This is a genomic window from Massilia sp. HP4 (assembly GCF_005222695.1).
Taxonomy (GTDB): domain Bacteria; phylum Pseudomonadota; class Gammaproteobacteria; order Burkholderiales; family Burkholderiaceae_D; genus Telluria.
In genome coordinates, this window is record NZ_STGG01000021.1 from 57,672 (window position 1) to 109,297 (window position 51,626).

The following is a 51,626-nucleotide window of genomic DNA, read 5'->3' on the forward strand; positions in this document are numbered from 1 at the left end:
GAGGCGCAGGACAAGGAACCGATCCAGCCCGGAACCGTGTATTTCGCCGGTTCCGGCTACCACCTGTCGGTCGAACAGGATCGCAGCTTCTCGCTCAGCTGCGAGCCGCCGGTGCAGTTTGCCCGGCCGGCAATCGATATACTGATGGAATCGGCCGCCGACGTGTATGGTCCGGCGCTTGCCGGTATACTGCTCACCGGCGCCAATTTCGATGGCGCCGAAGGCATGTGCCGCATCCGCGAACGCGGCGGCCTGACCATCGTCCAAGACCCTGAAGAAGCGCAGGCCAGCGCGATGCCCGGAGAGGCAATCCGGCGCTGCGCACCGCATCTCGTGTTGCCGCTACCTGCGATCCGTAGCGTGCTGCCCCTGTTGGAGACCCCATGAACCAGGACCCAAGCAAAATACTGATCGTCGACGACCTGCCCGAGAACCTGCAGGCGCTCGAGGCGCTGCTGCGCCATGAACAGCGCGCCATCTACCAGGCGGCGTCGGGCGAACAGGCGCTGGCGCTGCTGCTCGAGCACGAGTTCGCGCTGGCCATCCTCGACGTGCAGATGCCGGGCATGGACGGCTTCGAGCTGGCCGAGGTGATGCGCTCGACCACCCGCACCCGCCACATCCCGATCGTGTTCGTGTCGGCGGCGGGGCGCGAGCTCGATTACGCCTTCAAGGGCTACGAGAGCGGGGCGGTCGACTTCATGTACAAGCCGCTCGACGCCGACGCGGTGCGCAGCAAGGTCAATGTGTTCGTCGCGCTCGACCAGCAGCGGCGCGAAACCCGGCGCCAGATGCTGGCGCTGGAACAGAGCCGGCACGAGCAAGAGGTGCTGCTGCGCGAGCTGAACCAGACCCAGCAGGAACTGCAACGCTCGCTGCGCATGCGCGACGAGTTCATGTCGCTGGTGGCGCACGAGCTGCGCACGCCGCTCAACACGCTGTTCCTGGAAACCCAGATGCGCAGCCTGCAGCTCAAGCGCGGCAACACGGCCGCCTTCGGCGGCCAGCAGATGGAAGCGATGATCCAGCGCGACGAGCGCCAGATCAAGTCGATGATCCGCCTGATCGACGACATGCTCGACGTCTCGCGCATGCGCAGCGGCAAGCTGTCGATCCGTCCGGCCAAGGTCGAGTTGATGAACCTGCTGGAACGGGTGGTGAGCGACCTGTCGCTGCAGGCGGCCACCACCGGCAGTTCGCTGACCCTGCGCCCGCACGAGGGCGTCGACGGCTGCTGGGACGAATTCCGCGTGGAGCAGGTGATCGTCAACCTGTTGACCAATGCGCTGCGCTATGGCTGCGGCCAGCCGGTCGAGGTCAGCGTCGAACGCAGCGGCGAGACGGTGCGGATCGATGTGCGCGACCAGGGCAAGGGCATCGCCCCATCCGACCTGGAGCGCATCTTCGAACCCTACGAACGCGGCGCCCGCAACGGCGAGCCGAAGGGGCTCGGCCTGGGCCTGTACATCTCGCGCCAGCTGGCGATCTCGCACGGCGGTGAACTGCGCGTAGCCAGCAAGCCCGGTGAAGGCTCGGTCTTCAGCCTGGTGCTGCCCTGCACCGAGGTCCCCGTCTGCGCCGAAGCCGACTTCTGACCCACCCCATCATGCCACTCCTGCCCGGGCTACCCCAGCCAGGGCAGGAGGCCCCCAAGCGAGACGGCGGTTGCAGCCGCTTGCCATTTGCGACACACTGTCCGGGTTTGTTTCGAGCCCTCCTTTTATCGGGATGGGCGAGCCGCACTTGACTGATAGCTAAAATCAATCAAGAATATCGAATCAATCAATTTCACAAACGGCGAGCAGGGCGGTACACTGCTTGTCATACGTTTCATCCACCCCCAAACAGGAGATTACATGTCCCTCATCAACACCCAGATCAAGCCATTCAAGGCAACCGCTTACCACGCTGGCAAGTTCATCGACCTGACCGAAGAGAACTTCAAGGGTACCTGGTCGGTGGTGATGTTCTACCCGGCCGACTTCACCTTCGTCTGCCCGACCGAACTGGAAGATCTGGCAGCATTCCAGCCAGAATTCGACAAGCTGGGCGTCAATGTCTACGGCGTGTCGACCGACAGCCACTTCGCCCACAAGGCATGGCACGACACCTCGGACGCGATCAAGAAAGTGAACTACCCACTGATCGGCGACCCAACCGGCGTCCTGTCGCGTAACTTCGAAGTCATGATCGAAGAAGAAGGCATGGCACTGCGCGGCACCTTCGTGATCAATCCAGAAGGCCAGATCAAGATCATGGAAGTGCACGACAACGGCATCGGCCGCGACGCTTCGGAACTGATGCGCAAAGTCAAGGCAGCCCAGTACGTCGCTTCGCACCCAGGCGAAGTCTGCCCAGCCAAGTGGACCGAAGGCGCAGAAACCCTGACCCCATCGCTGGACCTGGTCGGCAAGATCTAAGCAGTACGTAGGCATCAAGTAGCACCCGTGAACGGGCCGCTGCGGCGGCCCTTTCTACGCCCGGTCTGTGCAAGTAAGTCATCAAACAAAAGGAAAATATCATGCTGGACGCAACCCTCAAGAAACAGTTGCAAGCCTATCTGGAAAAAGTGGTGCAGCCGATTGAGCTGGTTGCAGCGCTGGATGATTCGCCGAAATCGCGCGAAATGGATGAGCTGCTGAACGAAATCGCAGCCCTGTCCAACAAGATCACCGTGCGCCAGGAAGCAAACGAGCGCACCCCGTCGTTCGCCATCAACCGCGTCGGCACCGATATCGGCGTACGCTTCGCCGGCATCCCGCTGGGCCACGAATTCACCTCGCTGGTGCTGGCCCTGCTGCACGTTGGCGGCCATACCATCAAGCTCGAACAATCCGTCATCGACCAGATCGCAGCCCTGGACGGCGACTACGTATTCGAGACCTACATCTCGCTGTCGTGCCATAACTGCCCCGAAGTGGTGCAGGCACTGAACACGATGTCGGTCATCAACCCGCGCATCAAGGTCGTGACGATCGATGGCGGCGTCTTCAAGAAAGAAGTCGAAGACAAGCAGATCCTGGCCGTGCCGATGATGTTCCTGAACGGCCAGCATTTCGGCCAGGGCCGTACCAACGTCGAAGAGATCCTGTCGAAGATCGACGTCAACGGCGGCGCGAAGAAGGCCGCTGAACTGAGCCAGAAAGACCCATTCGACGTGCTGATCGTCGGCGGCGGCCCCGCCGGCGCGGCAGCCGCGATCTACGCCGCCCGCAAGGGCATCCGTACCGGCGTGCTGGCCGACCGCTTCGGCGGCCAGGTGCTCGATACGCTGGCGATCGAGAACTTCGTCTCGCTCAAGGCCACCGACGGCCCGAAATTCGCCGTCGCCCTGGAAGAACACGTCAAGGAATACGACGTCGACATCATGAACACCCAGCGCGCCAACAAGCTGGTGGGCGGCAAGCTGATCGAGGTGCATACCGAGAGCGGCGCGGTGCTCAAGTCGAAGTCGGTGATCATCGCCACCGGCGCGCGCTGGCGCGAGATCAACGTGCCGGGCGAGAAGGAATACAAGAACCACGGCGTGGCCTATTGCCCGCACTGCGACGGCCCGCTGTTCAAGGGCAAGCGCGTGTCGGTGATCGGCGGCGGCAACTCGGGCGTCGAAGCGGCGATCGACCTGGCCGGCATCGTCAAGGAAGTGACCCTGATCGAATACGGCAATGAGCTGCGCGCCGATGCGGTCCTGCAGCGCAAGCTGTACTCGCTGCCGAACGTGAAGGTGATCAAGTCGGCCCAGACCACCGAGATCCACGGCGACGGCAAGATCGTCAACGGCTTGAGCTACAAGGATCGCAGCACCGGCGCACTGCACCGCCTGGACCTGGAAGGCGTGTTCGTGCAGATCGGCCTGGTGCCGAACGCCGAATGGCTCAAGGGGACGATCGACCTGTCGGCGCATGGCGAGATCGAAGTCGATGCCCGCGGCCACACTTCGCTGCCGGGCGTGTTTGCCGCCGGCGACGTGACCACGGTGCCGTTCAAGCAGATCGTGATCGCCGTGGGCGAGGGCGCCAAGGCGTCGCTGGCCGCCTTCGACCACCTGATCCGCCTGCCGGTCGAAGAGGAAGAGCAGAAAGCTGCCTGATGAACGACGGCGGGCTTCACGGCCCGCCTGTGCAGAAAGACAAACGCCGCCTCCCTGTGGGACGCGGCGTTTTTTTATAGCTTGTCCGTCGCGGCGGGGCCCGCCGCGGCCAGGTCAGTGGAACGAGAACAGCAAGGCCGACGACAGCGCGCCGGACTCCAGGAGAAACCAGGTGGCCGCGCTGGCAAGGGCCAGGTGGACTGCGGTCCAGGTCATAGGGCGGCGCGACATGATGGTTCTCCTGAGATGGGGATTCTGTGTATGATGATCACAATAGTAAATGTCTATCTGGACACTCGGCATCGGCCAATCCTCCGTCGAGTTGTAGGACTAAACCTTGTCGCGAAATTGTGTCGCACAATTGAGACGCTCAGCTTGGACCTTGTCGTTTAATACCTGTTTAACGTACCAGCCCTGCCAACAGTTGACGTCCTACGCATGAAGTAGGCTGTGTCCTATGGTCGAGTTGTCGCCGTGCTAATACAGTCGGTGTCATCATGACCCGACACGACCCCACCCTCATGCACCGCGGCTTGCTCGCCGTACGCCGCAACACCATCCGCCGCCTCCTGGACGCCGTGTTCGGCATCGCGCAGCTGCGCGAAGGCCAGCAGCGCGTCATCGACAGCGTACTCGACGGTAAAGACACCCTGGCCATCATGCCCACCGGCGGCGGCAAGTCGCTGTGCTACCAGATCCCGGCCAAGATGCTGGAGGGGATCACCGTCGTTGTTTCTCCATTGATCTCGCTGATGAAGGACCAGCTCGAGAAGCTGGAAGAAATCGGCATCCGCTCGGTCCAGGTCAACAGCAGCCTGTGCGCCGAAGAAGAACACGCGGCGCTCGAGGCGATCGCCAGCGAATCGTGCGAGATCGTGTTCTGTACCCCCGAGCGGCTGGTGTCGCCCGACTTCATCGCCGTGCTGCAGAAAGTCACGCTCGACATCGTCGTGATCGACGAGGCGCACTGCATCTCGCAATGGGGCCACGATTTCCGCCCTGCCTATATCGGCCTGGCCGCGGCGATCGAGGCGATCGGCCGCCCGCCGGTGCTGGCGCTGACCGCCACCGCGACCGACGAGGTGATCGCCGACATCGGCAAGCAGCTGGGCCGCAAGCTCCATGTGATCAATACCGGCGTGTACCGCCCGAACCTGCACTACCGGGTGCAGCAGGCGACCAGCGCCGCCGACAAGTACCGGCAGGCGCTGCGCCTGGTGCAGGAGACGCCGGGTGTCGGCATCGTCTACGCCGCCACCATCAAGGTGGCCGAAGAGATGCTGGCCGTGCTCGAGGAAGCCGGCGAATCGGTCACCCTCTACCACGGCAAGCTGTCGGCCGCCGAGCGCAAATTGAACCAGGACCTGTTCATGGAAGGCGAACGGCGCGTGATGGTCGCGACCAATGCCTTCGGCATGGGCATCGACAAGAGCGACACCCGCTTCGTGATCCATCTGCAGATCCCGGCCAACCTGGAGTCGTATTACCAGGAGTCGGGCCGCGCCGGACGCGATGGGCTGGACGCCGAATGCACCTTGCTGTTCCTGCAGGACGACAAGCGCCTGCAGCAGTTCTTCCTGATGAAGCACTATCCGGATGCCGAGGAGCTGCAACTGGTGCATGCCAGCGTGCGCAGCCTGGGCGAAGAGGGGCCGGTGACGCTCAAGCGCCTCGACGCGGCGCTGGAAGACATCGCCGATTCGAATATCAAGGTCTGCCTCAAGCTGCTCAAGGACGCCAAACTGCTGCGCCAGAACCGCAAGCTGGAATACATCGCCAGTGCGGCCGAACCGCGCCCGGGCGTGTTCGCGCGCCTGGCCCAGGTCTACGTGCAGAAGCAGGAACACGACAAGGAAGCGCTTGACCAGATGGTCGGCTACGCGGTCAGCGGCTTTTGCCGCTGGAAGCTGCTGCTCGATTACTTCGGCGACCAGGCGCCCGGTTTCGAACAATGCTGCAAGTGCGATAACTGCCTGAACCCGCCGGCGCTGAGCCTGACCGAAGACATCGCAATCCGCGACGACGAATTCGACCGCGAGCCGGCCGAGGAAGCGCCAAAGCCGAAGTTCGAGGTCGGCGCGCGCGCCAGGTCGGCAAAGTATGGCGAAGGCGTGGTGACCGCCGTCGCCGGCGAGCAGGTGACGGTCGACTTCCCGGATGGGGAAAGCCGCAGCTTCATGGCCGGCTTCCTCGACCCGGTGTAAGGAAGTCGCATGGGAGACATGGTCGTCGTCCGCAAGGAGGGGCTGTACTGCGTACCGGGAGACTTCTACATCGACCCGTGGCGGCCGGTGGCGCGCGCCGTCATCACCCACGCCCACGGCGACCACGCGCGCGTCGGCCACGGCCACTACCTGGCGGCCTCGCCCGGCATCGGCGTGCTCAAGTCGCGCCTGGGCGATATCTCGGTCGATGCCCTGGCCTATGGCGAGAAGGTCGTACACAACGGCGTGACCATCTCGCTGCACCCGGCCGGCCACGTGCTGGGCTCGAGCCAGGTGCGCATGGAATGCGGCGGGCAGGTGTGGGTGGCCTCGGGCGACTACAAGGTCGAACCGGATAAGACCTGCGACCCGTTCGAGCCGGTGCGCTGCGACACCTTCATCACCGAATCGACCTTCGGCCTGCCGATCTACCGCTGGCAGCCCGAGGCCGAACTGATGGCCGAGATCAATGCGTGGTGGCGCAAGAACGCCGAGGAGGGCCGCTGCAGCGTGGTGTTCGCCTACTCCTTCGGCAAGGCGCAGCGCATCCTGGCCGGGCTCGATCCGGCGATCGGTCCCATCGTCTGCCACGGCTCGGTCGAGCCATTGAACCGCGCCTATCGCGCCGAGGGTGTCGACATTCCGCCGACGGTGCTGGTGACCGATATCGAAAAAGCCGCGCTGCGGCGCGCGCTGGTGGTGGCGCCGCCGTCCGCCAGCGGCTCGCCCTGGATGAAGCGCTTCGGCGACTACAGCGACTCCTTCGCCAGCGGCTGGATGCTGCTGCGCGGCGCGCGGCGCCGGCGCGGCGTCGATCGCGGCTTCGTGCTGTCCGACCACGCCGACTGGCCGGGCCTGATGAGCGCCATCAAGGCCACCAAGGCCGAGCGCGTGATCGTCACCCACGGCTCGATTCCGATCCTGGTGCGCTGGCTGTGCCAGAACGGTCTCGATGCGTCGGGCTTCGAGACCGAGTATGGCGACGAGGAAGAGGGCGAGCCGGAAACCGGCGCAGTTGCGGGAGACGCCAATGCGTGAATTCGCCCGCTTGTACGCCGACCTCGACGAAACCACGTCGACCACCCGCAAGCTCGACGCGCTGCAGGGGTATTTTGCCAATGCCGCGCCCGAGAACGCCGCCTGGGCGGTGTACTTCCTGGCTGGCGGCAAGCCGCGCCAGGCGGTGCCGACCAAGTTGCTGCGCCAGTTCGCCATCGAATACGCGGGCCTGGACGAATGGCTGTTCGACGAGTCCTATCATGCGGTCGGCGACTTCGCCGAGACCATCGCCCACATCCTGCCGCCACCAAGCGAGCGCTCCGACGTCGGCCTGGCCGAATGGATGGAGGAGCGCATCGGCCCCTTGCGCGGCGCCGATCCGGGCCGCATTCGCGAAGCCCTGTTCAGCTACTGGAACGAGCTCGATTGGCGCGAGCGCTTCCTGCTGGTGAAACTGATCGGCGGCGGCTTCCGGGTTGGCGTCTCGAAGCTCCTGGTGACGCGCGCGCTGGCCGCGATCGCCGCGGTGGACAGCAAGCTCATTGCCCAGCGCCTGATGGGCTGGACCGATGGCCGCGTGAAACCCACCGCCAGCGGTTTTCTCCAATTGATCGCCGAGCAGTCCGATGAAGAACACAAGCTGCGCGGCGGCCAACCGTATCCCTTCTTCCTGTCGCACCAGCTCAATGGCGATCCGGCGGCGCTGGGCGAGCTGGACGACTGGCTGGTGGAATGGAAGTACGACGGCATCCGCGCGCAACTGGTGCGGCGCGACGGCCAGAATTTCCTGTGGTCGCGCGGCGAAGACCTGATCACCGAGCGCTTTCCCGAACTGGCGGCGGCGCGCCTGCCGGATGGATTGGTACTCGACGGCGAAGTACTGATCTGGCAGCCGGGGTCCGAAACGCCGTCGCCCTTTGCCGACCTGCAGAAGCGCATCGGCCGCAAGACTTTATCGAGCAAGCTGCTGGGCGAGCTGCCGGCGGTGCTGTGCTGCTACGACCTGCTGGAACTGGACGGCGTCGACCTGCGCGGCTTGCCGCAGCACGAGCGGCGCGCCTTGCTCGAGGTCGAAGTCGCCAAGCTCGGGCAGCCGCAGCTGCGCCTGTCGCCGCTGGTCCACGCCGACAGCTGGGAACAACTGGCCACCTTGCGCGCCGGCTCGCGTGCGCGCAGCGTGGAGGGCATGATGTTGAAAAGCCGCATGGCGCAGTACGGCGTGGGCCGCACCAAGGACGTCGGCACCTGGTGGAAGTGGAAGATCGATCCGTATGCGATCGACGCCGTGCTGCTGTACGCCCAGCCGGGCAGCGGGCGGCGCGCCTCGCTGTACACCGACTATACCTTTGCCGTGTGGGACGGCGAAGGCGCCGAGCGCAAGCTGGTGCCGTTCGCGAAAGCCTATTCGGGCCTGACCGATGCCGAGATCGCCCAGGTCGACAACGCGATCCGGCGTACGACCATCGAGAAATTCGGACCGGTGCGCTCGGTCAAGCCGACGATGGTGTTCGAGATCGGCTTCGAGGGCATCGCGCTGTCGCCGCGCCACAAGGCGGGGATCGCGGTGCGCTTTCCGCGTATCCTGCGGCGGCGCAGCGACAAGCCGGTCGAAGAAGCCGATACGCTCGACACGCTCAAGGGCTTGCTGGAGGCGGCCACCGCATGAGTCGCAACGAAGTTAGCCGGCGCATCGACGAATGGTTCACCACGCGCGGCTGGAAGGCATTTCCCTTCCAGCGCGCGGTGTGGAAGGCCGCGCTTGCCGGCGAGTCCGGCCTGCTGCATGCGAACACGGGCGCCGGCAAGACCTTTGCCGTCTGGTTCGCGGCCCTGCAGCGCGCCGGCCGCGAAACCGGTCGTGCCAAGGCCGGCCTGCGGGTGCTGTGGATCACGCCGATGCGCGCCCTGGCCGCCGACACCCAGCGCGCACTGGAAGATTCCACCGCCGAGCTGCTGCCCGAATGGCGCATCGGCGCGCGCACCGGCGACACCAAGCCGGCCAAGCGGGCGCGCCAGGCGCGCAGCATGCCGGCGGCCCTGGTGACGACGCCCGAGAGCCTGACGGTCATGATCAGCAATGCGGCCGCCCTCGAGCAGTTCCGCCACCTCGACATGATCATCGTCGACGAGTGGCATGAGCTGATGGGCAGCAAGCGTGGGGTGCAGGTGCAGCTGGCGCTGGCCAGGCTGCGGTGCTGGCGCCCTGGGCTGCTGGTGTGGGGCGTATCGGCGACCATGGGCAACCTCGACCTGGCGCGCCAGGTGCTGCTCGGTAGTGACGACGGCGTGCTGGTCGAAGGCGATACACGCAAGAAGATCGTCGTCGATTGCCTGATCCCCGGGAACGTCTCGCGCTTTCCCTGGGGTGGCCACCTGGGCCTGCAGATGCTGCAGCCGGTGATCGATGAGATCGAGGGCCACCAGGCGACGCTGGTGTTCACCAACACCCGCTCGCAGTCCGAGATCTGGTACCAGAATATCCTCGAGGCGCGGCCCGACTGGGCCGGCGTGATCGCGCTGCACCACGGCTCGCTCGACCGCGAGGTGCGGGAATGGGTCGAACTGGGGCTCAAGAACGGCATCCTGAAGGCGGTGATCTGCACCGCCAGCCTGGATCTGGGCGTCGACTTCCTGCCGGTCGAGCGGGTGCTGCAGATCGGCAGCGCCAAGGGTGTGGCGCGCCTCTTGCAGCGCGCCGGCCGCAGCGGCCATGCGCCTGGGCGCGTCTCGCGCGTGACCCTGGTGCCGACCAATAGCCTGGAACTGCTGGAAGCTGCCGGCGCCAGGAAGGCGGTGGCGGCGCGCCGCATCGAAGGCCGCTACGTGCCGAACAAGCCGTTCGACGTGCTGGTGCAGCACCTGGTGACGGTGGCGCTGGGCGGCGGTTTCCGCTCCGAAGAATTGTACGAGGAAGTGCGCCAGGCCTGGTCGTACCGCCACCTGACGCCGGAGGAATGGCAGTGGGCGCTCGACTTCGTCGCGCGCGGCGGCCAGAGCCTGACCGTGTATCCCGAATACCGGCGCGTGCTGCCCGACGACGAGGGCGTCTACCGCGTGCCCGACAGCGCCATCGGGCGCCGGCACCGGATGGGCATCGGGACCATCATGTCGGACGCCACGATCCAGGTGAAGTATATGAGCGGCGGCAGGATCGGGAGCGTCGAGGAATCCTTTATCTCGCGCCTGAAACCCGGCGACCACTTCCTGTTCGGCGGGCGCATCCTGGAATTTGTGCGGGTGCACGAGCTGACTGCCTTCGTCAAGCGCGCCACCGGCACGCGCGGCGCGATCGCGCGCTGGCAGGGCGCCAAGATGCCGATGTCGAACGAGCTGGCCCATGCGGCCCTGGAAGAACTGCGGCTGGCGGCGCAAGGCGTGTTCGACGGTCCCGAGATGCGCGCCATCGAGCCCTTGATCTCGATCCAGCAGCGCTGGTCGGCGCTGCCCACCAGCGAAGTGCTGGTGCTCGAATCGATGAAAAGCCGCGAAGGCTACCACCTGTTCGTGTATCCGTTCGCGGGGCGCTCGGTGCACATGGGCCTGGCGTCGCTGATCGCCTTCCGCGTGGGCCGGGTGCAGCCGATCACGTTTTCGATCGCCATCAACGACTACGGCTTCGAGCTGATGGCGCCGGAACCGGTCGACTGGGCGCGCATGCTGGACGCGCCGACCGGCGCCGGCGTCGAGTTGTTCGATACCGAGCGCCTGCTGGAAGACGTGATCGACAGCCTGAACGCGACCCAGTTGTCGCAGCAGCGCTTTCGCGAAGTGGCGCGGATTGCCGGCCTGGTGTTCTCGGGCTATCCGGGCCAGCCGAAGTCGAACCGCCAGCTGCAGGCGTCGTCGTCGCTGTTCTTCGAGGTGTTTCGCAAGCACGACGCGGCCAACCTGTTGCTTACCCAGGCCGAGCGCGAAGTGATGGAGCAGGAGCTCGAGCTGACGCGCCTGCGCGACACGCTGGCCGAGCTGCACGCGCGCCGGATCGCCTATTGCGAAGTCAAGCGCGCGACGCCGTTCGGCTTTGCGCTGATGGTCGAGCGCTTCCGCGAAAAGGTCAGCACCGAGAAACTCAACGACCGGGTCGCGCGCATGCTGCGCGAGCTGGAAAAAGCGGCGGCGGCATGAGTGGCGCAACCGTACAGGTGGCCGGCGAATCGCTCCTGCTGCTGCCGGAGAAGGCGATCTATTGGCCGCGCGAGAAGATGCTGATCATCGCCGACATCCACTTCGGCAAGGCGGCTTCCTTCCGCGCGCTCGGGGTGCCGGTGCCGCGCGGGACGACCTCGGAAAACCTGGCCGGGCTCGACGCCCTGGTGGCGACCCACGGCGCGCGCCAGGTGGTGTTCCTGGGCGACTTCTTGCATGCGCGCGCCGCCCATGCCAGCTCGACCCAACTGGCGATGCTGGCCTGGCGCCAGCGCCATCCCGGACTGGACTTGATGCTGGTGCGCGGCAACCACGACCTGCATGCGGGCGACCCGGCGGCGGCGCTGGGGATCGCGCTGGTGGACGAGCCGCATGCGATCGGGCCGTTCGCCTTTTGCCACCATCCCGGCGTCGATGCGCCGGGTTACGGCCTGGCCGGCCACGTGCATCCGGTGTATGTGCTGGCCACCCGTTTCGATGCACTGCGCCTGCCGTGCTTCGTGGTCGGCGAGCAAGGGTTGATCCTGCCGTCGTTCGGCGCGTTTACGGGCGGACATGCCGTCAAGCCGGGGCCGGGCGACCATATCTACGTGACCTCGGGCGACGCCGTGCACGCTGTGTGCTAGTGCAGGCACCGTTGGTTCGTGACCGTACGGACCTGGCACTTTCGCACAAGTACTGTCTGTCAGGACTAAAGGCGGTGCCATGCCGTCTGCTGATTAAGGAGATTGCCATGAAAAAACGCATCCTGATGTGTTCGCTGGTGGCTGCCCTGGCGCCGGCCGGCATGCTGCTGGCGACGAGCAGCACGGCCCTGGCGCAGGCCGCGCCGCAGGGCCGTACCGTGACGCCCGCTATCGAGGGTTTCCATGTCGAGAAAGTACCGGGCCTTGAACAGGGCGCGGCCCTGCATTTCCATGTGTACGGCACCCAGAACGCATTGGTGAACGTGAGCATCGACGGCGCCACGCGCGGCGTCCAGATGCAGGAGACCGATCCCGGCCGGTATAGCGGCAGCTATGTGATCGGCAACCATGACCGTTTCCAGCCCGATAGCCGCGTCACTGCGGAGATGCGGCTGGGCAGCCAGATCGCCACCACCGTCTTGCGCGATGGCCTGGTGAGCGGCACCGGGGCCCCTGCGCAAGAGCCCGTGCGGCAATTGGCGTCGAAGGATGCCCGGGTGGTGGCCGCCGCCCCGGGCGCGGCGCCGCCACCGCCGCCGCGCACGACCGAGCGTCCGCGCGTGGCGCGCTACTGCACCAGTTGCGCCGTGGTCGAGAAAGTCGAGATCGTGCGTGAGGCGACCGGGAGCGCGCGACCCCTGGCCAGCGATGTGCAGGCCGCCCAGCGCTATCGGGTGACGGTACGTTTCGATACCACGGAAGCGACCCAGGCGATCGAGTATGACAATCACCCTGGCTACCGCCAGGGCGACCGGGTGCGTGTCAATGATGGGGTGTTGTCGCTCGATAAGGAATAAGGGCAGCGGCGAGAGAACGCCCGCCTAAGGAGGCGGGCGCCGTCGCTGACAAGAAGCCGGGAAGACTTACACCGTGGCCAGCACCTGGTCGTCGCCAGGCTGGTCGAGCTCGGCCTTTTGGCGGGCAGCGCCCTTGGTGCGCGAACGCGAGGGCGGCAGGCGGCGCAGGGTCTTGAGCGCTTCGGCATCCTTGATGCCGATGGTGCGCTGGTCGACGGTGATCAGGCCGATCTCGTTGAAGGCCGACAGGGTGCGGCTGACGGTCTCGAGCGTGAGGCCCAGGTAGCTGCCGATCTCGTGGCGCGTCATGCGCAGGTTGAACAGCTTGCTGGAATATCCCATCGCGGCGAAGCGGTCGGCCAGCGAGACCAGGAAGCGCGCCACGCGCGCCTCGGCCGACAGGGCGCCGAGCATGCCGATCATGGTTTGTTCGCGCACCAGCTCACGGCTCATGACGCCGTACATCATGTTCTCGAGTTCGCTATGCACGCGACCCAGTGCGGTCAATTTCTTGAACGGCAGCAGGATCAGGTCGCAGTCGGACAGCGCCACCGCCTCGGAGGCATAGTGGCGGGTGTGGATGCCGTCGACGCCGAGCATATCGCCCTTCATGGGGAAGCTCAGCACCTGCTCATTGCCGAACTCGTCGATCAGCACGGTCTTGAGGAAGCCCGAATTGACGATATACAGGGTGTCGAAGGCCTGGCCGATCGTGTGCACGCGCTGGCCGGTCTTGAACTGCACGTGCTGGAACAGCAGCTCTTCGGAGCTCACTGAGACGCTGGCGGGAATACGGAGCAGGTCGCAGACTTCCTTGAGGTTGGACCAAAGTCGTCCCTGGCGCTGGCGTCCGGCTTCCATCGGGGAGTGCAGGGTCGGCTGGGTGACGTTGCGTTGTTCTGACGGTGACTGGGACTGCATGCTCATCTCCGGTAAGGAACTCGGGTTTCACGCGATCCCGGCGGCACGGCGGCGTGCGGTTGCGCGTCTGCCATGCCATGGTTGCTTGTATGGCGGCCACCGTGTGGCTGACGCCGTGACTTGGATCGCAAGCAAGTCGAAACGCTGAATTCAGTATGCCAACACGAGTCCGGCACGAATATCAGCGTTGCCTGAATATGTAGGTAGGACAGATGGTGTGGTCGTAGGAATACTCCTACCACCAGGAACGCCGCCCGAATGACGGCGGGTTGCAGGACAGGAAGAAAGGGGGACACCCCGCCCGGCGCCGGAGACTGGCGGCAACGGGGCGTCGCCGCACGAAAGCCACGCGCGGCGGTCAAAGGACATCAGTGCATCACGCTTTCAGCGGCGATAGCAGGCGGTGCGCGACGGCGTACTGGACCATCTCCGACAAGGAGCTCATGCCCATTTTTTGCATGATGCGGGTCTTGTGAGTGCTCACTGTTTTCACCGACAAGTGCAGTCCGTTGGCGATCTCGGTAATCGATTTGCCACTCACCAAGTGCGAAAAGACCTCGAATTCGCGGTCTGAGAGCTGTTTATGCAGCAATTGCTCGCTCGGCGCCATGATGTTCAGCGCCAATTGCTCGGCTACTTCGGTGCTGATATAAGGACGGCCCGAGGCGACCTTGCGGATCGCCCCCACGAGTTGCGTGCCCGCGCTTTCCTTGGTGAGATAGCCCTGGGCGCCGGCGCGGATCGCCCGCACCGCGTATTGCTCCTCTTCGTGCATGGTCAGGATCAGGATGGCCAGCTTGGGCGCCTCGCTGCGCACCTGCCGGATCAGGTCGACGCCGCTGCGGCCGGGCATCGACAGGTCGAGCAGCAGCAGGTCGAAGCCGCCCTGGCGTACCAGCGACAGGACTTCGAAGCCATTGGTGGCTTCGCCCACGATGTCGACTTCTTCGGCGCCATCCAGGATGCGCTTGAGCCCTTCGCGCATGATTGTGTGGTCATCGGCGATGACGATTCTTACCATTATCGATTCCTCGCGCCAGAAGCGGTTTCCTACCCCGGATCAGCAAAAAATCTATTGTAGCCGTAAATACACGGCAAGTGATCCGGCAGGCTCAGCTGGCCGCCGGCTCGGCGATCAGGCGGTGCACCAGCACCGGCTTGGTCGTGTGCGACAACACCTTATTGGTGACGCTGCCCAGCAGCAACTGATTCCAGCCGCTGCGGCCGTGCGAGCCCATGAAGATCAGGTCGCAGCCCTCTTGTTCGGCAACGTCGACGATCTTGAGCGCGGCCGAATCGGAAAACGCGGTCATGCACTGGTATTGCAGATTGGCGCCGGCGCAGGAGCGGGTGATCTTGCCCATGTATTCCTCGCCCATGCGCCGCATCTGGGCGATATAGTCTTCTTCGCTGGGGTAGGAGGGCGGGATGATCTCGACGTAGACGGGATACTGGTATTCGGGGGCGACGAACAGGGCCAGCACCTCGGCGCCCATCTGTTGCGCGAACTTGACGCCGGCGCAAGCCGTGTGTTGCGACACGGCCGAACCGTCGGTGGTGATCAGGATCTTGCGGTACATGATGTTTCTCCTCCTTGGCCATGCCCATTCTGACGACTCCGCGCAGGATGGCGATTTCTGAGACGCAAACAGTTGAGTTCTATCAAATGAACCCACGCTGAAGCGATGCGACACTGAACTGCGGAAATTGACCGGCGATTACAAAATACAACACCAAGCTTGTGAAAAGCATCAGGAACTCCCGCTTTTGATTGTCGCGGAATTAAGTTTCCCTGTCCATTTTGTTGCATTGCTCTCTCTGAGATTTACCTGAGGCAACCACGCTGCTACACTCGCTTTAATTACTCCACCGTAATTTTCTCGGCCCCACCGGCCAGGTGGATGCAGCAGAACCCCCGGATTGCAGTGCTGATTGCACATTTATACATTATGGAGAAGCAGGGATTATGACCGACGCCGCTGACGATTTCGACGCACTATTCGAGGAAGTGGCGGCGCAGCGCACCAGCGCACCGCCAGGTCCCGCCGCCGAGCCGGTCCAGGCTGCAGCCCCGGCCGCAGCGAGCAATGACGAGGACGACCTGGAATCGCTGTTCGACCAGGTGTCCGCCACCGCCGCGCCGGCCGCCGGCGCCGTGGTCGCCACTGCCGCCGTCGCCGCCGTGGCCCCGGCAGCGGCCACCACCTCGGGCGCGGCCGCGCATGGCGACGACAGCCACGAAGGCGGGATGTTCGAGCGCCTGGGCGGCATCGTCCGCCTGCTGCACGATTCGCTGCGCGAGCTGGGCTACGACAAGGCGCTGACCGAGGCCTCGACCCAGATCGTCGACGCCCAGGACCGCCTGGAATACGTCGCCACCCTGACCGAGCAGGCCGCCAACAAGGTGCTCAACACCCTGGACGAAGGCATGCCGGCGCAAGACCTGCTGCAAAAGCAGGCCAAGGACATGGAAACCCGCTGGGCCGACCTGTTCGAAGGCAAGCTGAGCCTGGACGAATTCAAGGCCCTGGCCGGCGATTCGCGCCAGTTCGCGGGGCTCGTCAACCAGGCCACTGAAGCCGAGCGCGCACGCCTGCTCGAGATCATGATGGCCCAGGACTTCCAGGACATCACCGGCCAGCTGATCAAGAAGGTCGTCAAGATCACCCAGACCGTCGAGGGCGAGCTGGCCCAGCTGCTGCGCGACCACGCGCCGGCCGACATCAAGGAAAAACTGGCCAAGAAAGAACAGCCGGCCGCCGCTCCGGCGCCGCTGATGCAGGGCCCGTCGGTGCCGGAAGCGGCGCTGAACCAGGACAATGTTGACGATCTTCTTGCCGATCTGGGATTCTAATGGACGATATGCTGAAGGATTTCGTCGTCGAGGCGATGGATCTGGCGGTAAACGTAGAAGAGCACCTGCTGCGCCTCGAACGCGACCCCGATAACAAGGAAACGCTCAATGCCGTGTTCCGGTCGTTCCATACGATCAAGGGCGGCGCCGGCTTCATGGGCCTGCCCGCACTGGTCGCGGCCTGTCACCTGACCGAGAACCTGTTCGACGCGCTGCGCACCGGCGCCGCGCCGGTGACCCCGCTCGCCATCGAGGCGGCGCTGCAGGCGTCGGGCTTCGTGGCCGACCAGCTCGGTGACCTGAACAACGGCACGCCGCCGGAAGGCCTGGCGCAGATGCCGGGCGACCTCGAACGCATCCTGATGGATGCGATCGAAGGCAAGGACAATGCGCCGGCTGCTGCCACTGCTCCCGCTGCGCCGGTTGCGGTCGAGACGGCGGCGCCGGTCGCCGTCGCTGTGGCGCCAGCGCCGGTTGCCGCCGGCGAGGATGGCCTCGACTGGACCGGCATGTACAACGCCGTGGTGCCGGCCGCGAATGCGATCTCCGGCGGCGCGGCTGCCGCGCCGGTCGCCGTCGCAGCGGCCGCTCCCGCTGCCGCCACGCCGGTCGTCGCACCGGTGGCTGCCGCTGCACCTGCCGCCGGCGCCAAGAACTGGGACGGCGTCGAGCGCCGCACCGACAACAAGGCCGCGGTCGCCGCGCCGGCCAAGGACGAAAGCATCCGCATCGACGCGGTCAAGCTCGACGCGCTGCTCGAAGTGGCGGGCGAATCGGTGCAGGCCGCCAACCAGGCCGCAGTGCTGCTCGAGCGCCTGCAGCAGTTCAAGTTCGAAGGCCAGGCCGCGGTGCTGATCGCGACCCTGACCGAGACCCTGGAGCGCGCCTCGCGCTACTCGGCCGAACTGCAGCGCGCGACGCTTGCGACCCGCATGCAGCCGGTGGGCCGCCTGTTCCAGAAATTCCCGCGCCTGGTGCGCGAGCTGGCGAAAGACCTGGGCAAGGACGTCGAGCTGACCATCGAAGGCGCCGAGACCGAAGTCGACCGCGTGGTGGTGGACAGCCTGTACGATCCGCTGGTGCACATGCTGCGCAACGCGCTGGACCACGGTATCGAGGCGCCGGAAGCGCGCGTCGCCGCCGGCAAGCCGGCCAAGGCGTACATCCTGCTCAAAGCCTGGCAAGAAGCCAATAGCGTCATGATCGTGCTGCAGGACGACGGCAAGGGCATGGACCCGGTCGTCCTGCGCAAGAAGGCGGTCGACAAGGGGCTGATCGGCGAGAACGGCGCCCAGAGCGACGAAGACGCCTACCAGCTCGTGTTCCTGCCGGGCTTCTCGACCAAGGAAGTCGCTTCCTCGGTGTCGGGCCGCGGCGTGGGCATGGACGTGGTCAAGACGGCGGTCGAGAAGAACCGCGGCGCCATTCGGATTGAAAGTCAATTGGGCAAGGGCACGCGCTTCGCGATCCGCCTGCCGATCGAGCTGTCGATCGTGCCGACCATGCTGGTGTCGACCTCGGGCGCGCAACTGGCGCTGCCGATGGCCGTCGTCGAGCGCGTGGTCGAGCTGCCGGACGATTTCGCCTGCGTCGGTGGCGCTCCGGTGCTGAAAGACCAGGGCCGCCCGCTGCCGGTGCGTTCGCTGGCGCTGGCGCTGGGCTACGAGGCCGCGCTGGAAAAAGTCGGCATCGTCATCAACGCGCCGCAGCCCTACATCCTGGCGATGGAAGCGGTCGATGGCACGGCCGACCTGGTGATCAAGCCGATGACCGCGCTGACGGTCGAAGGCATCACCGGCACCGCGCGCTCGGCCGAGGGTGAGCTGGTGCTGGTGGTTGGCTTGTCGTTCCTGATGGATGGATGCAGGAGCAGCGTGCGCCTGGCTGCATAGAAAGCAACGCTTTTCGCCGCTTGCGCCAAAAGCGCAGACAAAAGCCTGTGTTTGTGACACAGGCTTTTTTTATTTGCATCCAGCAAACTCCTTGCAAATATTATTTTCTGCGTGTTAATGTTGTTGGCATAAACGTGCGCCGCCCCGGCTTGGTGCGGCACTGCACAATTATGGCATAATCGAAAGCCCGGTCCTGCCAGCCTCGCGCTGGCGGCCGCGTTTCACCTCACCGCAACACTGGATCGACCATGCAAAAAACGCTCTACGACAAACTCTGGGATTCCCATGTCGTGCGTGCCGACGCCGATGGCACCACAGTCCTCTACATCGACCGCCACCTGGTGCACGAAGTCACCAGCCCGCAAGCCTTCGACGGCCTGCGCGAGGCAGGCCGTGGGCTATGGCGCGTTTCCGCGAACCTGGCCGTGGCCGACCACAACGTGCCGACCACCGACCGCGCGCAAGGCATCCTTGATCCGACCTCGCGCCTGCAGGTCGAGACGCTCGACGCCAACACCAAGGCTTTTGGCCTGACGTACTTCGACATGAACGACAAGCGCCAGGGCATCGTGCACGTGATCGGGCCCGAACAAGGCGCGACCCTGCCGGGCATGACCGTGGTCTGCGGCGACTCGCATACCTCGACCCACGGCGCCTTCGGCTGCCTGGCGCATGGCATCGGCACCTCGGAAGTCGAGCACGTGCTGGCCACGCAAACCCTGCTGGCCAAGAAGTCGAAATCGATGCTGGTCAAGGTCGAGGGCGCCCTCAATCCTGGCGTGACCGCCAAGGACATCGTGCTGGCCGTGATCGGCAAGATCGGCACCGCCGGCGGCACCGGCTACGCCATCGAATTCGGCGGCGCGACCATCCGCTCGCTGTCGATGGAAGGCCGCATGACGGTCTGTAATATGGCGATCGAAGCGGGCGCACGCGCCGGCATGGTGGCGGTCGACGACACCACGATCGCCTACGTCAAGGATCGCCCGTTGTCGCCCAAGGGCGAGCAGTGGGAGCAGGCCGTCGCCTACTGGCGTACCCTGCACACCGATGATGGCGCCCAGTTCGACACCGTCGTCGAACTCGATGCGAAGGACATTCAGCCGCAAGTGACCTGGGGCACCTCGCCCGAGATGGTCACTGCGATCGACGGCCGCGTGCCCGATCCGCAAAACGAGCTCGATCCGGTGCGCCGCGGCGCCATCGAGAAGGCGCTGGCCTATATGGGCCTGACGCCCAATACCCCGATCATTGAAGTCCCGATCGACAAGGTGTTCATCGGTTCGTGCACCAATTCGCGCATCGAAGACCTGCGCGCCGCGGCCGAAGTCGTGCGCGGCCGCCATCGCGCGGCCAGCGTCAAGCTGGCCATGGTGGTGCCGGGTTCGGGCCTGGTCAAGGAGCAGGCCGAGCGCGAAGGGCTGGACCGGATCTTCGTCGATGCCGGCTTCGAGTGGCGCGAGCCGGGCTGTTCGATGTGCCTGGCGATGAACGCCGACCGCCTGGAACCGGGCGAACGCTGCGCCTCGACCTCGAACCGCAACTTCGAAGGCCGCCAGGGGCAGGGCGGACGCACCCACCTGGTGTCGCCGGCGATGGCGGCGGCGGCGGGCATCGCGGGTCGCTTTGTCGACGTGCGCGCTCTGACGCGTGAGCAGGGCACGACCGTATATCAGTAACAGGAAGATCATGAAAAAAGCACTCGCACTGTCCCTCATCGCCGTTCTGCTAGCCGGCTGCAACACCATCTCGGGCATCGGTCGCGATGTCTCGAAAGTGGGCCAGGTCGTTACCAGCGCTGGCGGAAAATAACTTAGGTCCCCGCCGCGCGCGGGGATGAGGGAAAAAAATGGACAAATTCACCGTACACCAGGGCGTGGTGGCGCCGCTCGACCGCGCCAATGTCGATACCGACGCCATCATCCCCAAGCAGTTCCTGAAATCGATCCGCCGCACCGGCTTCGGCCCCAACCTGTTCGACGAGTGGCGCTACCTGGACCACGGCGAACCGGGCCAGGATTGCAGCACCCGGCCGGTCAATCCGGACTTCGTGCTGAACCAGCCGCGCTATGCCGGCGCGTCGATCCTGCTGACCCGCAAGAACTTCGGCTGCGGTTCCTCGCGCGAGCACGCGCCGTGGGCGCTGCAGCAGTACGGTTTCCGCGCCGTGGTCGCGCCGAGCTTTGCCGACATCTTCTTCAACAACTGCTTCAAGATCGGCCTGCTGCCGATCGCGCTCTCTGAAGAAGAGGTCGAGACGCTGTTCCAGGCGGTCGACGCCAACCCGGGCTTCGAGCTCACGATCGACCTCGAGAACAAGCGTATCGGCACGCAAGACGGCAGCCTGTCGTACGGCTTCGACATCGATGAGTTCCGCAAATACTGCCTGCTCAACGGCCTGGACGACATCGGCCTGACCCTGCGTCATGCCGACGAGATCCGCGCCTTCGAACAACGCCACGTCGCGGCCCAGCCGTGGCTCGCCAACACCATCTAAGAAAGCAGCTTCAATGAAAATCGCGATCCTGCCGGGTGACGGCATCGGCCCGGAGATCACCGCGCAAGCAGTGAAGGTATTGAACGCACTCGGCGAATCGTTCGAGATGGAAAGCGCGGACGTCGGCGGCGCCGGCTATGCCGCCCACGGCCACCCGCTGCCTGAAGCCACCCTGAAGTTGGCGAAACAGGCCGACGCGGTGCTGTTCGGCGCCGTCGGCGACTACAAGTACGACACGCTCGAGCGCGCGCTGCGCCCGGAGCAGGCGATCCTGGGCCTGCGCCGCGAGCTGAACCTGTTCGCCAACCTGCGTCCGGCGATCCTGTATCCCGAACTGGCTGGCGCCTCGACCTTGAAGCCAGAAGTGGTCTCGGGCCTGGATATCCTGATCATCCGCGAACTGACGGGCGACATCTATTTCGGCAAGCCGCGCGGCGTGCGCGAATGCCCGGACGGTCCGTTCAAGGGCCAGCGCGAAGGCTTCGACACCATGCGCTATGCCGAAGGCGAGATTCGCCGCATCGCCCACGTCGCCTTCCAGGCGGCGAGGAAGCGCGACAAGCGTGTAACCAGCGTCGACAAGGCCAATGTGCTGGAAACCTTCCAGTTCTGGCGCGACATCGTGACCGAGGTGCACCAGGAATACCAGGACGTCGCGCTCGAGCACATGTATGTCGATAACGCGGCCATGCAACTGGTTCGCGCGCCGAAGAAGTTCGACGTGATCGTTACTGGTAATATGTTCGGCGATATCCTGTCGGATGCCGCCGCCATGCTGACCGGTTCGATCGGCATGCTGCCGTCGGCCTCGCTCGACGCCAACAACAAGGGGCTGTACGAACCGTCGCACGGTTCGGCGCCCGACATCGCGGGGCAGGGCGTGGCCAATCCATTGGCCACCATCCTCTCAAGCGCGATGATGCTGCGCTTCTCGCTCGGCCTGACCGAGCAGGCGGACCGCATCGAGAACGCCGTCAAGCGCGTGCTGGCACAAGGGCTGCGCACGCCGGATATTCATGAAGCAGGGTCCACCAAGGTGGGCACCGAAGAGATGGGCAACGCGGTGGTCGCGGCGCTCGCATAAGTTTAGTTAACCCTGAGAGAAGATGATGAAATTAGTTGGTCTGGTAGGTTGGCGCGGCATGGTCGGCTCGGTCCTCATGCAGCGCATGCAAGAGGAAGGCGATTTCGACCATATCGAGCCGGTGTTCTTCACCACCTCGAATCCGGGCGGCGCCGCGCCTTCGATGGCGAAAAACGAAACCGCGCTCAAAAGCGCTACCGACATTACCGAACTGTCGAAATGCGAGATCATCATCTCCTGCCAGGGTGGCGACTACACCAGTGAAGTGTTCCCGCAACTGCGTTCGGCCGGCTGGAACGGCTACTGGATCGACGCCGCGTCGACCCTGCGCATGAATGATGACGCCGTCATCGTGCTGGACCCGGTCAACCGTAGCGTGATCGACGCGGCCTTGTCGAAAGGCGTCAAGAACTACATCGGCGGCAACTGCACCGTGTCGTGCATGCTGATCGGCCTGGGCGGCCTGTTCGAAGCCGGCCTGGTCGAGTGGATGACCTCCATGACCTACCAGGCGGCATCGGGCGGCGGCGCCCAGCATATGCGCGAACTGCTGACCCAGTTCGGCACCATTAACAGCTCGGTCAAGTCGCTGCTGGACAATCCGGCGTCGGCCATCCTCGAGATCGACCGTACCGTGCTGGCGACCCAGCATGGCCTCTCCGCCGATGAAACGAAACAGTTCGGCGTGCCGCTGGCCGGCAACCTGATCCCGTGGATCGACAAGGACCTGGGCAACGGCCAGTCGAAAGAAGAGTGGAAGGCCGGCGCCGAGACCAACAAGATCCTGGGACGCGGCGCGGGCTTCGACAGCAACCCTGGCGCGGGCCGAGCCATTCCAGTCGACGGCCTGTGCGTGCGCATCGGCGCCATGCGCTGCCACTCGCAGGCCTTGACCATCAAGCTCACCCGCGACGTGCCGCTGGACGAGATCAACGACATCATCGCCAGGCACAACCAGTGGGTGAAGGTGGTGCCGAACACCCGCGAAGCCTCGATGCGCGACCTGTCGCCGGCAGCCGTCACCGGTGGCCTGGGCATTCCGGTCGGCCGCCTGCGCAAGATGTCGATGGGCGACGACTACCTGTCGGCCTTCACGGTCGGCGACCAGCTGCTGTGGGGCGCGGCCGAACCGCTGCGCCGCATGCTGCGCATCGTGCTTGAACGTTAAGCCACGTTGCTTGCCTTGATGGCAACTGGCATGCCATCCGAATATCGAATGCCCCGTTAGCGGGGCATTTGTTTTACAGAAGGTGCATACTCCGGTCCTCGGCGTGCGTCGGGAGCTTGCGTGCTCCAGAGCATGATGTTATGTTGAGACTCCGGGAAACCGCCTTTCCCTCGGCCAACTCATTTCGCTGCTAACTATGCATTTTTCGCACCAATCTCCGCTCGTGGCATCCGCGCTGAAATCGATCACCGCGGCCGTGGCCAGTGCAGTGTTCCTGACTTCCGCGGCCAATGCGGCCGGATTGGGGAAATTGACGGTGTTGTCGGCGCTTGGCCAGCCGCTGCGCGCCGAAATCGAACTGACCACCGGCGCCGGCGAAGACCCGGCCAGCATGGCGGTCAAGCTGGCGACGCCCGAGGCCTTTCGCGCCGCGAACATCGAATTCAATCCGGCGCTGCTGTCGCTGCGCTTTGCCGTCGACGAGCGCGCCGGACGCCAGGTGATCCGGGTCAGCTCGACCCAGCCGCTCAACGAGCCCTTCGTCGACATGCTGCTGGAACTGACCTGGAATAACGGTCGCCTGGTGCGCGAATATACCTTCCTGCTCGACCCGGCCGAGATGCGCACGACCCAGCCGGCCCAGGTGGTGGCGGCGTCTCAAACCCAACCCCGTACGCAGTTGCCGGCTGGCGCCGTGCCTGCGCCTGCGCTGGAAGCTGCCGAGAGAGAACGCCTTGTCGCCGCTCGCCGCGGCGCCGAACGCCAGGCGCGCGAAGCCCAGGCCCGCGAAGCCGAGGACAACTACCGCGTGCGCCGCGGCGACACGCTCAGCGGCATCGCACTGGACGTCAAGCCGGCCGACGTCTCGCTCGACATGATGCTGGTCGCGCTGTACCGCGCGAATCCGGATGCCTTCATCGGCAACAATATGAACCGCCTGAAGTCGGGCCAGATCCTGAGCATCCCCGACGCCGATTCGGTGCGCGGCGGCGCCGGCCAGGGCGAAGCGCGCGGCGTGGTCGTGGCCCATGCGGCCGACTTCGACGCCTACCGCAACAAGCTGGCCGGCCAGGTCGCGAGCAGTGCCCCGAGCGCTGCGCCGCAGGGCGGCCAGAGCGCCAGCGGCCGCGTGACCGCGCGCGTCGAGCAGCGTCCGACCGCCGTCAGCGAGGCGCAGGACAAGCTGCAACTGTCCAAGGCCGCGCCTGGCGCCGCGGGCGAGCCGGACGACGGCACCGCCAGCGTCGAGGACACGCTTGCCAAGGAGCGCGAACTGGCGCAAGCCGAAGCGCGCGTAAAAGAACTCGAAAAGAACGTCAACGAACTCGAAAACCTGATGACGGTGCCGAGCCGCGCCGGCGCCGAGGCCGAGCAGGCTGCCGCCGCTGCGGCCACCGCGGCCGCGGCCGAGAAGGCTGCCGAGAAGCCGGCGCCGCGTCCGCGTCCCAAGAAACCGGCCCCGCCGCCCGAGAAGAGCTTCGTCGACACCATCCTGGACAATATGCTCTACATCGGCGCCGGCGCCCTGGTGCTGCTGTTGGCCGCGCTGGGCATCGCGCAGCGCCGCAAGCGCAAAGAGGCCGAGGCCAATCCGCCGCCGGCCGAGCCGTCGGTGCTGGGCGTGCCGGGCGCCAGCGCCCACTCGCTGTTCGCCGAGAGCGGCGGCCAGAGCGTGGACACCAATAACAGCGTGTTCAATTCCAGCTTTGCCCCATCGGCCAGCCAGCTCGACACCAACGAGGTCGACCCGGTCGCCGAAGCCGACGTCTACATCGCCTATGGCCGGGACGCCCAGGCCGAGGAAATCCTGAAGGAAGCGCTGCGCACCCACCCTGAACGCCATCCGGTGCGCCTCAAGCTGCTCGAGATCTACGCCACGCGCAAGGACTTGCGCGCCTTCGAGGCCCAGGCGCGCGAATTGCACGCCCTGAGCGGCGGCGCGGGCGACGAGTGGGCCCAGGCCGCGGCGCTCGGCTTGACGCTCGACCCATCCAATCCGCTGTACGCGAACGCCGCGCCGGCCCCGAGCCCGACGCCGTCGCCGCAAGAGCGCAGCCAGCAGGCCATCCTGTCGCAGCAGTACGAAGACGCCTTCCGCGGCGGCCCGTCGGTGGGCGCCGGCATCGGCGCCGCAGCCGCCGGTGCAGCCGCCGGCGCCGCGGCAGTGACCCTGGCCAAGGACGACGAGGACCGCACCGCGGCCCCGGCGCCAGCGCCGGTGCAAGATACGCGCGAGGACGACAATGCGCTCGACTTCGACCTCGGTGGCCTGACCTTCGAGCCGGTGACCAACAACGACCCGGCGCCGCCGGCGGCCAGCCGTCCGGACCCGGACGCGACCGCCGTGCCTGACCTGGAATTCGACATGGCGCCGTTTGCAGCTCCCGCCACCGCGCCGGCGGCGGAGCAGGCCAAACCTGCGTCGGATGCGAACGACCTCGACTTCGACATGAACTTCGATGCGCCTCAGTCCGCGCAGCCGGCAGCTGGCACGGTCGACCAAGACGACGACTTCACGCTCGACCTGTCGCCGCAGGCGCAGGTGCAGGCGACCCCGGTCGACATGGCCGGCCTGGCCAAGGACTTCGAGGGCCTGCCGCCGCTGCCGGGCAGCACGCCGCAGCCGACCGTGGCCCAGGCCGATCCACTGCACGATCTCGATGCGATGGACTTTACCGCCCCGACGACGCCGGTAGCGCCGGCCGCGCCTTCGTTCGACGAGGCGCCCGCGCGTGCTTCGACGGCAGCCGGTGCGTCGGAAGATCCGCTGTTCGACCTGGACACCATGGACTTCGGCACGCCGGACGAGCCGCGCGCACCTGGCGGCGCCGAGCCGAAGGACTTCGGCGCGCGCCAGGACGATCCGTTCGACGCCTTCGACCTGCCGGAAACCCCGGCCCCGGTGCCGGCGCCACAAGAAATGTCGGCGCGCGACGCCTTCCAGCCCGATGCGCGTGCCACGGACGACAAGGCCTCGCCGTCGTTCGACCTGGCCGACTTCGACCTCGACCTGCCGCCTTCGGAACCTGCCACCGCGCAGCCGCTGGCTCTTGAGCCGGGCGCGCCTGAATCGGCGCCGGGCCAGATGTCGCCCGAGCATATGGAGATGGAGACCAAGCTCGATCTCGCCATCGCCTACCAGGAGATCGGCGACAAGGAAGGCGCACGCGAGCTGCTCGATGAAGTCATCAAGGGCGGCAATCCCGAGCAGGTCGGCAAGGCCAGCGCGATGAGGGAACTGCTGGCGTGACCCGTATCGCTTTGGGTGTCCAGTACATCGGCACCGGTTGGAACGGCTACCAGAAACAGCCGGAACGTCATACCGTCCAGGACCGCCTCGAGATCGCACTCGAGAAGTTCGCCTGCGTCGCGCTCTCAACGACCTGTGCCGGCCGCACCGACGCCGGCGTACACGCGATGGAGCAGGTCGTCCATTTCGATACCGACCTGGATCGCCCGGTCCAGTCCTGGGTGCGCGGCGTGAACGCCTTTTTACCCGAGTCGATCGTGGTGCGCTGGGCGGCCGTGGTCGAGCCGGGTGACGATGGGCTCGATTTTCATGCGCGCTACTCGGCGCGCTCGCGCACCTATCACTATGTGCTCTACAACCACCCGAACCCGTCGGCCCTGCTGGCCAAGCGGGCAGGGTGGGTGTTCCGTCCGCTCGACGTCGAGCGCATGCGCGAAGGGGCGCGGCACCTGATCGGCACCCACGACTTCTCGAGTTTCCGGGCGTCCGGCTGCCAGGCGAATACGCCGGTGAAGGACATGCACGAGGTGAATATCGAGCGCCACGGCGACATCATCGTGTTCACCCTGCGCGCCAGCGCCTTCCTGCACCATATGGTGCGCAATATCGTCGGCTCGCTGATCTATATCGGCATCGGGCGCAACGAGCCTGGCTGGATGCGCGAGGTACTCGAAGCCCGTTCGCGCGACGCGGCGGCGCCGACCTTCATGCCGGACGGCCTGTATTTCGCGAAGATCGAGTACGATCCGAAGTGGAAGCTGCCGCAAGAGGCCTCGACGCCCCTGCCGTGGCTGTGATCGACTTCCAGGAATAGCCATGCGACGTACCCGTATCAAGATCTGCGGCATCACCCGCGAACAAGACCTGCGCGCAGCGGTGGAACTCGGCGCCGATGCGCTGGGCTTCGTGTTTTATCCGGACAGCCCGCGCTACGTGACGCCGACACGCGCCGCCGAGCTGTGTGCGATCCTGCCGCCGTTCGTGAGCGGCGTGGCGCTGTTCGTGAACCCGACGCCGGGCGAGGTGCGCGAGGTGGCAAGCGCGATGCCGCTGGGGCTCATCCAGTTCCATGGCGACGAAACGGCAGAGCAGTGCGCGGCCATCGCGGCCGAGGTGCAGCGTCCTTTCGTGCGCGCCTACCGCATCAAGCCTGACACGGTGCCATCGGCTTTGCTAGAATGTGAAACTGCATACCGCACCGCCAGTCCCTGGTTCTCGGGCCTTCTGCTCGACACTTTCGTGGACGCCTATGGTGGCGCAGGAAAGGTCTTCGATTGGTCTCTTATTCCAAAAGAGCTCGCGCCTCGGGTCGTTTTGAGTGGTGGGTTGAGCGTACACAACGTCCTTGAGGCGACCGTACGAGTTCGTCCCTTCGCCGTCGACATCAGCAGTGGTGTCGAGCAAGCGAAGGGGATCAAGGACGCCCGCAAGATCGCCGCCTTCATCGCGGCGGTGCGGGCAGCCGATGCCATCATCGATAGCGAGTCGCACCATGACCACGAAAGACACCATCACGGCCCAGCTTAGTGCTGCGCCGCTGTTCAAGACCCCGGATTACGCCCTGCCCGACGCGGTAGGGCATTTCGGCCCTTATGGCGGCAGCTTCGTCGCCGAAACCCTGTCGCATGCCCTGGCCGAGCTGAACGAAGCCTATGCGAAGTATGCGCAGGATCCCGAATTTCTCGAGGAATTCCGCTACGAGCTGGCGCACTTCGTCGGCCGGCCGTCGCCGGTGTACCACGCGCGGCGCTGGTCCGAGCTGGCCGGCGGCGCCCAGCTCTACTTCAAGCGCGAAGACCTGAACCACACCGGCGCGCACAAGATCAACAATGTGATCGGCCAGGCCCTGCTGGCGCGGCGCATGGGCAAGCAGCGCATCATCGCCGAGACCGGCGCCGGCCAGCATGGCGTGGCCACTGCCACCATCTGCGCGCGCTTCGGCCTGGAGTGCGTGGTATACATGGGCGCCGAGGACGTCAAACGACAGGCGCAGAACGTGTACCGCATGAAGCTCCTGGGCGCGACCGTGGTGCCGGTGGAATCGGGCTCCAAGACCCTGAAGGACGCGCTCAACGAGGCGATGCGCGATTGGGTCACCAATATCGAGAACACCTTCTACATCATCGGCACGGTGGCCGGCCCGCACCCGTATCCGATGATGGTGCGCGACTTCCAGTCGGTGATCGGCGAGGAATGCCGCCTGCAGATGCCGGCCATGGCGGGGCGCCAGCCCGACTATGTGGTCGCCTGTATCGGCGGCGGCTCGAACGCGATGGGCATCTTCTATCCGTATATCGGCGAGCCGGGCGTGCAACTGGTGGGCGTCGAGGCGGCCGGGGAGGGACTCGATTCGGGCAAGCATGCGGCCTCGCTGACGGCCGGCATCCCGGGCGTCTTGCACGGCAACCGCACCTACCTGCTGCAGGACCAGAACGGGCAGATCATCGAGACGCATTCGGTATCGGCGGGTCTGGATTATCCCGGCGTCGGGCCGGAACACGCCTGGCTGAAGGATTCGGCGCGCGCGCAGTATGTGTCGATCACCGATGAAGAAGCGCTGCAGACTTTCCACGACTGCTGCCGCATCGAAGGGATCATTCCGGCGCTGGAATCGTCGCATGCGATCGCCTATGGCGTGAAGCTGGCGGCGACGCTGGCCAAGGACAAGATCATCCTGGTCAACCTGTCGGGCCGCGGCGACAAGGACATGCACACGGTGGCGCAGCGGATGGGGCTCGATTTCGGCTGAATCTTGGCTGAGATCCTGTCCTGCTCCGGCCGCACGCCGGCTGGAGCGCCGCACCATCCACGACCACATAAGGAAGAACAGCATGTCCCGCATCGAACCAACATTTGCCGCGCTGAAGGCGCAGAACAAGACCGGCCTGGTGACCTTCATCACCGCCGGCGACCCCGGCCCCGAACTGACCGTCCCGCTGATGCACGCCCTGGTGGCGGGCGGCGCCGACGTCCTGGAACTGGGCGTACCGTTTTCGGATCCGATGGCCGAAGGCCCGGTGATCCAGCGCGCCTGCGAGCGTGCGCTCAAGTTCAATATCGGCCTGAAGGACGTCTTCGCCTTCGTGCGCGAATTCCGCCAGACCGACCAGCAGACGCCGGTGGTCCTGATGGGCTACGCCAACCCGATCGAGCGCATTGGCCAGCAAGAATTCATCCGCTGCGCGAAAGAAGCGGGCGCCGACGGCGCGATCGTCGTCGACTATCCACCAGAAGAATGCGCCGACTTCGCCAGCGCCATGCGTGACAACGGCCTCGACCTGATTTTCCTGCTGGCCCCGACCTCGACCACCGAGCGGGTGAAGCAGGTAGCCCGGCATGGCGGCGGCTTCAGCTACTACGTCTCGCTGAAAGGCGTAACAGGCTCTGGCGCAATCGACACCGCAGACGTCGCCCGCCGCGTGAGCGCGATCCGCGAACACGTGAAACTCCCGATCGGCGTCGGCTTCGGGATCCGCGACGGCGCCACTGCCAGGACGGTCGCGCAAGTTGCGGACGCCGTGGTCATTGGCAGCCGCATCATTCAGGAAATCGAAGCCCACCCCGCCGACCAGGCCGTCACCGCCGTCCGCACCTTCACCGCAACCATCCGCACCGCCCTCGACGCCCCTTGATCCCCAATGAGGGTCAGAGTCGAATTATTGAGCAATTTCTTCGCAAAATATTGTCATTTAATTCGACACTGACCCTCATGTGGCTTTCTCAGAGGCAGATACCCATTAATTAGGGTCAGTGTCGAATTGTTTGATAACTTTCTGCCGGCTTAACAGCGGGATAGACGTCAACAGTCGATTGATTGCCTTTGCGCAATTGATCTATTGCCTGCGGATAACTCATTTGGCGGTGAGGCGACGTATATTTGGACTCCGTTCATCGTCCAGAGGAGTCTGAAATGAAAATTCGCATCAAACGGCTCAGCGTGTCGCAGTGCGCCAAGATGGTCGCCGCGCTCTACTTCGTGTTCTCGCTGCCGCTTCTTCTGCTCTTCATGCTCCTCGCCCCGTTAATGGGGCAGACCCCGTTCGGGTTCGGATCCCTTATTGTTTTCCCCTTCCTGTATGCCTTTGTTAGCTACTTGGGTGGCGTGCTGTGCTTCTGGATTTATAACCTGGTTGCACATCGTGTCGGTGGCTTCGAATATACGGCAGCCGAGATCACAGGCTAAGCCGCCACCCCAACTGGTGGCAGTTGCTTGTAATATATAGCCCAATAAGTCGACTCCGACCCTCATTATTGGGCTATTGATTTCTCAACATGCAAGGGCGACTCTGTCCCTGATTTGAAAAGAAGGAAACTGAGTCATAGAACTAAACATGAGGGTCAGTGTAGATTTATTGAGCAACTCTAAAAGTTGTCAAACAATTTAACTCTGACCCTCACTGGGGATGCTGCCTGGGAGCGGGGAAGCGGAAGGGACGTTTCCAGGGGCTGGAGGGAAGTTGACGGCTTACCATCATTCGACAAGCGCTGGCCGAGCGGCTACACTACGCCTCTTCAAAAGATTCGCCGCAAAGGAGAGAATATGAGTTGGTTGGAAAAGCTGCTGCCCCCTCGGATCCAGCGCTCCGATGCCGCTAACCGCAAGACCATGCCGGAAGGCCTCTGGGTCAAGTGCCCGTCGTGCGAGTCGGTGCTGTATCGTGCGGACATCGAGTCCAATCTGCACGTGTGCCCCAAGTGCGATCACCATATGCGCATCCGCGCCCGCGACCGTCTCGATGCCCTGCTCGACGAAGGCGGCCGCTACGATATCGGCCAGGAGACATTGCCGGTCGATACCCTGAAGTTCAAGGACAGCAAGAAGTATCCTGACCGTCTCAAGTCGGCCATGGACGCCACCGGAGAAACCGATGCGCTGATCGTCCAGGGCGGCTCGATCATGAGCCTGCCGGTCGTCGTTGCGGCCTTCGAGTTCGAATTCATGGGCGGCTCGATGGGTTCCGTCGTCGGCGAGCGTTTTGTTCGCGGTGCCCAGGTGGCCCTGGAGCAGAAGGTGCCGTTTATCTGCATCACCGCTACCGGCGGCGCCCGCATGCAGGAAGGCTTGCTGTCGCTGATGCAGATGGCCAAGACCACCGCCATGCTGACCAAGCTGGCCGAGAAGAAGCTGCCGTTCATCAGCGTGCTGACCGACCCGACCATGGGTGGCGTCTCGGCCTCGTTCGCCTTCATGGGCGACGTCGTCATCGCCGAACCGAAAGCCCTGATCGGCTTCGCGGGCCCGCGCGTCATTGAGAACACTGTGCGTGAGAAATTGCCAGAAGGTTTCCAGCGCGCCGAGTTCCTGGTCCAGAAGGGCGCTGTCGACATGATCGTCGATCGCCGCAAGATGCGCGAAGAAATCGCGCGCCTGTTGGCCCTGCTGCAAAACCAGGCGACCGAAGTCCTGGCCTGATAGTCACAAGGGCGACTTCGGTCGCCCTTTCAGCTTGCGCGCCCCCGCAGGGCAGCCGAGCACATCGAACATATCCACATGTCCCCACTTCCCACTACCTTGCCAGACTGGCTGGCCCTGCTCGAGTCGCGCCATGCCGAAACCCATATCGACATGGGCCTGGACCGCGTCCGCGCCGTCAAGGAGCGCATGGGGCTGGCCTTCGATTGCCCGGTGATCATGGTCGCCGGCACCAATGGCAAGGGTTCTACCTGCGCGATGCTCGAATCGGTCCTGCTGCAGTCCGGCTACCGCGTCGGCCTCTACATCAAGCCGCACTTCCTCGACTTCAACGAGCGCGCCCGCATCAATGGCGAAATGGCGTCCGATGAAGTACTGGTCGACGCCTTCAACGACGTCGAAGCGGCAAGAAACGGTACCGACCTGACGTATTTCGAATTCACCACCCTGGCCATCGCCCACCTGATCTCGAAGAGCGGCGTCGATGTCGCCATCCTCGAAGTCGGCCTGGGCGGACGCCTGGATGCGGTCAATGTGATCGATGCCGACGTCTCGATCGTCACCAGCATCGACATCGACCACACCGCCTACCTCGGCGACACCCGCGAGCAGATCGGCTTCGAGAAGGCTGGCATCTTCCGCCCGGGCAAGACCGCGATCTGCAGCGACCCGGTGCCGCCGCAGTCGCTGCTCGACCATGCAGAGAAGATCGGCGCCGACCTGTGGCTGCTGGGCCGCGATTTCAACTACCAGGGCGACCAGCAGCAATGGAGCTTTGGCGGGCGCAGCCAGCGCCGCAATTCGCTGGCCTATCCGGCCTTGCGTGGCGCCAACCAGCTGCTCAACGCCTCGGCCGCGCTGGCCGCGCTCGAAGCGCTGCGCATGCAATTGCCGTGCGGCGCCCAGGAAACCCGCGCCGGCCTGGCCATGGTCGAATTGCCGGGCCGCTTCCAGGTGCTGGCGGGGCGCCCGACCCAGGTGCTCGATGTCGCCCACAATCCCCACGCCGCCGCCACCCTGGCCCAGAACCTGGGCAATATGGGCTTCCATCGCTTTACCTATGCCGTGTTTGGCATCATGGAAGACAAGGACATCGATGCCGTGATCGCGCCGATGACCGGAATCATCGACCACTGGTGCGTGACAGCCCTCGATTCGCCGCGCTCGGCCAGGCCCGAAGCCCTGGCCGACAAGCTGGGCGAACTCAGGCCGGCCGGCGCCAAGGATGATGATTTTTCTGTGAGCAATTTCGCAACGCCAGCCGAGGCCTATGCGAATGCGCTGAGCCGGGCAGGGGAGAATGATAGAATTGTGGTCTTTGGCTCTTTCTACACGGTTGCAGGCGTCATGGCGGCCCGTAAATCGAGTCTTCATTGAGATTCTTCACACTACTACCTGAACCACATGGGCTTGTTCTCGTTCGGCAATAAAAACAAGCAAGAAACTGTCCGCGACAGCGGACACTTCGTCAAGGAAGACGACGCCGCCTATACCGAGCGCGCCCGTTCCAAACGCGCAAGCTCGGCCGGCGAAGGCCGTCGCACCAGCCGCGGCGACCCGATCCTCCCCGAGAAAAAACGCGCCCGCCGGCGCCTGGTTGGCGCCATCGCGCTGGTGCTGGCGGCCGTCGTCGCGCTGCCGATGCTGCTCGATTCCGAACCCAAGCCGCTGGCCACCGACATCGCCATCCACATCCCGGACAAGGAAAAGGCCGCCCCGTTGCCGGTGCCGTCCGAGCAGGTAGCGGCGTCGGCCAGCGTCGACAGCGACGAGGAAATCATCGAGCCGGTGCCGGCGCCGCCTGCCGGCACCCGTGCGGCCGATACGACCTCCACCGCGCAGGTCGCCACGCCGCCCGCCAGCGAGCCGCCGCCGATGCGCATGCTCGAGCCGGCCAAGCCGGTCGAACCACCGAAACCCGAACCGAAGCCCGAGCCGGTCAAGCCGAAGCCCGAGCCGGTCAAGCCCGAGCCGAAGCCCGAGCGCAAGCCCGAGCCCGAGAAAAAGCCCGAACCCGCGAAAAAGCCGGCCGAGACGCATCCGAAAGCCGAGCAGGTCGCCAAGCCCGCGCCGCGCGAGGATGCTGCGCGCGCCATGGCCATCCTCGAAGGCAAGCCGGCCGAGCCACAGAAGGCGCAAGGCCCGGCGCCGCGCTTCGTGGTGCAGGTCGCGGCCCTGGGCAGCCAGGAGAAAGCGAACGAACTGCAAGAGCGCCTTCGTGGCGCCGGCATCGCATCCTTCACCCAGAAGTCGGGCGAGCTGATCCGTGTGCGGATCGGCCCGTTCAGCAAGGAAGAGGCCGAGAAGGTCCGCGCCAAACTGGGCGGCATCGGCCTGTCGGGCACCATGGTGCCGCTCTGACCGAGCCCCGCGCGTGACGATTTTCGACTACCTGGTGCTGTTCGTGCTGATCTGTTCCGTTGTCATCAGCACGCTGCGCGGCCTGGTCAAGGAAATCCTGTCGCTGCTGGGCTGGATCGTCGCCTTCGTGGTGGCCAATGCCTATGGCGCGCAACTGGCGCCGCTGCTGCCGGAAATGATTCCCGGCGACACGGCGCGCCTGATCGTGGCCTTCATCGCGCTGTTCCTGGGCGTGCGAATCTTGATGGGCCTGCTGTCGCTGGCGATCGGGGCCCTGGTGGAAGCCACCGGCCTGTCGCTCGCGGACCGCGGCCTCGGAGGATTGTTTGGATTGGCACGCGGCATTGTAATCGTGCTGGCCGGCGTCATATTGTGCGGGATGACGGACATCCCGAAGCAGGCATTCTGGCAAGAGGCGCTGTTGTCGCCGATCGCCGAGACCGGCGCCCGCACCGTCAAGCCTTTCCTGCCCGCTGCCATGGCGCAGCATGTGAACTTTTGACGATCGATCTTCACGTCAAATCGTAAGAACTTTTTTGTAATCAAGCACTCAAGCTTTTAGGAGCACACCATGTGTGGCATCGTCGGCGTCGTCTCTCACTCTCCCGTCAACCAGCTTCTGTATGACGCACTGCTGCTGCTGCAGCACCGCGGCCAGGATGCGGCGGGCATTGCGACCAATCACAGCAGCATGTTCTCGATGTTCAAGGCCAATGGCCTGGTCCGGGACGTGTTCCGCACCCGTAATATGCGTTCGCTCCAGGGCAATACCGGCATCGGCCACTGCCGCTACCCGACTGCCGGTTCGTCGAGCGAAGAAGAGGCGCAGCCGTTCTACGTCAATGCCCCGTTCGGCATCACCCTGGCCCACAACGGCAACCTGACCAACCAGGCCGTGCTGAAGGATGAGCTGTTCCGCAACGACCGCCGCCACATCAACACCGATTCCGACTCCGAAGTGCTGCTCAATGTGCTGGCCCACGAAATCCAGGAAGCAGCCGACGGCTATTCGCTCAATGCCGACGCCGTGTTCAAGGCGGTCGCCGCCGTGCACCGCCGCGTGCGTGGCGCCTACGCCGTCGTGTCGCAGATCGCCGGCCACGGCATGCTGGCCTTCCGCGACCCGTTCGGCATCCGTCCGCTGTGCCTGGGCATCAACGAGACCGAGCAGGGCAATGAATACCTGGTGGCCAGCGAATCGGTCGCCCTCGAAGGCCTGGGCTTTCGCTTCGTGCGCGATATCGCGCCGGGCGAGGCGGTCTTCATCGATGAAAACAACCAGCTGCACGAGCGCCAGTGCGCCGAGAACCCGTCGCTCAATCCGTGCGCCTTCGAATTCGTCTACCTGGCCCGTCCCGATTCCGTGATCGACGGCGCCTCGGTCTACGCCACCCGCCTGCGCATGGGCGAGTACCTGGCGGACAAGGTCAGCAAGGAAATCCCGGTCGACGAGATCGACGTCGTGATGCCGATCCCCGACTCTTCGCGCCCGGCCGCGATCCAGCTGGCACTGAAACTGGGCGTCGAATACCGCGAAGGCTTCATCAAGAACCGCTACATCGGCCGTACCTTCATCATGCCCGGCCAGGGCATGCGCAAGAAATCGGTGCGCCAGAAGCTGAACGCGATCAGCTCCGAGTTCAAGGACAAGAACGTGCTGCTGGTCGACGATTCGATCGTGCGCGGCACCACCAGCCGCGAGATCGTGCAGATGGCGCGCGAGGCCGGCGCGCGCAAGGTGTTCTTCGCCTCGGCCGCGCCGCCGGTGCTGTACCCGAACGTGTACGGCATCGACATGCCGACCCGCGACGAACTGATCGCCCACGGCCGCACGACCGAGGAAGTGTGCCGCGAGATCACCGCCGACCGCGTGGTGTACCAGGACGTCGACGCGCTCAAGCGCGCGATCTCGGACGTCAATCCCGAGCTGAAGAACTTCGAGGCCTCGTGCTTCGATGGCGTGTACGTCACCGGCGACGTGACCCCGGAATACCTGGATCGCCAGGAATCGGCACGCCACAACCCGTCGGGCAAGGACGTCGAGGACAAGGTGCGCACCCAGCTCAACCTGAACCCGCCGGTGGCCGCCGAGTAAGCCATGTCGGATAAAAAGAGCTACGGCTTCACCACCACCATCCTGCACAACGATCGCCGCAAGACGATCGAGCAGGGTTCGCTGCACAAGCCGGTGCATACCTCGGTCGCCTTCGGTTACGCCGACGCACGCCAGCTGGCGTCGGTATTCCAGGGCAAGGAACCGGGCTTTCGCTACGGCCGCCAGGGCAATCCGACGGTGTCGGCGCTGGAAGACAAGATCAGCAAGATGGAAGACGGCGTCGCCACCCTGTGCTTCGGCACCGGCATGGCGGCGATCGGCGCGCTGTTCCAGGCGCTCTTGAGGGCCGGCGACCAGATCGTCTCGTCGAGCTTCCTGTTCGGGAACACCAACAGCCTGTGGCAGACAGTAGCGGTCCAGGGCGTCGACGTCGCCTTTGTCGACGCCACCGACGTGGCCCAGGTCGAGGCCGCCATCACCGACAGCACGCGCATGGTATTCGTCGAGACCATCGCCAATCCGCGCACGCAAGTGGCAGACCTGGCGCGCATCGGCGAGCTGTGCCGCGCGCGCGGCATCCTGTACGTGGTCGACAACACGATGACCACGCCCTGGCTGTTCCGTCCCAGGGATGTGCATGCCGGCCTGGTGGTCAATTCGCTGACCAAGTCGATCGGCGGCCACGGCATTGCGCTGGGCGGCGCGCTGACCGATACCGGCCGGTTCGATTGGTCTGCTTATCCGAACATCGCCCAGAACTTCCGCAAGCAGGCGAGCGCCGCGCAAGGCATGGCCCAGTTGCGGGCCAAGGCGCTGCGCGACTTCGGCGCCGCGCTGGGGCCGGAAGCGGCGCACCACATCGCGGTCGGCGCCGAGACGCTGGCGCTGCGCATGGAGCGTACCTGCGCCAATGCGCTGGCCCTGGCGACGATGCTGGAAGCCGACGATCGCGTGTCGGCCGTGCATTACCCGGGCCTGGCTTCGCATCCGCAGAACGGCATCGTCAAGGACCTGTTCCGCTCGGGCGGCTCGCTGCTGAGCTTCGAGTTGAGGGAAGACATCGACCCGTTCGATTACCTGAACCGCCTGAAGTTGGCGATCCCGGCTTCGAATCTCGGCGACAACCGCACGCTCGTGATCCCGGTCGCGCACACGATCTTCTTCGAGATGGGCGCCGAGCGGCGCGCCAGCATGGGTATCGCGGAAGGCCTGATCCGGGTGTCGGTCGGCATCGAGGATACCGACGACCTGGTCGGCGACTTCCGCCAGGCGCTGGATGTGTAAGGTAGCGTAAAATCGTTCGACGGGGCCGGTGCAATGCCGGCCTTGTCATATTTGCGGTTGAGCCCAGCCGTAAAACACGGCTATCATGGACTTTTACCAGCCAGCCTTGCCAAGTGCCCATGAAACGATTCCTGTCCTGCCTCTCCCTCTCGCTTGCCGTTGCGGCCAGCGGCGCCGCCTTTGCCGGCGAACTCGAGGATGCCAACGCCCTGTTCGAGAAAAAAGACTACGCGGGTGCGCTCAAGATCTATACCAAGCTGGCCAATGCCGGCAATCCGCATGCCCAGCAGCAACTGGGCCAGATGTACTGGTATGGCGAGGCCGGCGCGGTCGACGAAGCCAAGGCGAAAGGATTGTTCGAGCAGGCAGCCGCCAAGGGCAACAAGGTGGCCGCCGACTCGCTCGTGATCATGCAGCAGCGCGTGGAGCGCCGCGCCGAGATCGATTACTGGATCAAGGGCTACGACGGCGCCGACCTGCAGTCGGGCGAATACCGCTGCCCGTCGCCGCGCATTCCCGCGGTGTCGAAGCTGAACGACGAGATCGAACGCGTGAACAAGCTGGTGACCAACTGGCAGGATTGCTACAACAAGATGGTGACCAACCTGAACGCGCAGTCGCCGCTGACTAAGCGCATCCCGCCCGATATCGCCAAGCTTATGAACAAGCAGGAAACGGAAGCCTCGACTGCCTATCTGGAGCAGGTGCGGCAGAATATCGCCGAAGGCGCGAAAGTCAATTCGAAGATGATATTGGCCGATTTCGCCGCATGGCGCAGCGCGACCGAAGCCTTCGTGGACCAGCATAATTCGGTGGTCAACAAGGCGAAGAACTAGCTAGGGCAGGGAAACGCCGGCTCGCGAGCCGGCGCAATGAAGCAGATACTTAGTTCCAGCTACGCATCAGGCCAACCGCCAGGCCCTCGAGCGCGAATTCTTCGTCGGGCGTGACCTGGATGACCTTGAAGTCCGGGTTCTCGGGCAGCAGCTCGACCAGGTCGCCGGTCTTGCGGTAGCGCTTGACGGTGACTTCTTCGCCCAGGCGGGCGACGACGATCTGGCCGTTCTTGGCGCTGTCGATCTTCTTGACCGCCAAGAAGTCGCCATCCATGATCCCGGCGTCGCGCATCGACCAGCCTTTTACCTTGAGCAAAAAGTCGGGCCGGGCCGCGAACATCGCGGTGTCGACGTTATAGGTCGCCTCGACGTGTTCCTGGGCCAAGATTGGATTGCCGGCGGCGACGCGGCCGACCAGCGGCAGCGACATCAGCGATGGCGGCGGCATCGGGGTCTGCTCGACGCTGGCGCCGACCAGGCGGATGCCGCGCGAGGTGCCCGGCGAGATCTCGATCGCGCCCTTGCGCGCCAGCGCTTGCAGGTGTTCTTCGGCCGCATTGGCCGAGCGAAAGCCCAGTTCGGCCGCGATTTCAGCCCGGGTCGGAGGAAAACCCGTGTTCTCGATCGCTTCCTTGATCAGGTTAAGGATCTGTTCTTGCCGTGCAGTGAGCTTGAGCATAAATATCTTACGGAAACGGGTTGTATAGGTAGACTGTATTTTTGTACAGTATTCTGCTATACGCAAGGGATAAACACGAAAAAGCGTAAAAAAACCCGCATAGCACGCAAAACGCGCTGTTTGCAAGTGTAATTGTCGAGTGAGCCCGCGATGCAAGCGCGGGTCTTGACAGCCAGGTTCCCATTTCGTCCATTTCACGCTATACTAGCTGGCTGTTCCCTTCCCACACTCGTCTTGACGCCGAGGTGGGCATTTTTGTAAAACGTCCTCAAGGAGTAATGCATGCGTCATTATGAAATCGTTTTTATCGTCCATCCGGACCAGAGCGAGCAAGTCCCGGCGATGATCGAACGTTACAAGACCACGGTGACCAGCCGCGGCGGTAACATTCATCGCGTCGAAGACTGGGGCCGCCGCCAGATGGCTTACCAGATCCAGAAGCTGCCAAAAGCACACTACATCTGCCTGAACATCGAATGCGACAACGAGACCCTGGTCGAGCTGGAAACCGCATTCAAGTTCAATGATGCCGTCCTGCGTCATCTGACCGTCAAGATGAAGAAAGCAGAAACCGCACCGTCGCCGATGATGAAATCGGTGCAGCGCGAAGACGCAGCCAAGAGCCACCGCGCAGAAGCAGCCGCTCCTGCAGCAGCAGCTCCAGCCGCTGCCGCTGCCTGAGTTTTTCCCCAGGAATTCGTAGTAGCCGTAGCAGTAGAACCGGGTGAACCAGCTCCAGCTCGTGGCGACCATCGCCGAGCGTGATGTACTGCGCTACACCCCGGCCGGCGTGCCGATCGTTTCAGCCATCCTGATGCACAGTTCGCATCAGCGAGAGGCCGGGATCGATCGCCTGGTCGAGTTCGAAGTCCCCGCGTTCGCCGCGGGCGAGATTTCGGGCAGGTTCGGAAGCGCCGAACTCGGCGCCAGCTACCGCTTCGATGGATTCCTTGCACGGAAAAACCGCAACAGCAAAGCCCTGGTGTTTCACATCATTGATTTCAGTGCCGCCTAGTTCGGCAATTTAGATATACAGGAGCCTCACATGGCATTCGGTAAAAAGTTCGACAAAAACAAAGCTAAAGAAAAACTCAAGCGTAAGCAGCAGAACCCGCTGTTCAAGCGCAAGAAGTTCTGCCGCTTCACCGCCGCTGGCGTTGAGCAAGTGGATTACAAAGACGTTGATACCCTGAAGGACTTCGTCCAGGAAAACGGCAAGATCATGCCAGCACGTCTGACCGGCACCAAGGCGCACTACCAGCGTCAGGTCGACACCGCCATCAAGCGCGCCCGCTACCTGGCGCTGCTGCCGTACACCGACCTGCACCACGGTTAATCGGTTACGTCAGCTATCCTGGAGATAAAACATGCAAATCATTCTGTTGGAAAAAGTCATCAACGTCGGCAACCTGGGCGACGTCGTCAAAGTCAAGGACGGTTACGCACGTAACTTCCTGATCCCACAAAAGATGGCCCGCCGCGCTACCGCCGGCGCCGTCGCCGAGTTCGAAGCCAAGCGCGCCGAACTGGAAAAAGCAGCTGCCGAGAAACTGGCAGCAGCCCAAGCCCAAGGCGACAAGCTGAGCGGCCTGACCGTCACCATCGGCCAGAAGGCCGGCGTCGACGGCCGCCTGTTCGGTTCGGTCACCAACGCGGACATCGCTGAAGCGCTGACCAAGCAGGGCTTCCCAGTCGAGAAGGCTGCTGTTCGCCTGCCGACCGGCCCGCTGAAAACCACCGGCGAGTTCCCGGTTGCAGTCGCCCTGCACACCGACGTGGTGTCGGAAATCACCATCGCTGTCGTGGGCGAAGCTGCCTAAGCGAATGCTGAACTGAAGTAAAAGCTGTACACAAAAAAGCCGGGTTCTCCCGGCTTTTTTGCTTTTGAAACTCACCAATTATGACAGCCGTGTGACAGGAGAAGGTATAATGCCGCCCATGAACGCAGCACCCTCAGACCCGCAGATCGAAGCCCTGCGCATCCCCCCGCACTCCATCGAAGCAGAACAGTCCGTCATCGGTGGCCTGCTGCGCGACAATGCCGCCTGGGACCGCATTGCCGACTTCATGCATGCGGAAGACTTCTACCGTTACGATCACCGCATCATCTTCGAACAGATGGTCCGCCTGATCAATGCCGGCAAGCCGGCCGACGTGATCACGGTCTATGAAGCCTGCAACCAGCTCGGCAAGGCCGACGACGTGGGTGGCCTGCAATACCTGAACGCGATGGCGCAGAACACGCCGTCGGCCGCCAATATCCGCCGCTACGCCGAGATCGTGCGCGACCGCGGCATCCTGCGCCAGCTGATCACCGTTGCCGACGAAATCTCGGGCAATGCTTTCAATCCGCAAGGCAAGGAAGTCAAACAGATGCTGGACGAGGCGGAGTCGCAGATCTTCGCCATCGCCGAGCAGGGCGCCCGTGGCGCCCAGGGCTGGCTGGCGGTGCAGCCGCTGCTGACGCAAGTGGTCGAGCGCATCGACGAACTGTACTCGCGCGAAAACCAGGGCGAGATCACCGGTGTACCGACCGGCTTCATCGACCTCGACCGCATGACCTCCGGCCTGCAGCCGGGCGACCTGGTGATCGTCGCCGGCCGTCCGTCGATGGGCAAGACCGCGTTCTCGGTCAATATCGGCGAAAACGTCGCGATCGAGGCCGGCTTGCCGGTCGCCGTGTTCTCGATGGAGATGGGCGGCACCCAGCTGGCCATGCGTATGCTCGGCTCGGTCGGCCAGCTCGACCAGCACCGCCTGCGTACCGGCCGCCTGAACGACGAGGACTGGCCGCGCCTGACGCACGCCATCCAGAAGATGAACGACGCCCAGCTGTATATCGACGAGACGCCGGCATTGAACCCGATCGAGATGCGCGCACGGGCACGACGCCTGGCGCGCCAGTGCGGCAAGCTCGGGCTCATCATCGTCGACTACCTGCAGCTGATGCAGGGTTCCAAGCCGGGCGACAACCGCGCCTCTGAAATCTCGGAGATCTCGCGTTCGCTGAAAGGTTTGGCGAAAGAGCTGCAGTGCCCCGTGATCGCGCTGTCGCAGCTGAACCGCTCGCTGGAACAACGCCCCAATAAACGTCCCGTGATGTCCGACTTGCGCGAATCCGGCGCTATCGAACAGGATGCCGACGTGATCATCTTCCTGTATCGCGACGAAGTCTATAACCCGGATTCGCCCGACAAGGGCACTGCCGAGATCATTATCGGCAAGCAGCGTAACGGTCCGATTGGGGCGATTCGTCTCACCTGGATCGGCCAATACACCAAGTTTGGCAACTACAGCGGTAACCTCGCCGTCTATCAGGGCGACTAAAAATATAAATCGCCGATATCACATGCTGCTGTCCTGAAGGACAGCAGCATGTCCCCCGAGAGAACTCCACGGAGAAAAACAATGTTTGGACGCTTCCTGCCCAAAGAGGGCAATTTCTTTGAATTGTTCAACCAGCACGCCGCCTTGTGCGTGAAGGGTGCGCACGAGATGGTTGGCCTGATGACCAATTTCGATGACCTGGAAAACCGCACTCACGCGGTCGAAAGCATCGAGAAACAGGCCGACAAGATCACCTACACCACGGTCGACCTGCTGCACAAGACCTTCATCACCCCACTCGACCGCGACGACATCCACAAGCTGATCACCCGCATGGACGATATCCTCGACATGATGGAAGACGCGGCCCAGACTGTTTCGCTGTACGACCTGCAGGCAGTCACGCCAGAGGCGAAACGCCTGGCCGAGCTGTGCCTGTCGTGCTGCCTGAAGGTGCAAGAAGCCGTCTCGATGCTGCACGATATGGACAATGCGCCGAAGATCGTCGCCATCTGCGAAGAGATCGACCGTTTCGAATCCGACGCCGACCACGTGATGCGCGCCGCCATGTCCAAGCTGTTCCGCGACGAACCGGACGTGCGCAACCTGATCAAGATGAAGGCGATCTACGAGATCCTGGAAACCGTGACCGACCGCTGCGAAGACGTGGCCAACATCATCGAAGGCATCATCGTCGAGAACGCGTAAGCGTCTCCGATCGTTCACGATTATGGAATCTCTACATATCAGCATCTACGTGCTGGGCATGCTGGTCGCGCTGGCCCTGGTGTTCGACTTCATGAACGGCTTCCACGACTCGGCGAACTCGATCGCCACCGTCGTGTCGACCGGCGTCCTGAAACCGCAGCACGCCGTCGCGATGGCCGCCTTCTTCAACTTCATCGCGATCTTCGTGGTCAATATGAAGGTGGCGCAGACCATCGGCAAGGGCACCATCGACCCGCACATCGTCGACCATTACGTCATCTTCGGCGCCCTGGTCGGGGCCATCTCGTGGAACCTGATCACCTGGTACTACGGCATCCCGTCCTCGTCCTCGCACGCCCTGATCGGCGGCCTGGTGGGGGCCGCGGTGGCCAAGGCTGGCACCGGCTCGCTGGTCTCGGGCGGCCTGCTCAAGACCGTCGCCTTCATCGTGGTGGCGCCGCTCCTGGGCTTCGTGCTCGGTTCGGTCATCATGCTGATCGTGGCCTGGGTGTTCGTGAAAGCCACGCCGCGCAAGGTCGACGGCCTGTTCCGCAAGCTGCAACTGGTCTCGGCCGCCGCCTACTCGCTGGGCCACGGCGGCAACGACGCGCAAAAGACGATGGGTATCATCTGGATGCTGCTGATCGCGGCCGGCTACGTCAGCGCCAACGACGCGCATCCACCGGCCTGGGTCATCATCTCGTGCTATGCCGCCATCGCCTTCGGCACCCTGTTCGGCGGCTGGCGCATCGTCAAGACCATGGGCCAGAAGATCACCAAGCTCAAGCCGGTGGGCGGCTTCTGCGCCGAGACCGGCGGCGCCATGACCTTGCTGATGTCGAGCGCCTTCGGCATCCCGGTGTCGACCACCCATACCATCACCGGCGCGATCGTCGGCGTGGGCTCCGCGCAGAAGGCTTCGGCCGTGCGCTGGGGCGTGGCCGGCAATATCGTGTGGGCCTGGATCTTCACCATTCCGGCATCGGCGTTCATCGCCGCGGTGGCGTGGTGGGTCGGTACCCACATCATGTGATCCGGTTGGTCGGGCACGAAAAAGCGGAGCCGGCATGGCTCCGTTTTTTTTTGCCTAGGCCAGTTGGACTTCCAAGCCCTCGTATGCCAGGACGACCCGCAAGCCATCCAGGCGACCGGCATGGCGCGCCATCGCCTCGGCAAACACGGCTTCGAGTTCGTCGTCGCCGCGCGTCGGTTCGTGGTGGGTGCAGTACAGCGCGCGCGCGCCGACCCGCAGCGCCATCTCGAGCGCGCCGTCGAAGGTGCCGTGCCCCCAGCCCCGCTTGGACGGGTATTCGTCGCGCGTGTAGGAGCAGTCGACGATCAGGGCGTCCACGCCGCGCATGACGGCGTCCATGCGGCGCTCGCGCTCGCGCAGGTGTTCTTCGCAGGCGGCGTGCTCGCGGCTGTCGGCCGGATGCGGGTTGGGCCAGGGTTCGTGGTCGCCGGTGAAGAACAGCGACTTGCCATGGCAGTCGATGCGGTAGCCGAGGTTGAGCACCGGGTGGTTCATCACGACGTTCGACACCACGGCGTCGGCTACCTCAACCGGCGTGTCGATCTCGAGCGTGCGGTAGTCGATGGTGGCGCTCATCTGCGTTTCGCTGACCGGGAAGTAGCTGTTCTGCAACTGCACGCCCATCACGTGTTCGATGCCGTGGCCCGTCACTTCGTCGTGGGCGCCGTGCAGGCGCACCCGGTTGCCCTTGACGAACAGCGGCGTGAAGAAGGGCAGGCCATGGATGTGGTCCCAGTGGCTGTGGGTGATGAAGATGTTCGCCTCCACCGGGCCGCCCTTGACGAGATGCTGGGCCAGCGGGAACAGGCCGGTGCCGCCGTCCAGGACCAGGAGGGCGCCGGCATCGGTGCGCACCTCGATGCAGGTGGTGTTGCCGCCGTAGCGCGCGGTGCGCGGGCCGGGCGACGGGATCGATCCACGCACTCCCCAGAAGCGGAATTTCATTGCAGCTCTCCCGTCACGATCGTGTCATTATTATTTTAGTCAGCTTCGATCATAGCGGTTTGTATCCTTCCGGCATAGGTATCAATTAAAGCCCTGCATTTTGTCTTGCCTCAATCGATCAGGCGTCCGCCGCCTCGCGCATCCGCGCCAGCAGCAGCTCGCGTTCGGCGGCATTGGCGGTGAGCGCCGCCGCGCGCTCGAACTCGGCGCGGGCTTCCGACCTGCGGCCAAGCTTGGACAGCAGGTCGCCGCGCACGCTCGGCAGCCAGTGATAGCCGTCCAGCCGGCCGTCCTGCTGCAGGCGGTCGGCCAGCGCCAGCCCGGCCGCGGGGCCGTCGGCCATGCCGACCGCCACCGCGCGGTTGAGTTCGACCACCGGCGAGGGCTGGACCCCGGCCAGTTCGCCGTACAGGTCGGCGATACGGCGCCAGTCGGTCAGCTCGGCCCGGTGCGCGCGCGCATGGCAGGCGGCGATCTCGGCCTGCAGCACATAGGGGCCACGCTGCGGGATGTCGTGCGCGCCGCTGCGCGCGGCGCGCCCGAGGGCGGCCAGGCCGCGCTTGATCAGCACGCGGTCCCAGCGCGCGCGGTCCTGCTCGAGCAGCAGCACCGGCCGCCGGCGCGTATCCAGGCGCGCCGCCATGCGCGAGGCCTGCAATTCCATCAGCGCCACCAGGCCGTGCACCTCGGGTTCGTTCGGCGCCAGTTCGGCCAGGATCCGGCCCAGGCGCAACGCCTCGTCGACCAGGGCAGGGCGCATCCAGTCGTCACCGGAGGTGGCGGCATAGCCCTCGTTGAAGATCAGGTAGACCGCTTCGAGCACCGCGCCCAGGCGTTCGCCCAGTTCGGCGGGCGCAGGCAGCTCGAACGGTACCTTGGCATCGCCCAGTGTGCGCTTGGCGCGCACGATGCGCTGGGCCATGGTGGATTCGGGCACCAGGAAGGCGCGGGCGATCTCGCCGGTGGCCAGGCCGCCCAGCAGCTTGAGCGTCAGCGCCAGGCGCGCGTCGAGCGACAGCACCGGGTGGCAGGCGGTGAACATCAGGCGCAGCAGGTCGTCCTGGACGACGTCGCGCTGCCTGGCATCGAGCTCGTCCACGAAGTCGGGCACGCTCAGTTCCTTTCCTCCCGCCTCCTGGGCCAGGAGGTCGCGGCCGATCTGTTCGAGTTTTTCGCGCAGGCTGCGGTCGCGCCGCAGCAGGTCGAAGGCGCCATTGCGCGCGGTCGTGAGCAGCCAGGCGCCGGGGCGGTCCGGGATGCCGCCCTCCGGCCAGCGTTCGAGCGCCGCCACCAGGGCATCCTGGGCCAGCTCCTCGGCCAGCCCAACGTCGCGCACGATGCGCGCCACGCTGCCGACGATGCGGCCGGATTCGATCCGCCACACCGCGGCAATGGTGTCCTCGCCCCTGGCCGTCATTGCCCTTCGCTCGGCGGCATGCTTTCCATATAGGCCAGTTCCCAGATATGGCCGTCAAGATCCTCGAACGCGTGCTGGTACATGAAGCCATGGTCCTGCGCCTCGCGCGGAATGCTGCCGCCGGCCGCTACCGCCCTGGCGACAGTGTCGTCGACCGCGGCGCGGCTGTCGCGAGACAGGCACAGCAGCACTTCGGTGCTGGTGCGGGCGTCGGCGATCTTCTTCGTGATGAAGGTCTGGAAGAAGGGCTCGGCCAGCAGCATCACATAGATGTGGTCCTCGCTGACGATCATGCAGGCGGCGTTGTCGTCGCTGAACTGGGGATTGAACGCAAAGCCGAGGGCGGCGAAGAAGCCGCGGCTGGCCGCGAGGTTTTTCACTGGCAAGTTGACGTAGATTTGCTGGTTGCTCATGAGTGATTCTCCTGTTTCAGGCTTGTTGTGCGCGCATGCGGTCGATGGTCTCGGAAGGGGCGAAGTCGTCCAGTTCGAACACCTGGCGCACTTCGATCTCGGCTTCCAGGCCGGGGCCCTGCGGGTTGGGGAAACGGCGCGTCCATTCGAGCGCCTCCTCGCGCGAACGGACCTGGATCAGGGTGTAGCCGGCGATCAGCTCCTTGGTCTCGGCAAACGGGCCATCGACCACGCGCCGCCCGCCGCCGTCAAAGCGGATGCGCCAGCCCTGGCTGCTCGGCTTGAGGCCATTGCCGTCGAGCAGGACGCCGGCGCGCGCCAGCTCTTGGTGGTAGTCGTTCATTTCGGCGAGCAGTGCCTCCGAGGGCATGGTCCCCGCTTCGGATGCGGCGCTGGCCTTGACGATGATCATGAATCGCATGGTGTTCTCCTGGGGTGAGTGGCCGGCGGTGGCTGGCCTTTCATGAACCACGACGAACGGCGATCACCGTTTTCGACAGCCTGGACAAAAATAATTGGGAATTATTTCTAGCGCATGAAGCAGGGCGCCAGCGCTCGCACCTCGACCGTGGCCCACTCGGCGGCCGGGCATTCGGCGGCCAGGGCGATCGCCTCGTCGCGCGAGTCGACATCGACCATGAAGAATCCGCCAACCATCTCCTTGGCCTCGGCGAACGGGCCGTCGACGATGCGCGCCTTGCCAGCGGGGACGGACACGCGGGTTGCGCTCTCGGTGGATGCCAGCGACTCGGCCGCCAGCAGCAGGCCGCGTTCCCTCAGGTCTTCGCCCCAGCGCAGCATGCGTTCGTAGGCGGCGCGCCCTTCGGCATCGCTGCGGGTGGCGCGCTGGCCGATCGGCTCGTGAATGAGCAGCATATGGGGCATCTCGGTCTCCTTGACTGTGGACGAACCCAATGATTCTACTCAGGAGTCGACGATATTGTCAGCAGATTGTGGCCCTGTGAACGAAGCCATGTGCATGTGTCATATCGAAGAGTTGGGTCTCGATGGGGATAATATTGCCATGAATGTTAATTGTAAAAACATGATTATTTCATGACGCGATTTAGCGCGATATAAACCGGTTACACCCTTGAGTCAATGTGTCATTTATAAAAAACAAATTAACCACTTGCAGAGAAAAGTTTGTTGCAAAAAAGAATACTTCAATTTAATCTGGCGGCCTCTCCAAACCGTCTTTTAATCCAGGTCAAACAGGACTACAGTGCAAGCCAACATATAGGTTGCCGTAGAGAAATGTTTGCGAATTGCCGGCCGAATGGCGACCAAGGCTGCAGATCATGCTTTTCAATTCCTTTACCTTTCTCTTCGTGTTCCTGCCGATTACGGTAATCGGCTACTTTACGCTTGCACGCAAGAGCCATGTATGGGCGGCGACGTGGCTGGCCGGGGCATCGCTGGTGTTTTACGGAGGTTGGAGCCTCGCCTACATCCCGCTGCTGCTGGGGTCGATCTTTTTCAATTACGGGATGGGCCAGCGCATTGCCGCTGCCAGCGGTCGTAGTCGCAAGCGCTGGCTGACATGCGCGATCGTGGCCGACCTGGGATTACTCGGCTACTTCAAGTATGCGGATTTTTTCATTGCAGGGATCAACTATTCCGCAGCGACGGAGTTGCCCGCGCTAAGCATCGTGCTGCCGATCGGCATATCGTTTTATACCTTCACCCAGATTGCGTACCTGGTCGACACCTACCAGGGCAAGGTGCATGAAGGACGTTTTATCCACTATCTGCTGTTTATTACCTATTTTCCGCATTTGATCGCCGGGCCGGTGTTGCACCATGCAGAGATGATGCCGCAATTCGATCGTGCGAGCAGCTATCGGTTTTCGCAGCGTAATGTAGCAGTCGGCTTGAGTATCTTTGCCATCGGCCTGGCCAAGAAAGTGCTGATTGCCGATAGCCTGGCACCCCATGCCGGTTTCCTGTTCGACCAGTCCGACCAGTTCTCCCTGCTGCTGGCCTGGGGCGGCGTGCTGGCATACGCCTTCCAGTTGTATTTCGACTTTTCCGGGTATTCGGACATGGCGATCGGTATCTCGCTGCTGTTCGGCATTCGCTTGCCGCTCAATTTCGACTCGCCCTACAAGGCCGTCAACATCATCGAGTTCTGGCGCCGTTGGCATATGACCTTGTCGCGTTTCCTGCGCGACTATCTGTATATCCCCTTGGGTGGCAACCGCAAGGGTCCGGTACGGCGCCATGTCAACCTGATGATCACCATGGTCCTGGGAGGCCTGTGGCATGGCGCCGGCCTGAATTTCGTTGTTTGGGGAGCATTGCACGGACTGTATCTGGTGCTGAATCACGGCTGGCATGCGCTGGCGGCCAGAATCCGTTTCCCCCGCTCGTCCCGTACCTGGAGGATTGCGAGCATTGCGCTGACATTCGTGGCCGTGTGCGTTGCCTGGGTCTTTTTCCGCGCCACCGAGTTCGACAAGGCTGCGCTCATCCTGGGCGGCATGGCCGGCCAATATGGGGTAAGCCTGCCGGCGTCGATTGGACTCCAGCTCGGCTCGCTCAAGCCGCTGCTCGAGCAGGCCGGCATCGAGTTCTACCTGGGCGGCGGCGCGCGCTTTATCGGCACCTGGGGCTGGGTGGTGCTTGCCGCGGCCATCGCCTTCCTGTGTCCGAACACACAGCAAATCATGCGCCACCACGAAGCGCGTCCGATGGATCCCGTCCATGGGCCTCTTGCGAGGTGGATGGCGTGGGCGCCTTCCCGACGCTGGGCAGCGTGCATCGGTGCGATCCTGATCGGTAGCTTGCTGTCGTTGAGCCGGCCAACCGAATTCCTTTATTTCCAGTTCTAGCAAACGCAATGAGTCGAGGACAGCAATCAATGGGCAATGCACTCGCCGGCGGCGGCGCATCGGACGTCGCCATCGATGGCAAGCACGCCTTCCCCCGATTCCTGGCATGGTGCGCCGGCATCGTGGCTGCCGGTGTCGGGTTGCTACTGGCGTTCAGCGTACTGGTCGACCCCTATCACCTGTTCGGTCTGATCGAGGTCGACGGCGTCAACCGCATCAAGCCGCAGCCGGAACGCTATCGGCAAGAGATCAAGCTGGCCCGGCTGCGTTCGATCCAGCCGGACATGGTTTTCTTCGGAAATTCGCGCACCGAAATCGGTTTCGATCCCGATAGCCCGACGATTGGGGCACGCGGTCATGCGGCCTACAATATGGGCCTGGCCGGCACCGGGATGGCGGTATCACAGCGCATGCTCGAGCAAGCCCGCGAGGGCGCGCCGCCGGCTGGCCTGGCGATCGTCGGCGTGGAGTTTCTCGACTTCCTCGTCAACGCCGCGGTACGCCCGCTGCGTGCGCCGGAAGTCGCCCATGGATTCCAGGCCGTGCCATGGCAATGGCGCGTCGATACGGTATTTTCGCTGAATGCCGTGGCCGACTCGATCAATACCTTGCGCATCCAGCGGGCCCCGGAAGCACAGGTCATGACGCAGCGCGGCTTCAACCCGCTACGCGAATACAATGGATTTGCGCGCAAGGAGGGTTATTACGCGATCTTCCAGCAACGGGCGCAGGAAAACGCCAAGAACCTGGTGGCCAGGCCCCGCAGCCTGCAGCTGGCCGGTGGCGCGGAGTCGGATAGCACGCTGCGTCTTCGTGCCATGCTGGACAGGATGGCCCAGGACGGCACCGACGTCCACCTGGTCATCTATCCCTATCACGCGCAGTTGCTGGCGATGTTCGATGAGGCCGGCCTCCACGACCTCATGCAAGAATGGAAACGGCTCCTGGTCCAGGAAACCGACCAGGCGCTTGCCCGTCATCCCGGGGCGCGCATCCGGGTATGGGACTTCAGCGGCTACGGGCCGTTCCAGTGCGAGCGCATTCCCGCTGCGGGCGACCGGCGCAGCACGACGCAGTGGTACTGGGAGAGCGGGCACTTCAAGGCCACGCTCGGCGAGCGGATGCTGGAGCGGATATTTGGCGGCGCGGACGATTTCGGGTTCGCGCTCGCGGCGGACTCGCTGGCACGAAACGCGGAGCGCGTCGCTGTCGAGCGAGCGCAGTGCGCCAACGTGTATCCCGAGCTGTTCGCCGGCGTCCGAACCCTGATCTCCAGGGCGGGCGGCGCCCGGCAATAAGCGGCGTTTTACATCCGGCTCAAGGGTTTGATCAGCGCCCGCACACCGAGCTGTACCGCAAGCGCGCAGGCGGTGGCGACGACGAACGGCCAGCCCGGCGCACGCCCCGGCAGCAGCAGCGCCAGCACCAGGCAGAACACGGCGAAGGCATAGTAGCCGCCGACCATGCCGCGCAGAAGGGCGACCGCGAAGCCGGGGCCGGAGGCGCGGTGCGAAAAGCCCACCAGCACCGTACTCATTACCGGGAACATGGCGAACATGCCGCTCAGCTTCGGTCCCAGCCCGCCCGCGGCCTGGGTCACGGCGACGGTGAGCAGGGCGCCGGCCAGCATGCGCCACGGCAGGTCGCGCGCCGGCCTGGCGCCGGCGACGGCCGGCGCGGGGATGTGCCCGACCAGGCGTGGCGCCGCCAGCAGGGAGACCAGCACGGCGCC

48 protein-coding genes and 1 pseudogene (1 of these 49 only partly in view) are annotated in these 51,626 nt (G+C 64.2%); 39 read left to right on the plus strand and 10 right to left on the minus strand.

Features of this window, described 5'->3' with window-relative positions; translation table 11 throughout:
• The 10 genes from E8M83_RS10290 to E8M83_RS10335 all read left to right on the plus strand — a co-directional run.
• Positions 1 to 387: the 3' portion of a chemotaxis protein CheB gene (locus E8M83_RS10290; protein WP_137173277.1), read on the plus strand. The gene continues 231 nt to the left of window position 1, outside the view; 387 of the gene's 618 nt are visible here — the last part of the coding sequence; its start codon lies off the left edge, out of view; it ends in the stop codon at positions 385 to 387.
• Positions 384 to 1,595 (plus strand): hybrid sensor histidine kinase/response regulator, encoded by a 1,212-nt coding sequence (locus E8M83_RS10295; protein ID WP_137173278.1) that lies wholly within the window; start codon positions 384 to 386, stop codon positions 1,593 to 1,595. Before E8M83_RS10290 ends, E8M83_RS10295 begins: the two co-directional genes overlap by 4 nt.
• Positions 1,596 to 1,856: 261 nt before the next feature.
• Positions 1,857 to 2,420: an alkyl hydroperoxide reductase subunit C gene (ahpC, locus tag E8M83_RS10300; RefSeq protein WP_137173279.1), complete on the plus strand. Its 564-nt coding sequence runs from the start codon at positions 1,857 to 1,859 to the stop codon at positions 2,418 to 2,420.
• 101 nt (positions 2,421 to 2,521) lie between these two features.
• A complete protein-coding gene (gene ahpF, locus E8M83_RS10305; RefSeq protein WP_137173280.1) occupies positions 2,522 to 4,090 on the plus strand; it encodes an alkyl hydroperoxide reductase subunit F in 1,569 nt (522 codons plus the stop codon).
• A gap of 497 nt (positions 4,091 to 4,587) precedes the next feature.
• Entirely contained in the window at positions 4,588 to 6,294 is a 1,707-nt protein-coding gene (locus tag E8M83_RS10310) for an ATP-dependent DNA helicase RecQ (protein ID WP_137173281.1), read from the plus strand.
• A 9-nt stretch (positions 6,295 to 6,303) separates the two neighbouring features.
• Positions 6,304 to 7,332, plus strand: a complete 1,029-nt coding sequence (locus E8M83_RS10315; RefSeq protein ID WP_137173282.1) for a ligase-associated DNA damage response exonuclease — start codon at positions 6,304 to 6,306, stop codon at positions 7,330 to 7,332.
• Positions 7,325 to 8,959: an ATP-dependent DNA ligase gene (locus E8M83_RS10320; protein ID WP_137173283.1), complete on the plus strand. Its 1,635-nt coding sequence runs from the start codon at positions 7,325 to 7,327 to the stop codon at positions 8,957 to 8,959. The genes E8M83_RS10315 and E8M83_RS10320 overlap by 8 nt, the downstream gene beginning before the upstream one ends.
• A complete protein-coding gene (locus tag E8M83_RS10325) occupies positions 8,956 to 11,418 on the plus strand; it encodes a ligase-associated DNA damage response DEXH box helicase (RefSeq protein ID WP_137173284.1) in 2,463 nt (820 codons plus the stop codon). The genes E8M83_RS10320 and E8M83_RS10325 overlap by 4 nt, the downstream gene beginning before the upstream one ends.
• A complete protein-coding gene (gene pdeM, locus E8M83_RS10330) occupies positions 11,415 to 12,065 on the plus strand; it encodes a ligase-associated DNA damage response endonuclease PdeM (protein ID WP_137173285.1) in 651 nt (216 codons plus the stop codon). Before E8M83_RS10325 ends, pdeM begins: the two co-directional genes overlap by 4 nt.
• 107 nt (positions 12,066 to 12,172) lie before the next feature.
• The gene (locus E8M83_RS10335; protein ID WP_137173286.1) at positions 12,173 to 12,922 is read left to right on the plus strand and encodes a hypothetical protein; all 750 of its coding nucleotides are present in this window, start codon (positions 12,173 to 12,175) and stop codon (positions 12,920 to 12,922) included.
• Between the two features lie 66 nt (positions 12,923 to 12,988).
• Here E8M83_RS10335 and E8M83_RS10340 read toward each other — a convergent pair whose 3' ends face one another.
• The 3 genes from E8M83_RS10340 to E8M83_RS10350 all read right to left on the minus strand — a co-directional run bounded on the left by E8M83_RS10340 (position 12,989) and on the right by E8M83_RS10350 (position 15,423).
• Complete coding sequence (locus E8M83_RS10340) at positions 12,989 to 13,783, minus strand: Crp/Fnr family transcriptional regulator (protein WP_137173321.1); 795 nt, start codon at positions 13,781 to 13,783, stop codon at positions 12,989 to 12,991.
• A gap of 436 nt (positions 13,784 to 14,219) precedes the next feature.
• The gene (locus tag E8M83_RS10345; protein ID WP_123071398.1) at positions 14,220 to 14,864 is read right to left on the minus strand and encodes a response regulator transcription factor; all 645 of its coding nucleotides are present in this window, start codon (positions 14,862 to 14,864) and stop codon (positions 14,220 to 14,222) included.
• A 91-nt stretch (positions 14,865 to 14,955) separates the two neighbouring features.
• Positions 14,956 to 15,423 carry a universal stress protein gene (locus E8M83_RS10350; RefSeq protein WP_005662701.1) on the minus strand — a complete coding sequence of 156 codons (468 nt, stop codon included), beginning with the start codon at positions 15,421 to 15,423 and terminating at the stop codon, positions 14,956 to 14,958.
• Between the two features lie 386 nt (positions 15,424 to 15,809).
• Between E8M83_RS10350 and E8M83_RS10355 the strand changes: the two genes are divergently transcribed.
• The 20 genes from E8M83_RS10355 (at position 15,810) to E8M83_RS10450 (ending at position 38,538) form a co-directional block, all read left to right on the plus strand.
• Entirely contained in the window at positions 15,810 to 16,697 is an 888-nt protein-coding gene (locus E8M83_RS10355; protein WP_137173287.1) for a protein phosphatase CheZ, read from the plus strand.
• Positions 16,697 to 18,589, plus strand: coding sequence for a chemotaxis protein CheA (locus E8M83_RS10360; RefSeq protein WP_137173288.1), 1,893 nt, complete (start codon positions 16,697 to 16,699; stop codon positions 18,587 to 18,589). Before E8M83_RS10355 ends, E8M83_RS10360 begins: the two co-directional genes overlap by 1 nt.
• Positions 18,590 to 18,837: 248 nt before the next feature.
• Entirely contained in the window at positions 18,838 to 20,268 is a 1,431-nt protein-coding gene (gene leuC, locus E8M83_RS10365) for a 3-isopropylmalate dehydratase large subunit (protein WP_137173289.1), read from the plus strand.
• 10 nt (positions 20,269 to 20,278) lie between these two features.
• Entirely contained in the window at positions 20,279 to 20,401 is a 123-nt protein-coding gene (locus E8M83_RS10370) for an entericidin A/B family lipoprotein (RefSeq protein ID WP_137173290.1), read from the plus strand.
• Positions 20,402 to 20,438: 37 nt separating this feature from the next.
• Complete coding sequence (gene leuD, locus E8M83_RS10375) at positions 20,439 to 21,086, plus strand: 3-isopropylmalate dehydratase small subunit (protein WP_137173291.1); 648 nt, start codon at positions 20,439 to 20,441, stop codon at positions 21,084 to 21,086.
• A 13-nt stretch (positions 21,087 to 21,099) separates the two neighbouring features.
• Positions 21,100 to 22,170: a 3-isopropylmalate dehydrogenase gene (gene leuB / locus E8M83_RS10380; protein WP_137173292.1), complete on the plus strand. Its 1,071-nt coding sequence runs from the start codon at positions 21,100 to 21,102 to the stop codon at positions 22,168 to 22,170.
• Positions 22,171 to 22,195: 25 nt separating this feature from the next.
• Complete coding sequence (asd, locus tag E8M83_RS10385) at positions 22,196 to 23,338, plus strand: aspartate-semialdehyde dehydrogenase (protein ID WP_137173322.1); 1,143 nt, start codon at positions 22,196 to 22,198, stop codon at positions 23,336 to 23,338.
• Between the two features lie 223 nt (positions 23,339 to 23,561).
• The gene (locus E8M83_RS10390) at positions 23,562 to 26,588 is read left to right on the plus strand and encodes a FimV/HubP family polar landmark protein (protein ID WP_229491486.1); all 3,027 of its coding nucleotides are present in this window, start codon (positions 23,562 to 23,564) and stop codon (positions 26,586 to 26,588) included.
• Positions 26,585 to 27,385 carry a tRNA pseudouridine(38-40) synthase TruA gene (gene truA / locus E8M83_RS10395; RefSeq protein WP_137173294.1) on the plus strand — a complete coding sequence of 267 codons (801 nt, stop codon included), beginning with the start codon at positions 26,585 to 26,587 and terminating at the stop codon, positions 27,383 to 27,385. Before E8M83_RS10390 ends, truA begins: the two co-directional genes overlap by 4 nt.
• A 19-nt stretch (positions 27,386 to 27,404) precedes the next feature.
• Positions 27,405 to 28,115, plus strand: coding sequence for a phosphoribosylanthranilate isomerase (locus tag E8M83_RS10400; protein ID WP_137173295.1), 711 nt, complete (start codon positions 27,405 to 27,407; stop codon positions 28,113 to 28,115).
• Complete coding sequence (trpB, locus tag E8M83_RS10405) at positions 28,081 to 29,337, plus strand: tryptophan synthase subunit beta (RefSeq protein WP_137173296.1); 1,257 nt, start codon at positions 28,081 to 28,083, stop codon at positions 29,335 to 29,337. The genes E8M83_RS10400 and trpB overlap by 35 nt, the downstream gene beginning before the upstream one ends.
• An 82-nt stretch (positions 29,338 to 29,419) precedes the next feature.
• Entirely contained in the window at positions 29,420 to 30,220 is an 801-nt protein-coding gene (trpA, locus tag E8M83_RS10410; protein WP_137173297.1) for a tryptophan synthase subunit alpha, read from the plus strand.
• Positions 30,221 to 30,498: 278 nt separating this feature from the next.
• Positions 30,499 to 30,771: a hypothetical protein gene (locus tag E8M83_RS10415; protein ID WP_137173298.1), complete on the plus strand. Its 273-nt coding sequence runs from the start codon at positions 30,499 to 30,501 to the stop codon at positions 30,769 to 30,771.
• A 357-nt stretch (positions 30,772 to 31,128) separates the two neighbouring features.
• Positions 31,129 to 32,001, plus strand: coding sequence for an acetyl-CoA carboxylase, carboxyltransferase subunit beta (gene accD / locus E8M83_RS10420; RefSeq protein WP_137173299.1), 873 nt, complete (start codon positions 31,129 to 31,131; stop codon positions 31,999 to 32,001).
• Between the two features lie 78 nt (positions 32,002 to 32,079).
• Positions 32,080 to 33,378 (plus strand): bifunctional tetrahydrofolate synthase/dihydrofolate synthase, encoded by a 1,299-nt coding sequence (folC, locus tag E8M83_RS10425; RefSeq protein ID WP_137173300.1) that lies wholly within the window; start codon positions 32,080 to 32,082, stop codon positions 33,376 to 33,378.
• 27 nt (positions 33,379 to 33,405) lie between these two features.
• A complete protein-coding gene (locus E8M83_RS10430; RefSeq protein ID WP_137173301.1) occupies positions 33,406 to 34,362 on the plus strand; it encodes an SPOR domain-containing protein in 957 nt (318 codons plus the stop codon).
• Between the two features lie 13 nt (positions 34,363 to 34,375).
• Positions 34,376 to 34,864 (plus strand): CvpA family protein, encoded by a 489-nt coding sequence (locus tag E8M83_RS10435; RefSeq protein ID WP_137173302.1) that lies wholly within the window; start codon positions 34,376 to 34,378, stop codon positions 34,862 to 34,864.
• Between the two features lie 69 nt (positions 34,865 to 34,933).
• Positions 34,934 to 36,457: an amidophosphoribosyltransferase gene (gene purF, locus E8M83_RS10440; RefSeq protein WP_137173303.1), complete on the plus strand. Its 1,524-nt coding sequence runs from the start codon at positions 34,934 to 34,936 to the stop codon at positions 36,455 to 36,457.
• 3 nt (positions 36,458 to 36,460) lie between these two features.
• Positions 36,461 to 37,702, plus strand: a complete 1,242-nt coding sequence (locus tag E8M83_RS10445; protein WP_137173304.1) for a cystathionine gamma-synthase family protein — start codon at positions 36,461 to 36,463, stop codon at positions 37,700 to 37,702.
• 119 nt (positions 37,703 to 37,821) lie between these two features.
• Positions 37,822 to 38,538, plus strand: coding sequence for a tetratricopeptide repeat protein (locus E8M83_RS10450; protein ID WP_137173305.1), 717 nt, complete (start codon positions 37,822 to 37,824; stop codon positions 38,536 to 38,538).
• Between the two features lie 49 nt (positions 38,539 to 38,587).
• Here E8M83_RS10450 and lexA read toward each other — a convergent pair whose 3' ends face one another.
• Positions 38,588 to 39,217, minus strand: a complete 630-nt coding sequence (lexA, locus tag E8M83_RS10455) for a transcriptional repressor LexA (protein ID WP_137173306.1) — start codon at positions 39,215 to 39,217, stop codon at positions 38,588 to 38,590.
• A 282-nt stretch (positions 39,218 to 39,499) separates the two neighbouring features.
• On the opposite strand from lexA, the gene rpsF reads away from it, so the two are divergent.
• The 7 genes from rpsF (at position 39,500) to E8M83_RS10490 (ending at position 44,285) form a co-directional block, all read left to right on the plus strand.
• A complete protein-coding gene (rpsF, locus tag E8M83_RS10460; protein ID WP_123070735.1) occupies positions 39,500 to 39,898 on the plus strand; it encodes a 30S ribosomal protein S6 in 399 nt (132 codons plus the stop codon).
• A gap of 43 nt (positions 39,899 to 39,941) precedes the next feature.
• Positions 39,942 to 40,232, plus strand: coding sequence for a primosomal replication protein N (gene priB, locus E8M83_RS10465; protein ID WP_137173307.1), 291 nt, complete (start codon positions 39,942 to 39,944; stop codon positions 40,230 to 40,232).
• A gap of 30 nt (positions 40,233 to 40,262) precedes the next feature.
• Entirely contained in the window at positions 40,263 to 40,553 is a 291-nt protein-coding gene (rpsR, locus tag E8M83_RS10470; RefSeq protein WP_005666071.1) for a 30S ribosomal protein S18, read from the plus strand.
• A gap of 31 nt (positions 40,554 to 40,584) precedes the next feature.
• Positions 40,585 to 41,037: a 50S ribosomal protein L9 gene (gene rplI, locus E8M83_RS10475; RefSeq protein WP_109346893.1), complete on the plus strand. Its 453-nt coding sequence runs from the start codon at positions 40,585 to 40,587 to the stop codon at positions 41,035 to 41,037.
• Between the two features lie 109 nt (positions 41,038 to 41,146).
• Positions 41,147 to 42,544, plus strand: coding sequence for a replicative DNA helicase (locus E8M83_RS10480; protein ID WP_373995045.1), 1,398 nt, complete (start codon positions 41,147 to 41,149; stop codon positions 42,542 to 42,544).
• Between the two features lie 81 nt (positions 42,545 to 42,625).
• Positions 42,626 to 43,252 (plus strand): DUF47 domain-containing protein, encoded by a 627-nt coding sequence (locus E8M83_RS10485; RefSeq protein WP_137173309.1) that lies wholly within the window; start codon positions 42,626 to 42,628, stop codon positions 43,250 to 43,252.
• A 22-nt stretch (positions 43,253 to 43,274) separates the two neighbouring features.
• Positions 43,275 to 44,285: an inorganic phosphate transporter gene (locus E8M83_RS10490; protein ID WP_137173310.1), complete on the plus strand. Its 1,011-nt coding sequence runs from the start codon at positions 43,275 to 43,277 to the stop codon at positions 44,283 to 44,285.
• 54 nt (positions 44,286 to 44,339) lie between these two features.
• Here the strand turns inward: E8M83_RS10490 and E8M83_RS10495 are convergent, their stop codons facing one another.
• From E8M83_RS10495 to E8M83_RS10515, 5 genes are all read right to left on the minus strand, one after another.
• Entirely contained in the window at positions 44,340 to 45,230 is an 891-nt protein-coding gene (locus E8M83_RS10495) for an MBL fold metallo-hydrolase (protein WP_137173311.1), read from the minus strand.
• A gap of 118 nt (positions 45,231 to 45,348) precedes the next feature.
• Positions 45,349 to 46,647, minus strand: coding sequence for an RNA polymerase sigma factor (locus E8M83_RS10500; protein ID WP_137173312.1), 1,299 nt, complete (start codon positions 46,645 to 46,647; stop codon positions 45,349 to 45,351).
• Positions 46,644 to 47,060 carry a VOC family protein gene (locus E8M83_RS10505; RefSeq protein ID WP_137173313.1) on the minus strand — a complete coding sequence of 139 codons (417 nt, stop codon included), beginning with the start codon at positions 47,058 to 47,060 and terminating at the stop codon, positions 46,644 to 46,646. The genes E8M83_RS10500 and E8M83_RS10505 overlap by 4 nt, the downstream gene beginning before the upstream one ends.
• A gap of 16 nt (positions 47,061 to 47,076) precedes the next feature.
• Positions 47,077 to 47,481, minus strand: coding sequence for a YciI family protein (locus E8M83_RS10510; RefSeq protein WP_137173314.1), 405 nt, complete (start codon positions 47,479 to 47,481; stop codon positions 47,077 to 47,079).
• A 107-nt stretch (positions 47,482 to 47,588) separates the two neighbouring features.
• The gene (locus tag E8M83_RS10515) at positions 47,589 to 47,945 is read right to left on the minus strand and encodes a YciI family protein (protein WP_137173315.1); all 357 of its coding nucleotides are present in this window, start codon (positions 47,943 to 47,945) and stop codon (positions 47,589 to 47,591) included.
• 416 nt (positions 47,946 to 48,361) lie between these two features.
• On the opposite strand from E8M83_RS10515, the gene E8M83_RS10520 reads away from it, so the two are divergent.
• Positions 48,362 to 49,894, plus strand: a complete 1,533-nt coding sequence (locus E8M83_RS10520) for an MBOAT family protein (protein ID WP_137173316.1) — start codon at positions 48,362 to 48,364, stop codon at positions 49,892 to 49,894.
• Between the two features lie 29 nt (positions 49,895 to 49,923).
• On the plus strand, positions 49,924 to 51,192 hold the full coding sequence (locus tag E8M83_RS10525; protein WP_137173317.1) for a hypothetical protein: 1,269 nt from the start codon (positions 49,924 to 49,926) through the stop codon (positions 51,190 to 51,192).
• Positions 51,193 to 51,200: 8 nt separating this feature from the next.
• On the opposite strand, the pseudogene E8M83_RS25920 reads toward E8M83_RS10525, so the two are convergent.
• A pseudogene (locus tag E8M83_RS25920) lies at positions 51,201 to 51,626 on the minus strand (hypothetical protein); the annotation flags it as partial.

Bases quoted from the DNA above. Each gene is read 5' to 3' on its own strand.
- E8M83_RS10295 (WP_137173278.1), top strand. From the start codon at position 384: ATGAACCAGGACCCAAGCAAAATACTGATCGTCGACGACCTGCCCGAG.
- ahpC (WP_137173279.1), top strand. From the start codon at position 1,857: ATGTCCCTCATCAACACCCAGATCAAGCCATTCAAGGCAACCGCTTAC.
- ahpF (WP_137173280.1), top strand. From the start codon at position 2,522: ATGCTGGACGCAACCCTCAAGAAACAGTTGCAAGCCTATCTGGAAAAA.
- E8M83_RS10310 (WP_137173281.1), top strand. From the start codon at position 4,588: ATGACCCGACACGACCCCACCCTCATGCACCGCGGCTTGCTCGCCGTA.
- E8M83_RS10315 (WP_137173282.1), top strand. From the start codon at position 6,304: ATGGGAGACATGGTCGTCGTCCGCAAGGAGGGGCTGTACTGCGTACCG.
- E8M83_RS10320 (WP_137173283.1), top strand. From the start codon at position 7,325: ATGCGTGAATTCGCCCGCTTGTACGCCGACCTCGACGAAACCACGTCG.
- E8M83_RS10325 (WP_137173284.1), top strand. From the start codon at position 8,956: ATGAGTCGCAACGAAGTTAGCCGGCGCATCGACGAATGGTTCACCACG.
- pdeM (WP_137173285.1), top strand. From the start codon at position 11,415: ATGAGTGGCGCAACCGTACAGGTGGCCGGCGAATCGCTCCTGCTGCTG.
- E8M83_RS10335 (WP_137173286.1), top strand. From the start codon at position 12,173: ATGAAAAAACGCATCCTGATGTGTTCGCTGGTGGCTGCCCTGGCGCCG.
- E8M83_RS10340 (WP_137173321.1), bottom strand. From the start codon at position 13,783: ATGGAAGCCGGACGCCAGCGCCAGGGACGACTTTGGTCCAACCTCAAG.
- E8M83_RS10345 (WP_123071398.1), bottom strand. From the start codon at position 14,864: ATGGTAAGAATCGTCATCGCCGATGACCACACAATCATGCGCGAAGGG.
- E8M83_RS10350 (WP_005662701.1), bottom strand. From the start codon at position 15,423: ATGTACCGCAAGATCCTGATCACCACCGACGGTTCGGCCGTGTCGCAA.
- E8M83_RS10355 (WP_137173287.1), top strand. From the start codon at position 15,810: ATGACCGACGCCGCTGACGATTTCGACGCACTATTCGAGGAAGTGGCG.
- E8M83_RS10360 (WP_137173288.1), top strand. From the start codon at position 16,697: ATGGACGATATGCTGAAGGATTTCGTCGTCGAGGCGATGGATCTGGCG.
- leuC (WP_137173289.1), top strand. From the start codon at position 18,838: ATGCAAAAAACGCTCTACGACAAACTCTGGGATTCCCATGTCGTGCGT.
- E8M83_RS10370 (WP_137173290.1), top strand. From the start codon at position 20,279: ATGAAAAAAGCACTCGCACTGTCCCTCATCGCCGTTCTGCTAGCCGGC.
- leuD (WP_137173291.1), top strand. From the start codon at position 20,439: ATGGACAAATTCACCGTACACCAGGGCGTGGTGGCGCCGCTCGACCGC.
- leuB (WP_137173292.1), top strand. From the start codon at position 21,100: ATGAAAATCGCGATCCTGCCGGGTGACGGCATCGGCCCGGAGATCACC.
- asd (WP_137173322.1), top strand. From the start codon at position 22,196: ATGAAATTAGTTGGTCTGGTAGGTTGGCGCGGCATGGTCGGCTCGGTC.
- E8M83_RS10400 (WP_137173295.1), top strand. From the start codon at position 27,405: ATGCGACGTACCCGTATCAAGATCTGCGGCATCACCCGCGAACAAGAC.
- trpB (WP_137173296.1), top strand. From the start codon at position 28,081: ATGACCACGAAAGACACCATCACGGCCCAGCTTAGTGCTGCGCCGCTG.
- trpA (WP_137173297.1), top strand. From the start codon at position 29,420: ATGTCCCGCATCGAACCAACATTTGCCGCGCTGAAGGCGCAGAACAAG.
- E8M83_RS10415 (WP_137173298.1), top strand. From the start codon at position 30,499: ATGAAAATTCGCATCAAACGGCTCAGCGTGTCGCAGTGCGCCAAGATG.
- accD (WP_137173299.1), top strand. From the start codon at position 31,129: ATGAGTTGGTTGGAAAAGCTGCTGCCCCCTCGGATCCAGCGCTCCGAT.
- folC (WP_137173300.1), top strand. From the start codon at position 32,080: ATGTCCCCACTTCCCACTACCTTGCCAGACTGGCTGGCCCTGCTCGAG.
- E8M83_RS10430 (WP_137173301.1), top strand. From the start codon at position 33,406: ATGGGCTTGTTCTCGTTCGGCAATAAAAACAAGCAAGAAACTGTCCGC.
- purF (WP_137173303.1), top strand. From the start codon at position 34,934: ATGTGTGGCATCGTCGGCGTCGTCTCTCACTCTCCCGTCAACCAGCTT.
- E8M83_RS10445 (WP_137173304.1), top strand. From the start codon at position 36,461: ATGTCGGATAAAAAGAGCTACGGCTTCACCACCACCATCCTGCACAAC.
- E8M83_RS10450 (WP_137173305.1), top strand. From the start codon at position 37,822: ATGAAACGATTCCTGTCCTGCCTCTCCCTCTCGCTTGCCGTTGCGGCC.
- lexA (WP_137173306.1), bottom strand. From the start codon at position 39,217: ATGCTCAAGCTCACTGCACGGCAAGAACAGATCCTTAACCTGATCAAG.
- rpsF (WP_123070735.1), top strand. From the start codon at position 39,500: ATGCGTCATTATGAAATCGTTTTTATCGTCCATCCGGACCAGAGCGAG.
- rpsR (WP_005666071.1), top strand. From the start codon at position 40,263: ATGGCATTCGGTAAAAAGTTCGACAAAAACAAAGCTAAAGAAAAACTC.
- rplI (WP_109346893.1), top strand. From the start codon at position 40,585: ATGCAAATCATTCTGTTGGAAAAAGTCATCAACGTCGGCAACCTGGGC.
- E8M83_RS10480 (WP_373995045.1), top strand. From the start codon at position 41,147: ATGCCGCCCATGAACGCAGCACCCTCAGACCCGCAGATCGAAGCCCTG.
- E8M83_RS10485 (WP_137173309.1), top strand. From the start codon at position 42,626: ATGTTTGGACGCTTCCTGCCCAAAGAGGGCAATTTCTTTGAATTGTTC.
- E8M83_RS10490 (WP_137173310.1), top strand. From the start codon at position 43,275: ATGGAATCTCTACATATCAGCATCTACGTGCTGGGCATGCTGGTCGCG.
- E8M83_RS10495 (WP_137173311.1), bottom strand. From the start codon at position 45,230: ATGAAATTCCGCTTCTGGGGAGTGCGTGGATCGATCCCGTCGCCCGGC.
- E8M83_RS10500 (WP_137173312.1), bottom strand. From the start codon at position 46,647: ATGACGGCCAGGGGCGAGGACACCATTGCCGCGGTGTGGCGGATCGAA.
- E8M83_RS10505 (WP_137173313.1), bottom strand. From the start codon at position 47,060: ATGAGCAACCAGCAAATCTACGTCAACTTGCCAGTGAAAAACCTCGCG.
- E8M83_RS10510 (WP_137173314.1), bottom strand. From the start codon at position 47,481: ATGCGATTCATGATCATCGTCAAGGCCAGCGCCGCATCCGAAGCGGGG.
- E8M83_RS10515 (WP_137173315.1), bottom strand. From the start codon at position 47,945: ATGCCCCATATGCTGCTCATTCACGAGCCGATCGGCCAGCGCGCCACC.
- E8M83_RS10520 (WP_137173316.1), top strand. From the start codon at position 48,362: ATGCTTTTCAATTCCTTTACCTTTCTCTTCGTGTTCCTGCCGATTACG.
- E8M83_RS10525 (WP_137173317.1), top strand. From the start codon at position 49,924: ATGGGCAATGCACTCGCCGGCGGCGGCGCATCGGACGTCGCCATCGAT.